The organism is Actinoallomurus liliacearum (genome assembly GCF_039542035.1).
GTDB classification, from domain to species: domain Bacteria; phylum Actinomycetota; class Actinomycetes; order Streptosporangiales; family Streptosporangiaceae; genus Actinoallomurus; species Actinoallomurus liliacearum.
Genome location: NZ_BAABHJ010000020.1, coordinates 1 through 54,033, shown reverse-complemented (window position 1 = coordinate 54,033; position 54,033 = coordinate 1). Strand labels below are relative to the sequence as shown.

Here is a 54,033-nt window from a genome sequence, read left to right as displayed (position 1 = left end):
GCGCAGCCCTACGAGTCGCCCCTCCGACGAAGGAGGGCCCATGACCGAGCGGAGCGAGGGAATCAACGGCGCAGCCCCGCGGGTCGCCCCTCCGACGAAGGAGGGCCCATGACCGCCGACGTCGGCGAGCAGGCGAGCGACGCCGAACTCGCCGCCCGATTCCGCCGGGACCCGGAACTCTTCACGGCCGTCCACGACCGGTACTTCCGCGACATCTACCTGTACGCGGCGGGCCGGCTGGACGCGCAGACCGCCGAGGACATCACCGCGGAGACGTTCTGCGTGGCGTTCCGCGACCGCGCGCGGTTCGATCCCGGCCGTGGCGCCCTGCGGCCGTGGCTGTTCGGCATCGCCACGAACCTGGTAGCCCGGCACCGGCGCAAAGAGGCACGGCACTACAAGGCCGTGGCCCGCGCCGGGATCGAGCCGACCGCCGACAGCCACGAGAACCGCGTCGTCGCCTCGGTGGCCGCCGCCCACATGAAGCCGCAGCTGGTCAGGGCCCTGGCGCGACTGTCCCCGGGCGAGCGCGACGTCGTCCTGCTCGTCGCCCTCGGCCAGCTCAGCTACGACGAGGTGGCCGACGCGCTCGGCATCTCCGCCGGCACGGTCGGCTCCCGGCTCAGCCGCGCCCGCAAGAAGCTCAAGGAGGCATTCCATGGACGATGAACTGACCATGCTCGCCACCGCGCTGGCGGCCATCGAGCCGACCGACGAGACGGCCGACCGGAGCCGCCACCGGCTCCAGAACACGATGCGCGGCGGCCCCGCCCGCAAGCACCGGATCGGCTGGCTGGCCGGCGGTCTCGGCCTCACCGCCGCCACGACCGCGACTGCGGTCCTCATCACCTCGACCGGCACCACGCGCACCGCCACGCCCAACAGCCCACCGCCCACCGCCGCGCTGTCCGCGCGGCAGGTCCTCCTCACCGCCGCCACCACCGCCGAGAAGGCGCCGTCGACGACCGGCACCTACTGGTACGTCCGGCTGGAGGAGAAGGACAGCGCGAACGCCAAGCCGGACGTCTCGGAGGAGTGGACCCGCCGCGACGGCCAGATGTGGCGGAGGGACGGCAAGACCGAGGGCAAGATGTACCACGAGGGCGTCATGCCGGACCGGCCGAAGGATCGGCCGTTCGACCTGGGCACCGACTACGTGAGCTTCGAGCAGATCCAGCGGCTGCCGACCGACAAGGACCGGTTGAAGGCCTGGCTGGCCGACTCCGTGGCGCACAGCGGCATGAGGACCGGCGCGGGCCCCCTCACCGGCCCGCAGCAGAAACTGCAGGTGTTCGAATCGCTGCTCATGTTGATCAGCACGTTCCCGGCCCCGCCGAAGGTCCGCGCCGCCGCCTTCCGCGCCCTCGCGACGTACCCGCACGTCAAGGTCGCCGGCCGGCGGAACGGCGGCCTGGTGGTGCAGTTCACGCCGCCCGAACTGCCGGAGCCGCCCCAGCCGTCCCCCTCGACCGCCGCGGAACGGAAGGAAGAGGCCGAGTGGGCGAAGGACCGGGAGCTAGGGACCAAGGCCCGGGCGGCGAAGGGCGAGACCCACAACGACCCGCCCACGATGGTCGTCGATCCGGTGACCGCGCAGGTCCGTGAGGCTAACTTCCTGGCCATCGACGGCGGAGAGATGACGTACCCGGATGGCGGCGGCGCGCGGATCGCCACCCGCTGGACCGACGTCCTGCCCAGGTAAGGTCACCCCGCAATCGGCCCGCCGTTGAGTGTGGGAAGTCCACCAAAGTCGCCCGCGATGGGCGAGACTCCCGCGCTCGACGGGCGAAGGGAACGGTTTCCCGGCGTGCGGCGACGAACAGATTGACAGCCGACCGTCACCGTTTCACCCCTTGCGCACGCCGATCCCGTAGCGCGACCGGCACCGCGCTTTGCGCGGCGGATCCTCATCTTCGCCGTCGCGGGTTCCGTCCTGCCCTGAACAGGCGTGCCGACCGCACCCGGCCGAAAGGAAGCCGCCGCATGATCGACGATCGGGACGACACCAGGTGCCCATCGGTCCTTCTACGTTCGAATCGCGGCGCACACGGCCTCCGTCGCGATTTCTCTCGTCTGGGAGCGCACGGCACTACAAGGAGACCGAACTCCGTGACCACCCCTATTCCCTCGCTCTCCCCGCCTTCCGGACCGGTCCGTCCGGACCGGCGGCGGGACAGGCCGCGTTGGCCGGCGCTCGTCCTGATCGGCGCCGGACTGGCACTGGTCCCGTGGCTGTTCGTGCTCGCGTTGGGGCTCCCGGCCACGGCGGTCGCCGCGCACTGGTCGACGGCATGGGCGGGGTTCGACGGTCTGGAGGCGCTCGGCCTGATCATCACAGGCGTGCTGCTCGGGCGACGTGACCCTCGCGGCTGCCTGGCGGCGGCCGCGACCGCTCCGCTGCCGGTCGTGGACGCCTGGTTCGACGTGGTCACGGCCACACCGGGCCGTGATCAGGCCACGGCCGTGGCGATGGCGGTCTTTCCGGAGGTGCCTCTGGCGATCGCCTGCGCCCCCGCCCCGGGGAACGGATCCTCGAGATCGGCCCCGGCACCGGGCTGCAGTCCCTGCACGTGGCGCCGCAGCTCGGCCCGGCTGGGCGGCTCGACGTGGTCGACATCCAGCCGGAGATGCTCGACCACGTCACCCACCGCGCCGAGGAGCGCGGCATCGCGAACATCACCGCGACCGAGGCGGACGCCCGGACCCTGCCGTTCGGCGAGGGGACCTTCGACGCGGTCTACCTCGTGACCGCCCTGGGCGAGATCCCCGAACCCGACCGGGTCCTCTGCGAGGCCGCGCGAGTGCTGGCGCCCACGGGTCGGCTGGTGGTGGGGGAGTTCTTCGACCGGCACTGGATCCCGTTCGGCCGGCTGCACCGCCTCGCCGACGCCTCCGGCCTCCACCTGGAGACCCGCCACGGCCCGACCTTGGCCTACCTGTCCCGCTTCCGCCCCTGCCCCCGCCCGGGAACGGCCGTGTCCGCCGCGTGAGCGCGTCGCCCTTGAAGATCACAGGCGATCGCTGCGCCTAGACAGCAGCGACCGCCAGTGATCAGCTCATCCTGAGCCTCGGACGACCGCGATCCCGACGCGGTTCGTCTCCTTGGGACCTCAGTGTGGGGCGGGCGGAACGCTCGGCAAAGCCGACTCTAAGCGGGCCCGCCATCGGGACGAATCGCTCGGCGGAGCGGGCTTTCGCCGAGCGGCCCCGCGGCGCACGGTGGCGTCAGCAGATCATCGGAGCCGGCCCTGTCCGAGCCGCGGAGTCGTCCGGCCGGGTCGATCAGCCACCTTGACGTCGGTGGTGACGTGGCAGGCCCGGCAAATCGGTCATCGACTCGGCAACAACGGCGGCGACGGGACCGCAGCGGCGGCAATGAGAGCACAGCGGCGACGGGACCGCAGCGGTGGCGAGGTCGCCGCAGAGCCGGGTCCGTCTGTGCCGTCTACGCCGCCTGTGCCGTCTGCGCCGCCTGTGCCGTCTGCGCCGGCCCTCCGGCCCGCTCCGGCTCGTGTCGTGCCCTCAGGGTGGTGTCACGCGCCGTTCAGGAATTCCGTGGGGATTGCCACGTCGCCGCGGGAGAGTTGGAAGGCCGACGGGGGGAGTTCCGTCAGGGCGCGTTCGTGGCGGTCTCGGGCCTCGGAGATGTCCTCGCGGCCGACGATCTCGCCGCCGACGACCAGTGGCCGCAGCAGCGGGCGGTCGTACGGGCCGGGGGTCGGCTCGTTCAGCGAGACGACCTCGGCGATCGCGCGGCCGTTCTCGTCGCGGTGGCGGACCGCCCACTTGCGCCCGCCCCGGCTCGGCTTGCCGACCGAGTTCTTGGCGACCGGCCGCAGCGGCCCGTCGTCGGACTGGGCGCGGGCCACCAGCTTGTAGACCAGCGACGCGGTCGGCGCGCCGGAGCCGGTGACCAGCGACGTTCCCACGCCGTACCCGTTCACGGGCGAGGCGGCGAGGGCGGCGATCGAGTACTCGTCGAGATCGCCGGTGACGATGATCTGGGTCTTCGGCGCGCCCAGCGCGTCGAGCTGTTCGCGCACCTCCCGCGCCATCTCGCCCAGGTCGCCGCTGTCGATCCGGACGGCGCCGAGGTCCGGGCCGGCCAGTTCGACCGCGACCGCGACGGCGCGGGCGACGTCGTAGGTGTCGACGAGCAGCGTCGTCGACGCGCCGAGCGCGTCGAGCTGGGACTGGAAGGCGTGGCGCTCGCTGTCGTGCAGCAGGGTGAAGGCGTGCGCGCTCGTACCGGCGGTCGGCACGCCGTACGTGCGCCCTGCCTCCAAGTTCGACGTTGTACGGAAGCCGGCGAGGTAGGCTGCGCGGGCGGCGGCCACGCCGGCCATCTCGTGCGTGCGCCGGGATCCCATCTCGATGAGTGGACGGTCGCCGGCCGCGCGCACCATCCGGGAGGCGGCGGAGGCGATCGCACAGTCATGGTTGAGGATCGACAGCGCGAGGGTTTCGAGGATCACGGCCTCGGCGAAGCTGCCCTCCACGACGAGGATCGGCGAGCCGGGGAAGTAGCAGTCGCCCTCCGCGTAGCCCCAGACGTTGCCGGCGAACCGGTACGACTCCAGCCACGCGGCGGTCGGTTCGTCGACGATGCCCTGGGAGATGAGGTACTCCAGCTCGGGGCCGCCGAACTGGAACGACTCGAGCGCGTCGAGGAACCGGCCCGTCCCGGCGACGACGCCGTACCGGCGGCCGTTCGGCAGGTGCCGGGCGAACACCTCGAAGATCGCCCGGCGCTGCGCGGTGCCCGCCGTCAGGGCACCCTGGAACATGGTGAGTTCGTAGCGGTCGGTCAGCAGCGCCGTCGAATGATGCACGAGTGGCAGATTACGGTGTGGTGTGTACACCATGTGCGCGCAGCACCCTGGAAGGAGGCACTGAGGTGAGCACGGCTCCCGTCGAACTGGATCGGCCGGACGCCGCCGAAGACGTACGTTCGGACCGTCCGTGGGTGTCGATCGTCTGGAACGACCCCATCAATCTCATGTCGTACGTCACATACGTCTTTCAGAGCGTGTTCGGCTATTCCAAGATGAAGGCCGAGAAACTGATGCTCGACGTGCACCACAAGGGCCGCGCCGTCGTGTCCAGCGGCACGCGGGAGGAGATGGAGCGCGACTGCGAGATCCTGCATTCGTACGGTTTGTGGGCCACGGTCCGGCAGGATGTCTGAGTCATGAACACCTGGTTCACCCGCGTCCACGGCGGCGGTGTGCGGCTGCGAATGACGCGGGAGGAGGCCTCCGTCGTCCACGCGCTGGTCACCCAGCTTCTCGACCTGCTCGGCGGGCCCGCACCCGGCCCGCGCGACGACGGCCTGCCGAACCTCAGCTTCTCGGAGAACACCACCGTCTCGGATGATCCGGTGCTGGCCCGATTGTTCCCGGACGCCTACCGGGACAACGGGGCCGCGGCGGCGGAGTTCCGGCGCTACACCGAGGCCGGCCTGCGGGACGGCAAGCGGGCGGCTGCCCAGCTCGTGCTGGACACGCTCGGCGACGGCGGCGAGATCCTCCTGGACGACGAGCAGGCCCAGGTGTGGCTGCGGTCGCTCAACGATCTGCGACTGGCCCTGGGCACCCGCCTGGGGATCAGCGAGGAGACGCTCGAACGGACGCGCAGGCTCGACTGGAACGATCCTCGGACCGCGCCGTTCGCGGCCTATGACTGGCTGACCTATCTCCAAGAGGACCTGGTTCGAGCGCTTTGGTAAGCATTTGTCGCGAAGTGATCGGCTGATCGGTCGTTCGTCCCGCTCAGTCGATCAGCGGCTTGGTAGGTTGGCGGCGCCGCCGGACTCCGCGCTGGGAGGAACGGGCGTGACCGCGACCGACTCCGTCGATGTGCTCGTTCACCGAGCCCTGCTGTACGGACACGAGGACGAGTTCCTCGACGCGACGATCCCCTTCTTACGGGAGGGCCTGGCCCGGGGCGGCCGTCCGGTCGTGATCAGCGAGCGCACCGGGCTCGTACGCCGGTGCCTCGGCCGCGGGGCCGGGACGGTCGAGTTCGTCGACGCGTCCGGCTGGTTCGGCGCGCCGGCCCGGACCCTCACCGCCTACCTCGCGCACGCCCGCGAGCGGTGGTGGCCCCAGGGCCCGCTGTATCTCGTCGCGGAGCCGGTGTGGCGGGCGCGCACCCGGCCGGAGATCCGGGAGTGGGGTCGGCTGGAGTCGTTGCTCAACGTGGCGTTCGCCGAGACCCGGACCAACCTGCTGTGCGCGTACGACGTGCGGTCGCTGCCCGCCGAGGCCGCCGAGGACGTGGGCCGTACCCATCCGGAGCTGGTCGGCGTCACCGGAAGCCGCCAGAGCGCGCTGTTCACCGACCCGGCGGTCTTCTACGCCGAACGCAACCGGGTCCCGCTCGCGCCGCCGACCGAGCCGGTGCTGAGCCGCGATCTCGCGGGCGGCGACCCGGCCGGGCTGCGCGCCTTCGTCGCGGCGGCGGCCGAGCACCACGGGCTGTCCCGGGAGCGCAGCCTCGCCCTGGTGCAGTCGGTGGGCGAGGTCGTCGCGCACATCACGCGGTGCGGCGGGGGCCACGGATCGGTGTGGGTGTGGTCCGCGCACGGCAGGCTGATCTGCGACGTCGTCGACGCCGGGACCGCGCTCGACGACCGGTACCTCGGCTACTTCCCGCCCACGCCGCACCGGCCCGCGGGGGCGGGCATGTGGGCGGTCCGGCAGTTGTGCGACCTCGTGGAGATCCGGTCCGGCGCCGGCGGCTCGGTCGTACGGCTGCACATGGGCCACGAGTCCCGCTGAGGGCCGCCGTGGATACGCTTTGCGCATGCTCACCATCGAACGGGCCATCGTCGACCAGATCGTCGCGCACGCGCGCGCCGACCACCCGGACGAGGCGTGCGGCGTCGTCGCCGGAGCCGCGGGCTCGGACCGTCCGACCCGGTTCATCGCGATGGCGAACGCCGAGCGTTCACCGACCTTCTACCGATTCGACTCGATGGAGCAGTTCAAGGTGTGGCGCGAGATGGACGACCGCGACGAGGAGCCGGTCGTCATCTACCACTCCCACACCGCGACCGAGGCCTACCCCTCCCGTACCGACATCTCCTACGCCTCGGAGCCGAACGCGCACTACGTGCTGGTCTCCACCCGCGCCGACGACGAGGCGGAGTTCCGTTCGTACCGGATCGTCGACGGCGAGGTGGACGAGGAGGAGGTCCGCGTCGTGGAGTCGTACGAACCCGACTCGGTAGACTGATCCCGTGACGACGATGACGGAGCGCCCGACCCCGTTCGTCACGCCCGTGCAGAATTTCCTCTTCGGCCACTGCCGCGCCGAAGTCGTCTACGACTGTCGCCAGGGCTGACCTCCCCCAGAGCCCGGAATCCCCGCGCATCCGGCCGTGTTGAGCCATGCCGGGACCGTAAGACGAAGGAGCACACTCGCGATGGCGATCGAGGTTCGTATTCCGACGATCCTGCGTAACTACACCGATGGGGCGAAGGCGGTGGAGGGTGGCGGCGCCACGCTCGACGACCTGTTCGCCGACCTGGAGACCCGCCACCCGGGCCTGCGCGACCGGCTGGTCGACGAGAAGGGCCTGCGGCGGTTCGTCAACGTCTACCTGAACGACGAGGACGTCCGCTTCCTGGGCGGCCTCGGCACGAAGGTCTCCGACGGCGACACGGTGACCGTGTTGCCCGCCGTCGCCGGCGGCTGACGTGCGTTTCGACTCCCTGCTCGACTCCCTCGGCCGTACGCCGCTGGTCGGCCTGCCACGGCTGTCGCCGTCGTCCGAGGTGCGGCTGTGGGCCAAGCTGGAGGACCGCAACCCGACCGGCTCGGTCAAGGACCGCCCCGCCTTCTGGATGATCGCGAAGGCGGAGAAGGAGGGTCTGCTCGCGCCCGGCCGTACGATCCTGGAGCCCACCTCCGGGAACACCGGCATCTCGCTGGCGATGGTCGCGAAGCTCCGCGGCTACGACATCGTCTGCGTGATGCCGGAGAACACCTCGGCCGAGCGCCGGCAGCTGCTGGAGATGTGGGGCGCGCGCATCATCTTCTCCCCGGCGGCCGGCGGTTCGAACGAGGCGGTGCGCGTCGCCAAGCGGCTGGCGGAGGAGAACCCCGACTGGGTGATGCTCTACCAGTACGGCAACGAGGCGAACGCCCGGGCGCACTACGAGACGACCGGTCCGGAGCTCCTCGAGGACCTGCCGTCGATCACCCACTTCGTCGCCGGCCTCGGCACCACCGGCACGCTGATGGGCGTCGGCCGGTACCTCCGCGAGCAGGTGCCCGGCGTCGCGATCGTGGCCGCCGAGCCGCGTTACGGCGAACTGGTGTACGGCCTGCGCAACATCGACGAGGGCTTCGTGCCCGAGTTGTACGACGAGTCGGTGCTGACGACGCGGTACTCCGTGACGTCGGCGGACGCGCTCCGGCGCACCCGTGAGCTGCTCGCGCGGGAGGGCATCTTCGCCGGCATCTCCACCGGCTGCGCCCTGCACGCCGCGCTCGGCATGGCGAACAAGGCGGTCAAGGCCGGCGAGCGCGCCGACATCGCGTTCATCGTCGCCGACGGCGGCTGGAAGTACCTCTCCACCGGCGCGTACGGCGGCACGCTCGAGGAGGCCGAGGAGCGCCTCGAAGGCCAGCTCTGGGCCTGACCGGCCTCGCGGGCGTTCGCCGTCTCTTTCGGTGAGCGCCCGCGTACGGTCGGTGTGCTCGGCATAATGGCCGTATGCCCGAGACGTTGCCGAGCTGGACGGCGCACCTGCCGCGCTGGATTCCCCGCTCCCTGTCCGACCTACACGGTCCTCGCGAGGGCGTCATCGACCTCCCTCTGGATCTCTGCTGGTCAGGTCACACCCGTTATGACATCGAGCGCTTCGCGCAGCGAGTCGCGCTTTACGAGTTGGTGATCGTGCAGGGACTGCAGAAGCACTATGCGGAGTTCCTCAACGGCGACTACCTCCTCGAGGCGTGGCCCCTTCTGCACCGGAGGCTGGGCGACGGTTACGTGGAGGCATGGGAGGGCCGTTTTCCCGAGTTGGCCAGGATCGGTGCGTCTCCCGGTGCCTTCGCAGCCGCCTTCGCCCGCTGGAAAGAGTCGCCGTGGGCATAGATTTCCCTCCCTTTCACCGGCGACTCATCGAGGCGGGGCTCGACCTTTGCGAGGAGCACGGATTATTCCTCGCAGGCGGTTATGCGATGAAGGCCCACGGCTTGGTAAATCGGCCCAGTAAGGACATCGACTTCGCGACCGCGAACCCCCTACCGGTCGAGGAACTGACATTGCGCGTGGTGGCGGGTTATCGGGCGAAGGGGTTCGATGTCGCCGCCGCTCCGGGTAACTACCGGTTCGCCCGGCTGGTGGTCACAGATCCGCTGACGAGTGAGTCCTGCGAAGTCGATCTCATGAAGGCGACCCTTCGCGTCAGCCCCGTGATCGTGGACTCCTGTCCTGTGCTGGGTTTCGACGATGCAGTCGGCCTGAAGATGCGAGCGCTGCACGATCGTGGCATAGCGCGTGACCTCATCGACGCGGCAGCGCTCGCGGGGGAGTACAGCTTCGAGCGCCTCGAATGGCTCTGCCGTTCGCATGAATCCGACTTCTCACTGCGTCGCCTGGCCTCGCGACTTGAAGCGGCAGAGCTGCGCAACGACTCGGAGTTCGAGGCTTACGGCCTGACGCTGGACGAGGTGCGGCGGGTGAAGCGGTTCGCGGCCGAATGGGCGCAGGACATCAACCTCCGGCTCATGGAGGAGGAAGAGGTCGATCCCGAGCTCTGAGCCCTGCCGCAGCGCTCTCACCCGCCGCCTTCCCGGAGCGCGACGGCGCTCTACCGCTGAGCCGTGGCGGTGATACGGCCGTACCCGACGATGTGGCCGCTCATGGTGAAGGCCGCGACGGCGGGCGGTGTGTCGGCCGGCAGATCCAGGCCGGCGACGTTCAGCGCGTACACGGTCACCTGGTAGCGATGCCCGATGTCGCCGGCGGGCGGGCAGGGGCCGAGGTAGCCGGTGCCACCGGCGTCATTGGTGCCGGAGACGGCGCTCACCGGCGGCTTGGCGCCCAGCGTGGTGTCGCCGGTGGGGATGTCCCAGACCAGCCAGTGCCAGAACCCGCTGCCGGACGGCGCGTCCGGATCGTACATGGTGACCGCGTAGCTGCGGGTCGCCGCCGGGGCTCCGCTCCAGGACAGGCGCAGTGGCCGGTTGCCCGCCGAGCAGCCGAACGCGTTCGCCCAGGACCCGGCCGGGAAGGCGCCGCCGTCCCGGACATCCGGGCTGGTCAGCGTCATCCGCGTGGCGGAGTCCGGCACGCCCTTGCGGATCACGGTGAAGCCGTAGCCCCCGTCGCCGACCGGGCCATGGTGCCCATCGTGCGCGGCGGCGGCCGTCGCGGCCGATCCCACCAGGACGGCGGTACCGGCCACCGTCGCGAAGGTCCGAACGGATCTCTTCATTCCCTGCCTCCTTCGATCGTGCGTCCACGATCGCGGCGCGGACCGGACCGGAGGAAGGCCGCCGGGATGCTGGTACTCACAGTGTCACGCGCCTCGATGGACAGGGCGCACCGGACTCTTGGATCATGCGGGTCATGGGTGAGTCGGATGAGTCGGCATAACGCCGAACTGGCGGAGTTCCTGCGCGTCACGCGGGCACGCGTACGGCCGGAGGACGTCGGTCTGCCCGCCGCCGGTCATCGCCGCACGCCGGGCCTGCGGCGCCAGGAGGTCGCCCAGTCGGCCGCCATCAGTGTCGAGTGGTACACCCGTCTGGAGCAGGGCCGGGTGGGCTCGCCCGGCACCGCCGTCCTCGACGCCCTGGCGCGAGCCCTGCGGATGTCGGAGTCCGAACGACACCATCTGCACCTGATCGCGCGGGGGGAGGCCCCGCCGTCCCGTCACCGGCCCGCCCCGGTCGGGGCCGACCTTCAGGGCCTTTTGGACGGGATGCCGCTGCTGCCCGCCTACATCGTGGACTTCCGCTTCGACGTCCTGGCCCGGAATGAACCCGCGGCGGCGTTGTTCGGCGCGGACTTCGGCAGCGGCGAGACCGCCAACGTCGCCCGCATGCTGTTCCTGGTGCCGCGTATCCGCGAGATGCAGCTGGACTGGACCAGGATCGCCAGAGAGACCGTCGGGAACCTGCGCGCCAACCTCGCGCGCCACCGCGCCGATGCCCCGCTGCGCGCGCTGATCGGTGACCTGCGCCACCGCAGCGAGGAGTTCTCGGCCTGGTGGAACGACCACACCGTGCAGGAACGCACTCACGGTACGAAGCGCATCCGCCACGAGGTCGGAGGTGACCTGACGATCCGCTACACCACCCTGGCCACGCTCGACAACTCCGACCAGTACCTGATCGCCGTCACTCCGGCCGACGCGGCGGCGGAACAGGCGCTGCGCAAGATCGTCTCCTCGCGCGCGGGCGCGCTCACCCGGGCGGCTAGGGCACTGGGCTAAGTCGCGGTCTGCGGCGCACCATGTGGCGATCGTCCCATCTGGGCTCGTTGCCGGATTCGTACGCCACCGGGCCGGTAGGGTATTACCGAACGTGATTCGATTCTCGGCGGTGGGGTGGGGGAATGGGCGGCTTCGCGGCGGCCACGACGGTGCGACGGGTGGCGGAGGGACGCTACGCCGTCGACCTCGACGGGGACTTCGGCATCGGAGAAGCGATCAACGGCGGCTACGCGATGGCGGTGATGACCCGCGCGGTGCTCGAGGAGTCCTCGCACCCGCACCCCGTCGCCACCAGCGCGAGCTACCTGCGCGTGTCGAAGGCCGGGCCGGCGGAGGTCCGGGTCGAACCGCTGAAGGCCGGGCGTACGGCGGCGGTGGCGCGCGTCACGCTCGTCCAGAACGACCAGGCCCTGATCGAGGCGCTCATCACCACCGGCACCCTCGACGGTGACGCCGCTCCCGTCTACTCGGTGGAGCAGGAGAAGCTCCCGCCGATCGAGGAGTGCCCGGAGTTCCCGTCGAACAACGGCTTCGCCCGCCAGATCGACCTGCGGTACGACCCGGCCACCATGGGCTGGCTCGACGGGCGGCCCAGCGGGGTGCCCGAGATGCGCGGCCACCTCCGGATGCGCGAGCCGTACGAACCCGACGGGATCCTCCTCGCCCTCGCGGTCGACGCCCTGCCGCCGGTGGTGCTCAACGCGGGGGCGAGCGGCTGGGCGCCGACCGTCGAACTGACCTGGCACATGCGGGCCGTTCCCGCCCCGGGCTGGCTGGCCCTCCACGGCCGCGCCCGGCTGGTCAGCGACGGGTGGTTCGACGAGGAGGTGGAGGTCTGGGACTCCGCCGGACGGCTCGTCGCGCAGAGCCGCCAGATCGCCCGCGTCGGCCGCGGCCGCTGACACCCCGGCGTCGGCCGTAGTCTCCAGTACGGTCCGCGTCGGCCGCGGTCGCCGGTTTTCTTTGGACCGGAAGCGGGCGTCGTAAAGGGCCGGAAATCACAGTGTGATGTGCGGCGCATCCACCCGACGATCAGCTCATGGTCTCTTAGCCTGTTGGGATCATGTCTGACGCGCCAATCGGGATCTTCGACAGTGGGGTCGGCGGGCTGACCGTCGCCCGTGCCATCCTCGACCAGTTGCCGAACGAATCCGTGCTGTACGTCGCCGACACCGCGCGGTTTCCGTACGGCACGAAGTCGATCGCCGAACTGCGCGCCTACGCCCTCGAAGTGCTCGACCACCTCGTGGCGGAGGGCGTGAAGATGCTTGTGATCGCCTGCAACAGCGCCAGCTCCGCGGTGCTGCGCGACGCCCGGGAACGCTACGACGTCCCGGTCATCGAGGTGATCCTGCCGGCCGTGCGCGCCGCGGTCAGCGCCAGCCGTACGGGTCGCGTGGGGCTGGTGGCGACCAGTGCGACCGTGACGAGCCGGTCATATGAGGATGCGTTCGCCGCTGCGCCTCATGTGACACTGACAAGTGTCGCGTGTCCGCGTTTCGTAGAGTTCGTGGAACGGGGCATCACCATGAGCGACGAACTCCTCGATGTCGCGCGAGGCTATCTCGAGCCGATCATCGAGGCCGGTTGTGACACGCTCATCCTCGGCTGTACGCATTACCCGTTGCTGACCGGTGCCATCTCATATGTCGCCGGTGACGGGGTAACGCTCGTATCGAGCGCCGAGGAGACCGCCAAGGACGTCTACCGGGTGTTGCACGACCGCCGCCTGGCCCGCGCGGAGGGATCCCCGGAGCCCCGCCACCGGTTCCTGGCGACCGGAGACCCGGCGCCGTTCGGCGTCCTCGGCCGCCGCTTCCTCGGCCCGGAGCTCGGGCTCGTCGAATCCGCCCCGGTCAGCGGTGTGTACACGGTCTAAGGAGGCCAACGTGCGGCTTACGGTGATTGGGTGTTCTGGTAGTTTTCCCCGATCCGACAGCCCGGCATCCTGTTACCTGGTCGAGGCCGACGGCTTCGCGATGCTCCTCGACCTGGGCAGCGGCTCGGTCGGGATGTTGCAACGTCACCACCCCTTTCTCGACATCGACGCCATCTGCGTCTCCCATCTCCATCCCGATCACTGCCTCGACCTGTGCGTCTACTGGATCGCCCGGACGTTCGCGCCTCATGGGAAGCAGCCGGTGATCCCGGTTTACGGACCCGCGGGCACCGCCGAACACCTGGCCGGCGCCTATGGGCTCGATCCGGAGCCGGGCATGCGCGAGACCTTCGACTTCCACACGCTGCGACCCGCGACCTTCACCATCGGGCCTTTCGCCGTGACGACGGCCCAGATGAACCATCCCGTGGATACCTTCGGATTCCGCATCGAGCACGAAGGCCGCACGGTCGCCTACTCCGGAGACACCGCGGAATCGAGCGCCCTGATCGAACTCGCCCGCGACGCCGACCTCTTCCTGTGCGAGGCCGCCTGGATCGAGCGCCCCGACCTGCCCCTCGCCGCGCAGCACCTCACCGCGCGCCAGGCCGCGGAGCACGCCGCGAAGGCCGACGCCGGCACCCTCGTCCTCACCCATCTTCTGCCGTGGAACGACCCGGCGCTGTCTTTGTCGGAGGCGAAGGACAGCAGCTTCCGCGGCAGGATCGAACTCGCCCAGCCGGGCGCCGTGTACGAAATCTAGGAACGAACGGACGCGGTACCCGGCTGCGGCGTTCCCGTTCAGCCGAGGGCTATCGTCGCGTTCGAGTATGGGGTCTCTCCGGTGACCTCCCGCTCGTAGCGGAGGAAGTCCGGGAGGGGCACCTCCTCGGCGAGCCGATCGAGCTCGACCTCCAGGAGGAGGCATCTCCTGGTCACGGGTTGCTGGATGTCGTCGAGCTCGAAGGATCGCCCCTGCCAGGTGAAGCAGTGGCGATCCTTGACGATGATCTGCCGTGCGGGGTCGCGTTGGAGGCGCAGTCGCTCGTATTCGCGGGCGTCGATCTCTTTCTCGATCACCTCGCGGGTGCCCTTGCTCAACGGGCGGAGATGGGCGTAATGGTAGCTGTCGACTCCATCGCGCCGGCTCCGCCGGATTCTCTCTTCTTCGGCGCCGTCCGCCTTGAGGTAGATCTGTTCGAAACCTATTACCGTGGCGGAGCGCAGAAGGGGATGGTTCCAATCGGGCGCGGCTGCGAGGAGGAACTTACGCTCGATCTCGATGGGCATCGGCACTCCTGTGTCTGATCGCGTGGGCGGAGGGTCCAGGCTAAGCTCGATGACGACGTGGTGGACGACGGCCTGACGAGAGGGCGATACTTGCGGATCACCGTGGTCGGTTGTTCGGGCAGTTTTCCCGGGCCGACGAGTCCCGCGTCGTGCTACCTGGTCGAAGCGGACGGCTTCGCGCTGCTGCTGGACCTCGGGAACGGCGCTCTGGGAGCCTTGCAACGCCAGATCGACCTTTATGCGATCGATGCGATCCTGCTCTCACATCTGCACGCCGACCATTGTCTCGACCTGTGCGGCTACTATGTCGCCCGCAAATACGTCGCCGGGGGTCCTCAACCGCGCATCGACGTTTACGGGCCCGCGGGCACCGCCGAACGGATGGCCCGCGCGTACGACCTTCCGCTCGATCCCGGGATGCGCGAGGTGTTCGACTTCCGCCCCCTGCGTCCCGGGACGCTGCAGGTCGGACCCTTCACCGTGACGGCCGCGCGCGTGAACCACCCCGTCGAGGCGTACGGCTTCCGGCTGGAGCACCAGGGGAGGGCGATGGCCTACTCCGGCGACACGGGGGAGTCCGACGCGCTCGTGACGCTCGCGGAGGGCGCCGACCTCCTGCTCGCCGAGGCCTCCTTCCTCGAAGGACGGCAGGACCCGACGCAAGGGCACCTGACCGGCAGGCAGGCGGCGGAACACGCGGCACGCGCCGGCGTCGGACGACTGGTCCTCACCCACCTGGTGCCCTGGAACGATCCGGCCACCGTCCTGGCCGAGGCCGGCGCGGGCGGATTCCGCGGCGAGATCGAGCTGGCCCGCCAAGGCGCCGTCTACGACCTGTGACCCGCGGCGCGTACGAACTGCGACTTGCGCGGCGCGTACGAGTTGTGACGTGCGCGGCCGGTACTTCGGTCCGCGGGCAACGTCCCTCGTACCCGCCGTCGAGGCGTCGGTGCCCTCCAGGGTCTGGATAGGGTTGGGCCCATGGCTCGCCCCGACGGTCGGTCAGCCGACCAGCTACGTCCCGTCCGCATCCAGCGTGGCTGGCTCTCTCACGCCGAGGGCTCCGTGCTGGTGGAGTTCGGCCGCACGCGGGTGCTGTGCGCCGCGTCCGTCCAGACCGGTGTGCCGCGCTGGCGCCGTGACTCGGGGCTCGGCTGGGTGACGGCGGAGTACGCCATGCTGCCGCGCGCGACCAACACCCGAAACGACCGCGAGTCGGTCAAGGGCAAGATCGGTGGCCGCACGCACGAGATCTCGCGTCTCGTCGGCCGCTCGCTGCGGGCCTGCGTCGACTACAAGGCGCTCGGGGAGAACACCATCATCCTCGACTGCGACGTGCTCGAGGCCGACGGCGGCACTCGTACCGCCGCGATCACCGGCGCGTACGTCGCCCTCGCCGACGCGGTCGCCTGGATGCGCGAGCGCAAGCTGGTCAGGTCCAGCCCGCTCGTCGGCTCCGTCGCGGCGGTCAGCGTGGGCGTCATCGACGGCGAGCCCCGCCTCGACCTGTGTTACGAGGAGGACGTCGCCGCCGAGACCGACATGAACGTCGTCTGCACCGGCGACGGCCGCTTCGTCGAGGTGCAGGGCACCGCCGAGGGCCAGCCGTTCGACCGTGCCGAGCTCGACGCCCTCGTCGACCTCGCGGCCGGCGGTTGCGCCGAGCTCACCCGCATCCAGCAGGAGGCACTCGGGTCATGAAGGTCGTGCTCGCCACCCGCAACCAGGGGAAGGTCGCCGAGCTGCGCCGGATCCTCGAGGACATCGACGTCGTCGGCCTCGAGGAGTTCCCGGACGCGCCGGAGGTCCCCGAGACCGAGCTGACGTTCGTGGGCAACGCCCTGCTCAAGGCCCGCGCGATCGCGGCGCACACCGGGCTGCCCGCCGTCGCGGACGACTCCGGGCTGTGCGTCGACGCCATGAACGGCATGCCCGGGATCTTCTCCGCCCGCTGGGCGGGCCGGCACGGTGACGACCAGGCCAACCTCGACCTGCTTCTCGGACAGCTGTCCGACGTCGCACCCGAGCACCGGGGCGCCCGGTTCGTGTGCGCGGCGGCCATCGCCTGGCCGTCCGGCGAGGAGGACACCGTCGAGGGCCACATGGACGGCGTCGTCATCGACGCGCCGCGCGGCACGAACGGCTTCGGCTACGACCCGATCTTCGTCCCCGAGGGTGACACCCGTACGACGTCCGAGCTGGGCCCCGAGGAGAAGGACGCCATCAGCCACCGCGGCAAGGCGTTCACCGCCCTCGCGGACCGCATCCGCGCACGGGTCGCCCACGCGGGCTGAGGGCTCACCGGCTCGCGGCCCCCTCATCGGGCGGCAGCACGTGCTCCACGACGCTCGTGACCAGCGCCTCGCCCTCCGCCTCGGGGGTCGTCTCGTTCTCCGAGTCTTTGGCTCGGTGAGGCGTTGATGGCAGCTTGCCGAAACGTCGGCATTCGGGGCGGATCGTCGTGGGGTCGTCTCGTTGTTCGAGCCTTTCGGGTGCTGCCGGTAGCGGGGCGCAGGTGAGGCGGGGCGCCGTAGGGGGAACAAAGCTGCATAAGGCTCGCGAACGGGGCGCCGGCGGTTGCGTGCCGGCGGCGAAGAGGGCCTGTGCCACATGGACGAATCCCGCTTCCAGTCGGGCGCCCGCCACCGCCGACCGGACCACGGCCCGCTGCGGGAAGAGGATCTGGGCGGGGCAGCCGGGGAGAGTGCCCACTCGATCTCTCGCGTGGATCGCCTGCCGCGCCGGCGATGGGGCCGGAGACGGGCGGCCCGAGACGTCGATCAACCGGATAGGCGACCACGATGTGGATGTTCCGGCCCCTCGGGGTATACCGGCCGCAAAGCGACACGTTCCTGCTGGCCAGAGAGCTGTGCTGCGGCGGGCTGCAGGGCTCCCGGGTGCTCGACCTGTGCACCGGGACCGGTGCGCTGGCGATCGTCGCCGCCTACGCCGGCGCCGAAGCGGTGACGGCGGTGGACGTCGAGGGCCGCGCGGTCCTGACGGCGTGGATGAACGCCCGGCTGCGGCGGGTGCCGGTGCGGGTGCTCCGGGGTGATCTGTTCGAGCCGATCGCGGATGAGGTGTTCGACGTCATCGTGGCCAACCCGCCGTACGTGCCGAGTGCGGGCGCGCCGCGCGGCGTTCGCGGCCGGGCCTGCGACGCGGGCCGGCGGGGCCGGTCGGTGATCGATCGGATCTGCGCCCGCGCGCCGGGAACGCTGGCCGTCGGGGGAACGCTGTTGATGGTCCAGTCGGTGCTGTGCGGGGTGGAGACGACGCTGAACTCGCTGCGCGGCGGCGGGCTGAAGGCGTCGGTCGTCGCGCGGTGGAGGCAGCCGTTCGGGCCGGTGATGCGGTCGCGGGCGGCGTTCCTGGAGGAACAGGGGCTGATCCGCCCGGGTCAGCGACACGAGGAACTGGTGGTGGTCCGTGCCGATCAGAGCTGAACGTCCGGACGGGTGGCCCGGCCGGGAGCCGCGTCGTGTGGTCGTCGTGCCCGGCGGCCCGGTCCTCGTCGAGGGGCCGGTGGAGCTGGTCACCGACGAGGGCACGACGTTGTACTGCGATCGTTTCGTGGTCGCCGTGTGCGCGTGCCGGCGCAGCCACCGGTACCCGCTGTGCGACACCAGCCATCGCCGGAGGCAGCGGGGATCAGGGGAGCGGACGCCGCAGGGAGGTACGGCCTGATCGCCAGCACTCCAGCAGGTGAGCGCCGAGCCGGTCCTCGAGATACGCGGTGGCCTGGATCCCGAGCACGACGTCGGCCGCCAGCTCCGGCTCCCGGGCCAGCAGGTCGCCGATCACGTCCCGGCGCATGATCTGCTCGTGTACGGCGTCGGCCTCGATGTGCTCGGTGAAGAACCGCGTGCACTCCGGCCCCGCGCCCAGGCGGGTCAGGGCCCGCGCCATCCGGTCCGCGTTCGGCGGGGTGGTGATCTCCGCGGCGGCGAAGTGCCCGACGAGGGCCCCGCGCAACGCCCGGTGCAGGCCGAACAGCGACATGAGGTTCACGGTGGCCAGCGTCTGGGCGGGCGCGTGCTCCAGATAGCGGCCGTACCGGGAGTCCAGCCCGGCGGCGTCCAGGAGGTCCGCGAACAGCTTGGCGTGCATCCGCTCGCCCCGCCCGCCGCCGAACTCGTCGAACTCGACGGCGACCAGCGCCGCCTTGCTCTCGCCCCGCAGCCGCGGGATCACCCACGCGTGCGGGTCGGCCTCCTTCAGGTGGTAGATCGAGCGATGCGCCAGGTACTCGCGCATCTCCCACCACCGTCCCGCGTCGAGTAGGTGGTGCGAGACGCCGTAGGCGTCGGGGTCCTCGACGAGCAGCCCGCCCAGCGCGGTCCCCGTGTCCGTCCCGCCGGGGCACACCGCGCGCAGGGCCGGCAGGAAGCGGTCCTCCAGCCGCCGCCGCAGCCGCAGCAGCTCCGGATCCCACTCCCAGCGCGGGTCCACCCGGTCGAACCCGCGATAGTGCAGCTCGTAGCAGACGTACAGCGCCAGGTGCAGATCCTCGCCGAAGGGCTCGGCGGCACGGACCACCTCCGGCGACGCCGCCGGCGGCGGGCCGCCGGCCAGCGCGACCGTCACGGTCTCCGACAGGGGCCCGCGCGGCTCGGGCAGCGTGGCGTCCAGGGTCATGGGACCTCCTTCGCCGGCCCCATGACCAAGGTGGCTGTGCTTCCCGATTCCCTCGCTTCGCTCGGTCATAGGAACTCCGTCACGTCCTCGTCCTCTCGGCAGGGGCCGGCCGTCTGCTCGGCGAGCACGTCCACCACCGCGCCCAGGCCGTACGCGGCGGCGGCGCGCTGGCGCAGGGCACCGGAGCCGTGCCGCGCCAGCCAGGCGAGGACGGCGCGTACGCGGGCCAGGTCGCCCGACGCCTCGAGCGCCGGGCGGACCCGGTCGAGCATCTCCCGGAGCAGCCGCGTCGCCGGTACCGCGCGCTCCTCGACCGGATGCACCCCGGGACCGTCGAGGCCGTACCGGGCCGCCGACCACGTCGCGGCCGCGCAGAGCTGGTCGTCGACGGCGGGCGCCTCCCGGCCCCGCCGCAGGTCGGACAGGGCCGTACGGATCAGGGCGCGTACGAGGGCCGCCTGCAGCACCGCCTCGTCGACGGTGGCGGCGGCGTCTCCGGCCCGGACCTCGACGGTCGGCAGCCGTGGCGACGGCCGGGCGAGCCAGAAGGACATGCGCTCGTCGATGAGCGCGCCGGCCTCGACCAGCCGGGCCACCTGACGGTCGTAGGCGGGGGCCGAGGGGAACCACGGCGGCACCCCGGAGCCGGGGAAGCGTGCCTGATCGAGCATCCGCCAGCTCTGGTACCCCGAGTCCCGGCCGTGGTCGAACGGTGAGTTCCCCGCCAGCGCCACCAGCGTCGGCAGCCAGGGCCGCAGGTGGTTGACCACCGCGACCGCCGTCTCCCGGTCGGCCACGCCGGTGTGCACGTGGCAGCCGCACGCCTGGTAGTCCGCCACCACGCCGGCGTACCGGTCGGCGATCTTCGCGAACCGCTCACCGGGGGCCACGGGGATGGCGTCCCCGGGCAGCACCGCGGTCCCCGAGGAGATCAACCGCGCGCCCTCGGCGTCCGCCGCGGCGGCGAGCCGGCGCCGGCCGTCGCACAGCTGGCCACGCAGGGCGTCCAGCGTGGTGCAGGTTCCGGTCGCGGCCTCGACCTGGGCGGTGAGCAGCTCGCCGTACAGCCCGCCGCCGGGCGTGAGGTCGACGCCGGGCTCCGGGGTGCGGGCCAGTACGGCCGCCGCCCGCGGCACGGTCCGCGGCGTCTCCGCGTCCACGAGGAGGAACTCCTCCTCCACGCCCACGGTCACCCCGTCGTCGAGGCCGTACACCGGCCCGTCCCCCATGCCGAAGCCATTCCCGGTGCGGCAGCCCGTTAACGGATCGCCAGGGAATGACCTGCGCGGCCGATACCGGGGCGGGAGGTCCTCAGCCGGTGGCGGCGGCGAGGGCGGCGCGCAGGTCCGCCGCCGCCGCGCGGTCGCCGCACACGCGGACGGCGTCGTCGCCACGGCGGCCCCACAGCCACAGGTAGACGGCGGCCGGATCGCCGATCACCACGGCGTCCGCGTCATCGGGCAGCTCGGCGGTCACCTCGGCGGACGCGGCGTCGAAGGTCACCCGCCACACCCGGGAACCGGCGGCGACACCGACGGTACGGGCGGCCGCCGGCCGCCCCCGGCCGCCGCGACCGAACCGCTGGACGAGGTAGAGCGACAGGACCTCGTCGGCGCCGTCGGCGGCGAACTCCGCGTCGACCGGGCCGATCGGGCCGTACGCCGCCTCGACGTCGACCCGGTGCACGGTGGTCTCGTGCGCCATCCGCCGCCACCAGAAGCCGACGGTGCGGTCCTCCGGGGACCACGTGTCGCAGGGTTCGTCCGGAGGCCGCCGGCCGAGCTCGTCGTGCAGTTCGGCGGCACCGGCGCGGAACCAGCGGATCACGTCGCCGTCGTCCGGTCTGCGGTCCCAGTCCTCGGGCCGGCGCTGCGCGCGCACCCAGTCGATCACCGCGCGGTGCACGCTGCCGAGGTGCCGGACGACCTCGCCGACGTTCATACCGGGGCAGGTGGGGACGGGCGCGCCGAGGTCGCGGTCGGCGGCGAACGCGGCGAGGTGCGCGCTCTCGGCCCACAGCCGGGTGAGGAAGTCGGAGGGCTCCATCGGGACAAGCCTGACCGGTCGCGCGGACTCCGTCAAAGACCGTGACAACCGATCGGCCCGGAAGCGGGGTTGATGGGGGTGTACGGAAACGAAGGGATCTTGCCATGACCGATCGCAGACGCCGCCGGACCACCTTGACCCTCGCGGGGACCGGCGCGGCCGTCGCCGTGCTGGCGGGCGTGTGGGCGGGCGGCACCGCCCTGGCCGGGGGCTCGGGCCACGGGGCGAAGAACGTCGCCGACTCCTCCCGGATCGCCCCCACCCCGACATCCCGGCAGCCGGCGCCGGCGACGCCCTCTCCCCGGCCGACCCGGAGCACCGAACCCCGGCCCGTGCCGACGGACGTACCGCGCCCCGTGCCGACGTGTGCGAACACCGCGCGGCCGGAGCCCCGGCCGACGAGCACCGCGAAGCCCCACCCGACGGCCTCCGTGAAACCCCGGCCGGCGAGCACCGCGCGGCCGGAGCCCCGGCCGACGAGCACCGCGCCGGTCCCGTCGAAGCCCCATCCGACGCCCACTTCGACGGCCCGGCCGTCGCACCGGCCCGTGACGGCGACGCCGGTGCCCTCCTACTGCCCGCGCCCGAAGGCAGTGGGGTAGGCGGGACACTGTCCATCCTGAGCCGAGAGGAGGCCCGCGGAGTGAGTGGAGACGAGCTCACGTTCGACGAGTTCGTCATCGCCTCCGCGGGGCGCCTGCTGCGCACCGCGGTGTTCCTCGTCTACGACCGCCACCTCGCCGAGGACCTCCTCCAGACCACGTACGAGCGGGTCGCGCGGCGGTGGACGCGGATCATGCGCGGCGGGCACCAGCCGGAGGCGTACGCGCGCAAGGTGCTCGTCAACCTGGCCATCGACCATCACAAACGCCGCAAGAGGCGGCCCGATCTGCCGGTCGGCGGAACGATCGACGTCGATCGCCTGACCGGGGCGCGCGAGGCGTACGACGCGGCGGGGACCCCGCTCGACGACGTCCTCGCGGCCCTGCCCGTCAAGCAGCGGGCCGTGGTGGTGCTGCGCTACTGGTGTGATCTCAGCGAGCAGGAGATCGCGGAGGCGCTCGGCATCTCCCGGGGAACGGTGAAGAGCCACACGTCACGGGCGATGACGGCGCTACGGCGGCAACTGGCGGAGGAAGGAGCGGCTCATGAGCGATGACCTCGACGCCCTGCTCCGCGACCACTACCGGCGCGCGGCCGAGGGCGTCCGGCCGGACCCCGAGCTGATCGACCGGTTCCGGAACACCGCGCGCCCCGCGCGGGCCGTTCCCGGGTGGCCGCGGCTGCTGCTCGCGGCGGCGGCGGTCGCGGCGATCGCCCTGGTCGCATGGGGCCTGCTCCGGCCGGATCACCGGGCCGAACCGAGCGATCACAGCGTGCCGATCGCTCCGCCGTCCGCGACGACCGTGGTGACACCGTCGCCGGAGCCGTCGGTGCGCACGGCCCGCCCGAGGCAGCGGACCACGAAGCCGGAGCGACGCACCCCGTCCGCCCGGCCGACCCCGACCCCACGGCCCACCCGTACCGCGGCCGGGACGCCGAGCCCGTCGTCCACGACCACGCCGTCCTCGACCCCCCGGCCGACGGGACGGTGATCTGCAATCATCCGTTGATGACCACTGTCATCATGGTGATCGTCGTGGCCGTCGTCATCCTGGCCGGGGTGGGCATCGGCCTGCTCGCGAGATCGCGGACGGGCCCGCAGGCGCCGGTACCTCTGGTGCCGACGGCGGTGCCCGCCGAGCTGCAGGACCGAGTCCAGGCACTGCTGGCCGAGGACCGGCCGGTCCAGGCGGTCAAGGAGGTCCGCCAGGCCACGGGACTCAGGCTCGTGGACGCCAAGCGGCTCGTCGACACGCTCCGGGACGGCCGCCTGCCCGAGCCGGGCCCGCACCTTCCCTCCCAGGGGTCGGAGAGCCTCGCCGACCGGGCCCGGCGGATGCGCGACGGCGGCGACCTCTCCGGAGCCGTCGCGCTCGTCCAGGCGGAGACGGGGATGACCCGGCAGGACGCGGACCGGTTCGTCACGTCGCTCGGCTGACTGCAGTGACGCGGGCCAACGGCAGTGGCGCGGGCCAACGGCAGTGGCGCGGGCCAACGGCAGCGGACGCGCGCCGACGGCAGTGACGCGCGCCGACGGCAGTGACGCGGGCCAACGGCAGTGACGCGGGCCAACGGCAGTGGCGCGGGCCAACGGCAGCGGACGCGCGCCGACGGCAGTGACGGCTGACGGCAGGGGCGCGGGCTAACGGCAGGGGGCGTGCAGCCGGACGATGGTCCCCGCCGGGCCGGTGCGCAACTGGACCAGCGCGCACAGCATGCGAACGCCCCACAGCCCGAATCCCGACAGGGACGCGGGATCGGGCGGTACGAAGCCGGGGACCGGGTCCGGCTGCCAGTGGCCCGCGTCGGTCACCTCGACGATCAGGTCGTCGTCCTCCCGCCACAGCTGACAGCCGATCGGATGGCGGCCGTGCCGGATCGCGTTGGTGGCCACCTCCGTCGTCGCCACCAACAGGTCGTTCACCCGGGGGCGGGACATGCCGTGATGGCGGGCGTGGCCGGCGAGGAACGAGCGCAGCGTGCTCAGGTCGTCGTCGTCGATCGGTAGCCGGACCGCGCCGGGCGGCGGGGGCGGCAGGGGATCGCGGTCGACGTGCGCGCCGACGGAGGCCGGGTCGAGGTAGGCGTCGTTGCAGCGGGGACAGGTCCCCTCGACGATTTGGGGGTGGGTGCGCAGCGCCCCGTCGAGCAGTCCCCGATGCGTGGTGCGCCGGTCGTACAGGCACAGCACCGAGGCGCTGATGTCGGCGAACGCCTCGTTGATGATCGACTCGTACCTCGTCCACTCGGCGATCTGGGCCGGCGTCCCGGTCTCCCAGCCCGGCTCCGCGACCACCCTGACCCGGGCGGTGGCGTTCTCGGCGATGAACGAGCTGTAGTTGGCGATGGTGCGCGTCGGCTGGACGTACCAGGAGGCGGAGTCGGCGAACTCGACGGCGTCGGAGTCGGCGCCCAGGGCCTGACGCAGGCAGGAGAGGTTGGGGGCCGTGCCGACGGTCAGCACGGCCTCACCCGCGCTGAGCCCCTCCTGGAGGAACGGCACGACCGTGTCCAGGATGTCCTTCTCGTTGTCGTACATCAGGACCTGGTGGATGAGTCGTGTCATCGGGCCTCACCGTCGCCGATCTCCAGCCAGGGCAGCAGTCGGCTGCTCACCAGCTCGACGACGTCCGTCAGGTGGATCGAGGGATTGTCGAGGACCACCCGCGCCCCGAGGTGCATCGCCGCGCCGGCCATCATGCTGAGCGCGCCGAGGTCGATGAACCGCAGGTCGGCGAGGTCCAGGTGCACCTCGCCGCCCCGATCGACGACCTTTCGCAGCGACTCGCCGAACACGGCGTGCCGCGCGCCGTCCAGCTCGCCGCTGAGCCGGAGGCCACGGGGATGGAACGTCGGGGTGATGCTCAGCACTCCGTCGTTGAAGTAGGGATCGGCGCCCACGAGCACCTCGTGCCTCTCCTTCAGCGCGGTGAGTTCCTCGGGCGTGCAGGAGCGCGCGTCGACCTGGCAGATCGCCATCGCCATGGTGCTGGGCGAGATCGCCGCGTCCACCCGCGCCTCGCACTCCAGGATGCCGTCGCGTCCGCTCTCCTGCCGGAACGCCCACGTCATGTCGACGGTGACCCGGACACCGCGGAACCGTTCGGTCTCCGCCCGGTCGAGGACCTCCCGCAGCGTCGTCGTCATCCGCGCCGGGTCGAACACCCCGCGGGTCAGGCAGGTCTCCGCCTGCGGCAGGATCGCCAACTGCCCGCTGCGCAGATAGGTCTCAGGCTCCAGCCGATAACGCGCCCGCAGGTCGGGAAGGTCCTGCGGGCCGGCGTCGGTGATGTAGATGACCTTGTCGGAACCGGCCAGTCCGTCACGGAGGAAGGCTCCGATGACGTGGTCGTGCTCCTCCTGGTCGGCGTAGGAGAACCAGGCGTGGTCTCCGGGAAGCAGCTCTCCGACGGATCTTCGGGCGAACCAGGGCTCCATGTGCCTCCTCCCGCGCTACGTCGGCAGGTGGCCTCCACCATACGGCGAACGACACAGCGTGACGATGATTTCACGAATCCCACTGTCATTGAAACTTCCAGTGAAACTGTCAGTCACCCGCCGTGCGCGGCGAACCGGCCGTACCGGCCGCGATGGTAGAGCAGGGGAGCGCCCGGCGGGCCGACGCCCGTGTCGACGACCAGGCCCACCACCAGCCAGTGATCTCCCATCGCGACCGTGTCGTACGGCTCGCACAGCAGATGGGCCGCGGTGCCGTTCAGGATCGGCACCTCGCCCGGCCCCGGGCGCCAGGAGGTCGGTGGCGCGAAGCGGCCGCCGCCGGGCCCGGCGAACCGGGACGCGATCTCCGTCTGGTCGGTGGCGAGCACGTTCACCGCGAACGTCGCGGCGTCGCGCAGGTGCGGCCAGGCCGTCGAGGCGCGTCCGACGCAGAACGACACGAGCGGCGGGTCGAGACTGACCGAGGTGAACGAGGTGGCCGTGAGGCCCACCGGGCCGGGACCGGTCACGACCACCACCCCGGCGGCGTGCCGGCCCACGGCCCGCCGGAAGCTCGCCCCGTCGACCACCGGTCGCTGGCCCACACGCGTGCCCATCGACTTCGCCTCCGAACCGACCCGGGTCACCGTACGGCTTGGGGGAGCCGTACGGCGGCGGCCCACCCGGCCAGGACCTCGTCCAGGCGGTCGATGTCGGCCTCGACCACGGCGAGCCCCGGCGTGGGGACGGTCGCGCCGAGCTCGACGAGGAGAGGCCGCAGGTGCACCTCCACCGCGAGCGCGTGCCGGGGCGACCCCATCACCAGCAGCGGCAGCGCCGTCACACCGGCCAGGGACGGCACCCGGTCGAGGAACGACTTGAGCAGGCCCGTGTAGGTCCCCTTGTACGTAGGACTGGCCACGAGGAGCAGGTCCGCCGAGGTCACCCGCGACACCGCCTCGTCCAGGAGCGGGCCCGGGTCCCGGCTCAACAGGCGATCGGCGAGCTCGGTCAGGTCCACGGTCTCCGGCCGGACGCCCGGCGCGATGGCCCGCGCGGCCCGGTCGGCGACGGCGTGCGTGCGCGACGCCGGGCGGGGGTTGCCGACCAGCACGACGACCTTCGGCCCGCGACGCCCGGGGACCTCGTCCGGGCCCACGGCCGGCCGGCCGGCCAGGGCCTCACCCCGGTCGACGCCGATTCCCTCGGTTCGCTCGGTCATGCGGCCACCTCCCGGAGTCCGCGGCGGGTCAGCTCGGGCAGGACGCCCTCGCCGAACCAGTACGCCTCTTCCAGGTGCGGGTAGCCGGAGAGGACGAACTCGTCGATGCCGAGTTCGGCGAACTCCTCGATCCGCTCGGCCACCTGGGCATGGCTGCCGACCAGCGCGGTGCCGGCCCCGCCGCGGACCAGGCCGACGCCCGCCCACAGGTTCGGGTAGATCTCCAGGTCGTGGCTGGACCCGCCCTTACGGAAGGTCTCGTGCAGAGCGCGCATCCGCTGCTGGCCGACCGACTCGCTGCGGGCCAGGCCCTGCTGCGCGGCGGCGATCTCGGCCGGGTCGAGGTCGTCCAGCAGCCGGTTCGCGGCCGTCCAGGCCTCCTTGGCCGAGTCACGGGTCACGACGTGCAGCCGGATGCCGAACCGGAGCGTACGGCCCTCCCGCGCGGCCAGCTCCCGCACCCACTCGATCTTTCCGCGCACCTGCTCGGGCGGCTCGCCCCACGTGAGGTAGACGTCCGCGTGCCGCGCCGCCACGGGCCCGGCCGCGCCCGACGACCCGCCGAAGTACAGGCGGGGCGCCGGGTCGGGCGCCTCCCGTACGGTGGCGCCCTCGACCTCGTAGTAGTTGCCGGCGAAGTCGAACGAGGCGCCGCTCCAGGCGCCCCGCAGGACGGTCAGGAACTCGTCGGTGCGCGCGTAGCGTTCGTCGTGGCCGAGGTGGTCGCCGAAGCGCGCCTGCTCGGCGGTCTCCCCACCGGTGACGATGTTCAGCAGCAGCCGTCCGCGGGACAGCCGCTGGTACGTCGCGGCCATCTGCGCGGCGAGCGTCGGCGACAGCAGGCCCGGGCGGAAGGCGACCAGGAACTTCAGCCGCTCGGTCTCCCGCGTCAGCGCGGCGGTGGTCAGCCAGGCGTCCTCGCAGAGCGTTCCCGTGGGCGTCAGCACGCCCTCGAAGCCGAGCTGTTCGGCGGTACGGGCGATCTGCGCCAGGTACTCGATGTCGGGTTCGCGCTGCACGCCGCGTACGGCGGCGCCATGGCCGCCGCCGACGAGCGTGCGGCCGTCGCCGCTGGTGGGCAGGAACCAGTGGAATGCGGTCACGCTGCCATGGTCGATGACTATTCTAACAAAGTCAACCAATAAAGTAGGGATATCTTCTTTGGGGTGGCGGTGTCAGGTCCGCCGCGTCGCGCGCGCGGTTCGCTCGCGGAGCCGCGTGACCGCGTCGTCGAGGAAGCCGAGGAACGCCGTCAGCGCGGGCGGGGCCGTCACCCCGGCGGGTGTCGCGGTGTACACCCGGCGCACCGGCGCGTCATCGGGATGCAGTGGCACCAGGACGATGTCCGGCCGGGCCGCACCGGCCGCCAGCGACGGGATGAGCGTCACCCCCAGGCCCGCCGCCACCATCCCCTGCTTGGCGATCCACTCGCCGACGACGTAGGTGATCTGGGGGCGGAACGCCCGATGCGGCGTCGCGCTGATCAACGTGTCCTCCGGGCGGGACCGGCCCGCGATCCAGTCCTCGTCCGCCAGTTCGGCGAGCCGTACCTCCTCGAGCCCGGCCAGGCGGTGGCCCGGGTGCACGGCCACGAGCATCGGATCGTCGAGCAGGTGGCGCAGCCGCAGGCCCTCGAAGTCCTCCTCGGTGTCCGCCGTCACGATGGCCAGGTCGAGCTCGCCGGCCGCCAGCCGCTCCGCGTGGTGGCGGGTCAGGCCATCGGACAGCGAGACCGACACCCGCGGATGCGCGGCGCGGAACGCGGCCATCGCCTGCGGCACGAGCGCGGCGTCGGCGGTGGCGAACGCGCCCACCCGGAGCCGGCCGGCCGCCAGGTCCCGCAGCGCCCGGAGATCGCCCCGGGCGGTCCGGAGACGTTCAGTGATCGCCGAGGCGTGCGGCAGCAGGCACCGGCCCTCCTCCGTGAGCCGCACGCCACGGGGCAGGCGGTCGAACAGCGCCGCGCCCAGCCGGCCCTCCAGGACGGAGATCTGCCGGGAGACCGCCGACTGGGTGTAGCCGAGCGCCTCCGCCGCGCCCGTGAAGGACCCCCGCCGGGCGACCTCCTGGAAGACGACGAGAAGATCGGTGTCCATCCTGCCATGCTAGGGCCGCATGCTGATCATGCGAAACATTCGCTGGTGGAATGCCTCGCCGACTCATAACGTCTTCGTCGTGATCGCCTTTCTCGGACTCGGGCGCATGGGAGCGCCTCTCGCCCGGCGGCTGCTCGCGGCCGGGCACGACGTGACCGTCTGGAACCGCACCGCCGAACGGGCCGCGCCGCTGGGCGCGGCCGGAGCCGCCATCGCGGCGACGCCCACCGAGGCCGTCCGTGCCGCCGACGTCGTCATCACGATGCTGGCGGACGCGCCCGCCCTCGAGGCGGTGGCCGCGCGGATCGCTCCGGCGATGCGGCCCGACGCCTGCCTCGTCGAGATGTCCACCGTCGGGCCGGCGGCGGTGCGCGCGCTCGCCGCGCGGGTGCCCGCCGTGGTCGACGCGCCGGTGATGGGCAGCGTCGACCGCGCCGCCGACGGCACCCTCACCGTGCTGGCCGGCGGCGACGTCGACCGGGTCGCGCAGGTCCTCGCCGTCTTCGGCGCCGTCGTACGGTGCGGGGAACTCGGAGCGGGGGCCGCGCGGAAGATCCTGCTGATCAACGCCGCCATCGGGGCCGTGGCGCTGACCGCGGACCTGACCGAGCTCGCCACCCGGCTCGGCGTCCCCGACCCGCTCGCCCTCCTCGCCGAAGGACCTCTCGCCGGGGCCGTCGCCCGACTCCGCGCCGAGGAGGCCGACTTCCCGCTGCGGCTGGCCGCCAAGGACGTCGGGCTGGCGCTGGACGTCGCGGCGTTCCCCGTGCTCGAGGCCGTACGGGAAAGGCTGCTGTGCGCCTCCGACCAGGAGGCCGACCTGCGAAAGGTACTGAAGTGACGACCTTCGACAACCCCGCCACCGTCCCGGCTCCGCCCGCGGGCCGGTACTCCCACGTGGCCCGGATCGAACTCGGCGGCACGACGATGCTCGTCCTGTCCGGCCAGGTGGCGATCGACGCCGAGGGCAGGCTCGTCGGCGCGAACGACATGCGGGCCCAGGCCGACTACGTGCTGGACACGATCGAGAAGATTCTCGCGGCGCATGGCGCGACGCTCGGCGACGTGGTCAACATTCGGACGTTCCTCACCGACCTGGACCGGATCGGTGAGTACGCCCAGGCACGGCTGCCGCGGTTCACCGGCACGCCCCCGACCAGCACGACCGTGGAGGTGTCCCGGCTGTTCGTCCCCGGGGCGCTGCTCGAGGTCGAGGTGACGGCGATCGTCTGAACCACCGGGCGCCGAGGCGCTGCCCGCGCGCCTCGGCGTTCTCCGACGCCCTTTGCCAGGCCTTTACTATCTTAGCCTTGACTCAGACAGTCAGGGGCTGCTGCCTGGGGTTCCTCGAAAATCGAGCTTTACTGTCTTTGGCACTTGTTGCTGAAATTGATAGAAATTTGGGGTCTTTTGGTGTTGTCGGGCGTCATGTGAAGATTCCTGCGTCGTACCCCCCGCCGGCTCTTAGGAGAGCACATGCGACGACGCGTCACCGGGACCCTCATGGGTGGGCTGATCCTCGCCCTGGTCCCATTCCTGTCCGGCCCCGCCTCCGCCAGCCCGACCGGCGCCACGAGCGCGGCCGCGCCCGCGGCGCCGGTGGTCCAGCACCCGTTCCACCACGCCTGCTCGACTCCGCGAGCGGGCCGCGCGAGCTGCAACGCCCTCGTCCGCAGTGACGTCGCCACCAGCGCCGCCACCGTACGCGCCGCGGCCGCCGCCCCCTCCGGCCTCTCGCCGGCCAACCTGCAGAGCGCCTACAAGCTGTCGACCAGCGGTGGCTCCGGCCAGACCGTCGCCATCGTCGACGCCTACAACGCCCCCACCGCAGAGGCCGACCTGGGCGTCTACCGGAGCCAGTACGGCCTGCCGGCGTGCACGACCGCCAACGGCTGCTTCAAGAAGGTCGACCAGAACGGCGGCACGTCCTACCCGTCCACGGACGGCGGCTGGGCACAGGAGATCTCCCTCGACCTGGACATGGTCTCCGCCGTCTGCCCCAACTGCAAGATCGTCCTGGTCGAGGCGAAGTCCGCGTCGTTCGCCAACCTCGGCGCCGCCGAGAACACCGCCGCCAAGCTCGCCAACGTCATCAGCAACAGCTACGGCGGCTCCGACGCCTCGGACTCCAGCTACGGCTCGTACTACAACCACCCCGGCAAGGCGATCACCGTCAGCTCCGGTGACAGCGGCTACGGCGTCGAGTACCCGGCGTCCTCGCACTACGTCACGGCCGTCGGCGGCACCTCGCTGAAGACCGCGAGCAACAGCCGCGGCTGGACCGAGACCGCCTGGAGCGGCGCGGGCAGCGGCTGCTCGTCCTACAACACCGCCCTGTCCGGCCAGTCCAGCGTCGGAACGGGCTGCTCCCGCCGCGCCGTCGCCGACGTCTCCGCGGTCGCCGACCCGAACACCGGCGTCGCCGTCTACGACAGCACCGCCTACCAGGGCCAGAGCGGCTGGATGGTCTTCGGCGGCACCAGCGTCGCCGCGCCGGTCATCGCCGGCGTGTACGGCCTGGCCGGCAACGCCGCCAGCATCGACAACAACTACCCCTACACCCACTCCGGCTCGCTGTTCGACGTGACCTCGGGCAGCAACGGAAGCTGCTCCCCGTCGCAGCTCTGCAACGCCCGCACCGGCTGGGACGGCCCCACCGGCCTGGGCACTCCTAACGGCACCGGCGCCTTCTAACGGTCCGGTGAACGGCGGGCCCGGCACGGACGACGCCGGGCCCGCCGTCGCCTTTCCGGGCAGGACGGAGCGGCGGTCTCAGAGATGTCCCTGCGTCCGTAATGCCGGCAAATCCGAGATAGCTTCAGATACCACCGAGTACGATGATCATCGCGAGCCGACCAGAGTCGATCGGCGACCGATGAGGGGGTGGGCGGCCGTGACCGACGCGGACAGCACGGCGACCGACCGGACGGACCAGGGCCACGAGCAGGCTCCACCGGGCATCGACGTACGGACGCCCAGCCCGGCGCGGATCTACGACGTCTTCCTCGGCGGCAAGGACAACTACGCCGCCGACCGGGCCGCGGCCCAGGTCGCCATCGAGGCCGGACCCGACATCCCCCGCGCCGCCCGGGAGAACCGCGCGTACCTCGGCCGGGCCGTGCGCTTCGCCGTCGAGAGCGGTATCCGGCAGTTCATCGACCTCGGCACCGGCCTGCCCACCCAGGGCAACGTCCACGAGGCCGCCCAGTCACTCGCCCCGGACGCCCGCGTCGTCTACGTCGACAACGACCCCATCGTCCTCGCCCACGCGCGGGCGCTGCTGCCGCCGTCCAAGACCACGACCGTCATCCAGGCCGACTTCCGCGAACCCGCCGCCATCCTGGACCACCCGAAGACACGGTCCCTGATCGACTTCGAACAGCCGGTCGCCGTGCTCATGCTCGCGGTCCTGCACTTCGCCGCCGACGACGAGGTCCGCGCCAGCATCGCGACCTTCCGCGAGGTGATGGCCCCCGGCAGCCTCCTGATCCTGTCGCACAGCACCACCGAGGGCCACCCGGAGACCGGCGACCAGGCCGCCGGCGCGTGGAAGAACGCCACCGCCCGCCTGCAGAGCCGCACCCAGAAGGAGATCGAGGCCCTGTTCGACGGCTTCGACCTGCTCGACCCCGGCGTCGTCTGGGTCCCCCAGTGGCGCCCCGACCCCGGCGCGGAGGACGGCACCCGCTGGATGTACGCCGGCGTCGCCCGCCGCCCGTAGCCGCCGTCGCGGCCACGCCACCGGCTCAGCCGCGCAGTCGGCCACCGACCGAACGAAACGCTCGGCGATAGGGGTCGCAAAAGGAGCGAACGCTCCCATGGCGACCTCCGATGACGCCGCTCAGCGAGCATCACGACCGCACCCACGGGGACGGTGACCGTGCGTTCGTCGCTCAGGCGGGTTGGCAGGAACGGCACCAGACGGTCGTACGCCCTGAGACCCGGCGCCGCGACAACGTGGTGCCACAGCGCGGACACGGGCCGTCCCGCTCGTCGCGGGCCCCGGTGAGCCAGGTGTCGCGCGGCGGAACCCTCTCGACCTTCACCGACTCTCGCAGGATTCGCCGCATCGTCCGGTAGAGCGCCGCGAGGTCTTTCTCGCCCAGGTCCGGCACGGGGCGGAGCGGGCTGATCCGCGCCAGCAGATCTCGTCGGCCAGCAGATTTCCGAGGCCGGCGAGCAGCGACTGGTCGGTCAGCGCCGATTTCAGCCGACCGCGGCGGCCGGACAGCAGTTCGTCGAATTCCGCGCGCGACACGTCCAGGGCGTCCGGTCCCAGGTCGCCGAGAATCCGCTCGGCCTGCCGCTCGTCGTCCGCGAGGCGTACGCCCTGGAGCTTGCGCATGTCCCGGAAGCGGAGCTCGCCGTCGCCGAGACTCCAGATGACCCGGTCGTGCGGATGCGGCGGCTCGTCCGGCGAGTGCCAGGACAGCGAACCGGTCATCCCGAAGTGCAGGATCAGCACCGGACCGCCGACCGGCGCGATCAGCCACTTACCCCGCCGCCGGGGCTCCTCGAACCGGCGTCCGCGCAGCGCGTCGTCCAGCGCCCGCGCGGTCGTCCCGCGCAGCACCCCGGCGTCCCGTACGCGCACCCCCGCGATCGGCTCACCGGTGTGCTCGGCCAGCACCCGGCGGAACCCCTCGACGTCAGGAAGCTCCGGCACGAAGAAGTGCTACCCGCGCTGCCCGAGAATATGGGAAATCCTCCGAACCCTTGGATCCGGAGGATTTCCCATTGTGGGGCCGGTGGGATTCGAACCCACACTGATACGGACCTAAACCGCAGGCCTCCTGCCGATTGGGCTACGGCCCCTTGCTCTTCTCGTTCTTCATTCTACCGGCATACGTCGGTGTCTGTGCGTGACAGTTCGGGCAGAGGAAGCGGAGATTCTCCCTGCGATTGTCGAAGTAGTCCCCGTTGATGTGATCGACGTGCAGGATCAGCGGCTTGCCCTGCCATGTCGCCTCCAGCCCGCACTCGCCGCAGCGGTAGGCCGTACCGCTCTCGATTAATGTGCGGCGCAGGACTTCTCCTCGCTGCCGTCCTGCTTCCCTCGGGCGAATGACGAAGACCTGCTCGGGTGTCAGGCGGCGGGCCGACGGCTTGCCTTTGTTCCATCCCTGACGGCCGAAATGGGAAGTGTCGATTTCCAGCTGCCTCAGCCAGGGTCGGACAGTCCCCGGGAGGTCGCGTCAGACGCCGAGTTCCTTCAACAGGCGCTCGACGTGGCCGGTGGCCTTCACGTTGTAGAAGGCCTTCTCGACCTTGCCGTCGGCGTCGATGATGAAGGTGGAGCGGATGACGCCGATCATGGTCTTGCCGTACAGCTTCTTCTCGCCGTACGCGCCGTACGCCTGGAGGACCTTGGTGTCGGGGTCGGACAGCAGCGGGAAGGTCAGCTCGTCGCGGTCGCGGAACTTAGCGAGCTTGGCGGGCTCGTCCGGCGATACGCCGAGCACGTCGACGCCCGCCTCCTCCAGCGCCGGGAGCGCGTCGCGGAAGCCGACGGCCTCCTTGGTGCAGCCGGGGGTCATCGCCGCCGGGTAGAAGTAGACGATCACGCGGCGGCCGCGGTACGACGACAGCGACACCGGCTTGCCGTCGGCGTCGGGAAGCGTGAACTCCGGGGCCACGTCTCCGGGCTGCAGTCGTTGCTCCGTCACTTGATCACCTTTCCGGTCGAGCTGAGTCCCACCGTACCTGGGTCGCAGCATACGACGCGGGATCGGGGTACAAGTCGGCCAGAGAGCGATGTCGGGCGGCGGCACCTGACAGACTTGTGCTGGGATCATGCCGCCGATTCCGACCACCACCGCAGGAAGGAAACCTCATGGCCGACAGAGCCCGCGATCCAGCGGCGATTGAGCGGGACATCGAGCAGACGCGCGAGGAGTTGGCGCGCAGCATCGACGAGCTCGCCGACCGGCTGAGCCCGAAGCACGCCGCGCAGCGTGGCATGGCGAAGGTCAAGGAGGAGGCCGGTCTCGTCGCCGAGGACCTCGGCGCTCTGGCCCGGCGGGAGAAGCAGGACCGGCCGCGCAGCTCGCTGACCGGACCGGTGCTGATCGGGGCCGGGGTCGTGGCGACGACCCTCGCGCTCCGGATGCTGCTGCGCCGGCGCGGCCGCTGACCGCGCGAACGAAGCGCCCAGACTCCTGACCGGGAGTCTGGGCGCTTCGTCTGTTTCTCAGCGGAGGGGTACGGCGGTGGCGGCGGTGCCGCCCGCCTGGGCGTCGAAGGCGACGGCGAGCGTGCCGGCGGCGCCGGGCACGGTGACGGTGCGGGTCCCCGCCGCGGTGAAGGCGACCTTCGCCTGGCCGAGGATCTTTCCGTTCCAGACGTAGGCGTACGCGGTGCCGGGGCCGGTGGCGTGGAGCCGGACGGTGACCGCGCCGCCGTTGACGGTGGGCCGCCCGACGACGCGGGCGGTGTCGGAGCGGGGCGCGGCGGTTCCGGCGGCGAGGGGGACACTGGTCCTGGCGGCCTGCAGGATCGACTGCGGGGAGTTGACGGACAGCGCCGCGGTCTTGGAGATCACCGGGGGCGGCGCGGTCGTGGGCCTACCGGACTGCGGGGTGTAGCCGGGGAGGGTGGCCAGGCCCCAACGGTAGGGGTCGCCCTGTACTCCGCCCCACGTCGACCAGCCGATGCGGGTCTGACCGGTCTTGTCGGTGGTGTCGGAGTCGTAGACGAAGATGTCGAGGCCGAGGCGGCTCGGGTCGACGGCGGCGGGCAGGTCGGCGAGCGGGATCTTCGTCTCGACGGTGTAGCCGGTGTACGGCTTGTCGACGACCGAGGCGACCCGCATGCCGGGCGCGGTGTCCGCGCCGGGTCCCTGGTGGTTGTCGGCGTCGCGTTCGAAGCAGGGCGCGCCGTTCGTGGTGGTGGGCATGATCCCGGTCTTGAAGGTGGTCGAGGTGTTCTCGGCGTCGCCGCGCGGGTCGAGGGCGATCTCGACCGAGTCGGTGCGCCAGTGCCGTTTGCAGTCGGCGGGGTCGAGGACGCTGCCCTGCTTGTCGTCGGTGACGTGGACGAGGACGTAGAGGGCGTCGTCGTACCAGGTGACCTTGCCGGTGGCGGCGCAGTCGGCGGCCGACTCGCAGGCGGTGCCCTCCCAGAGGCGGGACAGGTTCAGGGTCGGGCCGGGGTACTCGGCGACGGACTCCTTGCCGTCGACCGTGGGCTCCTTGGCGGCGTGCGGGATCGTGGTGGCCGGGACGAGTTCGAGCGCGGCGTTCGCGACGTCGGAGGTGCCGGTGGACGTGGTGGTGATGGTGTAGTCGTAGTCGCCGCCGGTGCCGCCCTGGTTGGCGGTCGGCAGTGAGGTGTCGGTGTCGCGCACGGTGAAGGCGACCGAGCCCTTCGCGCCGGCGGCGAGGGTGTACGGCTTGGACGCGGCGTCGGCGGTGAAGCCCTTGGGCAGGTTCAGGGCGACGGAGCCCTGCTGGGCCTGCTTCGTGGTGTTGGTGAGGTCGACGCGGACCTGGCGGGAGCCGCCGGAGACGAGGGTGAGGACCCGCTTGACGCGGTCGGAGAGCTGGGGCGCGCCGGTGGTGGCGGCCCAGGCGTCGAAGTCGGAGACGCGGGGGAGCGGCTGCTGGCGGCCGGTGACCGCGGGTTCGACCTCGACGGCGCGGCCGGTGGCGCCGGCGCCGTGCGCGGTGGTCAGCGTGGCGCCGAGCCGTACGCGGCCGGGCTTGCCGACGGCCGTGACGGTGAAGGTCGCGGTGCCGTGGCGCAGCGTGCCGGAGCCGGTGACGGTCCAGCCGGCGGGCGCGGAGAGGGTGACGCGTCCGGGGACCGAGGCGTGCGCGGTGACGGTGAACGGCTCACCGGGGGCGACGCCGAAGCGGCCGGTGGTCAGGTAGAACTCGGTGCCGAGGGGCAGGCCGCCCTTGGCGGGGTAGGTGGCGCCTTCGAGCGCGGCGAGGGGGTCGTGGTTCCCCCGGGTGAAGGGCACCCGGCTGTCGACCAGGGTGAAGTAGTCACAGCCGATCTTGTTCGGGTCGCTCGGGGGGTCGGGGTTGTGCGCCCAGCCCTGGCTGGCGTAGAGACGCCCGGCCTCGGCCTCGATCTGCGCCCAGGTCCTGCCGTTCTTCGAGGCGCGGCCGTCCCAGACGCCGTAGACGTCGGCGCTGGGGTCGGTGGGCGTGAAGGTCGTCTCGCAGGACGGGCCGGTGCCGCTCGTGACGAGGTGCTCCTGGTGGAGCAGGCGGGCGGCGCGCCAGGGCTTGAGGTGCTCCTTGGTGAGCTGGTCGGGGTACGCCGTGGGGTCGGCGGCGAGGTAGTACGCCTCGACGGCGAGGCGCCCGGCCTCCTGGTGGTTGCCGTGCTGGCCGGGGATGGGGGACGGCGTCATGGTCGTGATGACCTTGGGGCGGGTCTCCCGGACGAGGCGGACGACCTTGGCGAGCGTCGAGTCGTGGTCCCAGACCGAGCGGGTGAGTTCGTCGCTGACGGTGTAGTAGAAGTCGACCTTGTCGAGGTAGTGCACGTCGGTGATGCCGGCCTTGGCGACGGCGGCGCGTTCCTCGCCCTCGCGGAGCAGGCCGAGGGCCGGGCCCTCCTCGGGGCCGACGGCGTTGCCGCCGCCCTCGCCGCGGGTGATGGTGAGCACGCCGGTCTTCACGTGGGCCCGCTCGTTCCACTGGCCGTACGTGGAGAGGTTGAAGGATTCGTCGTCGGGGTGCGCGCCGACGAACAGGACGTCCAGCCGTCCCGGCCGGGGCGGGTCCCCCGCGGCGGCCTGGACGGGCGGGGCGAGGCCGAGCAGGCCCGCGGCGAGCGTCACGGAGAGGGCGAGGCTCTTGCGCATGGGGGGTCAACTCCTTGTCCGGACGACGCTATTCCTTGACGGCTCCTGAGAGCATCCCGGCGATGAAGTGGCGCTGGAGGAAGACGTAGACGAGGACGACGGGTGCGGCGATGATCAGTGCGGCGGCCATGAGCATCTGGTACTCGGTCTGGTGCTGACCCTGGAAGATCGACAGGCCGAGCGGCGCGGTGCGCAGGTCCTCGTTCGAGTTCATGATCACAAGGGCGAGCAGGAATTCGTTCCAGGTCCACATCGCGATGAGGACGACCATGGTGAGGATGGCCGGGCGGCCGACCGGCAGCAGCACCCGCCACAGCGTCGTCCAACTGGAGGCGCCGTCCATCCGGGACGCCTCGATGAGCGAGCGCGGTGCGGACCGGAAGTACGCGCGCATCCAGAACACGCCGAAGGACACCGACTGGGCGATCTGCGGCAGCATGAGGCCCGGCAGGGTGTTGTCGAGGCCGACGGACCGCAGATCGAAGTACAGCGGCACGACGATGGCCTCGGTGGGCACCATCAGGCCGGCGAGGAACACGTAGAACAGCGCGTTCGCGCCGCGGAACTCCATCGTGCCCAGGGCGTACCCGGCCAGGATCGACAGCGCCGACGCCGCGACCACGACCACGGTGACGACGATCAGGCTGTTGGTGAGGTAGCGGGCGAAGTGCCCCTTCCGCCAGGCGCCGGTGAACGCGCCGGCGGACGGGTGGGGCAGGCCGAACGCCTGGGAGGCGACCGCCAGCAGCGGGAACACGGCGATCACCGCGAAGACGATCAGCACGGCGTACGTCGTGGCGCGCTCGGCCCGCGAGGTCGTCGGTGTCACGCGCGGCCCTCCACGAGACGGCCGACGCCTGCGGTCACGGCGAACACCACGACCGCGATGATGACGCCGATCGCGCAGGCCAGGCCGACCTCCCCGGTGTTGAACGTCCGGTTGTAGACCTCGTACGCCGGGACCCGGGTCGCGTCGCCGGGGCCGCCGCCGGTGGTCAGGTAGATCAGGTCGAAGTTGCGCAGCGCGGCGATGATGGTCAGCGTCAGTGCGACGGACAGCTCCCGTCGCAGGCCGGGCAGCGTGACCGCGAAGAACTCGCGGACGGCCCCGGCGCCGTCGACGCGCGCCGCCTCGTACAGCTCGCGGGGGATCTTCTGCACGCCGGCCAGGAACAGCACCATGGCCAGCCCGATCTCCGCCCAGGTGCCGATGAGCCCGACGGACGGCAGCGCCCAGGTGAAGTCGCCGAGCCAGCCGCGGGCGAGCCCGCCGAGCCCGACGAGGCGGAGCGTGCCGTTGATCGGGCCGTGCTCGGAGTAGATCCACTGCCACGCCACCGCGACCGCCACCATGGCCACGACCTGCGGCAGGAACAGCACGGTGCGGAAGAACGTCAGCCCGCGCGGCCGGGACCGGGAGATGACGGCTACCAGCAGGAACGCGATGCAGCAGGGCAGGACGGCGTAGAAGAACACGAGGACGGCGGCGTGCCAGAACGTCCCGCGCAGGTGCGGGTCGCTGATCGCCTGGGTGTAGTTGCCGAGCCCGGCCCAGGTGCCGACGGAGAGCCCGTCCCAGTGGAACAGCGAGAGGTACGCGCCGTGCAGCAGCGGCCAGAGCAGGAACGCCGCGTAGACCACGAGGGCCGGGAGCACGTAGAGGTAGGCGACCTTGCGGGGCTCGCCGGGCGGCCGGGCGCCCGGCGGACGGCCCTCCGTCCGGTCGGCGAGGGGCCGAGTCCGGGTGGCCGGCGCCTTCACCGCTTGGCCAGGAAGGCGGCGTAGTCGCGCTGGGCGTCCTGCATGCCCTGCTGCGCGGTCTTCTTCCCCGCGATGATCTCCTGCAGGACGCCGCCGAGCGTGTCGAGGAAGGTCGTCGTGGAGTAGTCCAGGTAGGGGACGAGGATGTCCTTGTCGCTGGCGGTCTTCCACGCGGCGGACAGGTCGCGGCCGACGGCGGAGGTCGGCTGCGCGCTCGCCGGGGGGAGCGCGGCGAGGCCGCCGGTCTGGGTGACGACGTCCATGGCCTGCGGGCTGGTCATGAAGTTCAGGTACGCGGCGGCGACGTCGGGGTGCTTGGACTTGGCGGTGATGGCGAGGGGCAGGCCGGGGCCGCCGAGCGTGGCGGCGGGCGCCCCGCCGGCCTGGGCGGGCGGCGGGAGGAGGTAGCGGACCTTGTCCCCCATCTTCTTCTGCAGGTCCGCGGCGAACCACGGCCCGCCGATCAGGAAGACGCCCTCGCCCTTGGCGAACGGCGCGGGCGAGTCGTTGTACTTGGCGGCGTTGACCTCGGACGGGAAGTAGCCCTTCTTCGCCCAGTCGGCGAGCTGCTGCGCGGCCTGCACGACGGATGGATCGGTCCACGCGCCGCCCCGGCCGAACACGAGGTCGCGCAGCTTGTCCTTGCCCGTCGTCTGGCCGAGCAGCACGCCGAACTCGTGGATGCCGGGGAACTTCTCCAGGTTGGCGAGGTAGATCGGCGTCTCGCCCTTGCTCTTGGCCGTGGCGAGGTCCTGCTCGAACTCGGCCCAGGTCGCGGGCGGCTTGAGACCCAGCTTGGCGAGCTTGTCGGTGTTGTAGTAGATCCCGACGGCCTCGCCGGTCATCGCGACGCCGTAGAGGCTGCCGGAGCCGATCGCCTTGCCGCCGGCGCTGACGCTGTTGAGCTGGGTCAGCCCGGCGGGGAAGCGCTTGCGGAAGCCGTACGCCTGCTCGTACGGGTCGAGGGGCATCAGCGCGCCGGCCTTCACGAGGGCGGCCATGATGCCGTACCCCTGGTTCGCCTCGACGACGTCGGGCGGGTTGCCGCCGGACAGCGCCAGCCGCAGCGTCTTCTCCAGGTCGCTGAAGGAGCGCGACACCCGCTTGATGGTCACGTTGGGGTATTTGGCGTGGAAGGCCGCGTTGAGCTTGTTCATCTGCTCGTTCTGGCCGCCGAGGACCTCCTGGTCCCAGACGGTGAGCGTGACCGGGCCGGCCTTGGCGACGTCGGTGCTGACGGCGCTCGGGGCGGTGGTCTTCGGCTTGCTGCCGCCCGACCCGGGGGCGCAGGCGGACGCGGCGACCAGCACCGCTGTCAGGACCACCAATGGTTTCCGCATGGCGGGGGCTCCTTCGGTCAACCGAAAAGGGCGGCGCGGTCTTCTCTAATGATCTTCTCGCCGGTACCCCCGTTCGTTACGATCACGCCTGCCGTACGGTCGGCTCCGCCCGCGTGACCGAGTCGACCGAGGAGTCCGGGATGTACGGGACGACGAAGGCGTAGTCCCGCAGGATCTCGTCGGGGACCTCGCCGGACTCGCCGAACGCCGCGATCTCTCCCCAGCAGGGCGAGCCGAGCGAACCGCTGTAGTGCCGGACGGACAGCCCGGCGCAGAGGTTGGCGAACCGCAGCCGCTCGTTCAGGCCCCAGCCGGCGAGGGTGCCGTAGACGAAGCCGGCGGCGAACACGTCGCCGGCGCCGGTCGGATCGAGGGCCCTGACCGGCAGGGCGGTCACCTCGGCCCGCTCGCCGGTGGTCGTGTCGATGGCGATCGCGCCGTCGCCGCCGCGCTTGACCACCACGACGGGGACGCGCTCGGCGAGGGCGTCGAGCGCCTGTTCGGGGGAGCTCGTCCGGGTGTAGGCCATGGCCTCAACGGCGTTGGGCAGGAAGACGTCGACCAGGTCGAGACGGTTCAGCACGTCGACGGACCAGGTCTCGGTGGGGTCCCAGCCGACGTCGGCGACGACCGCCGCGCCCTTCTCCCGCATGGTCGCGGCCCACCCCGGCACGGGGTGGGCGAGGTCGAGGAAGCAGGTCTTGGCCTTGGGCGGGGTGCCGACGAGCGCCTCGGGCAGCACCGGCATGGGCCGGTGGTAGGTCACCATGCTCCGGTCGGCGTCGTAGGCGAGCGACACGGTGACCGGGGTGGGCCAGCCGGGCAGCCGCCGGGAGTGGACGAGCCCGACGCCCTCCTGCTCCGACAGGGTCCGCCACAGGTACGTGCCGAACATGTCGTCGCCGAACGCGGCGGCCAGACCCACGTTGAGCCCCAGCCGGCTCATCGCGACGGCGATGTTGGCGATGCCGCCGGGCGCCGATCCCAGGCCGTCGGTGATCAGCTCGGTGCCGGGCGGCGGCAGGGCCGGCAGCCCCGTGAAGATCATGTCCATGAAGACGGTGCCGGCCAGGAACACGTCGAGGCCTCCGGCGTCGCCGTGCAGGAAGTCGGCGGCCGTCTCGCGCTCGACGCAGGGATCCTCCAGCCGCGGCTCGGGCGGACGGCCCGGCGGCGCGATCATCGGTTTCACTTGGTCCACGGCGCCTCCCCTTCGGAGGGGGATTCAAACACTGTCGTACGACAGTACGCGCTACTGGACCGTTCCCAGGGCGGTTCGGGGAATTCCCTACCTCACTTCGGGTATTTACAGGAACGTCCGTCCCTCGCCGCGATACGTCGGAACCGTCGCCGTGACCCGGTCGCCGTCGACGAGATGAAGGGCGTCGAACCGCTCGCACAGTTCACCCGCCTTCGCGTGCCGGAACCACACCCGGTCGCCGATCCGCAGCCCGTCGGCGGCGGCGCCGAGCAGTGGGGTCTGCACCTCGCCCGCGCCCTCCCGGGCGTCGAAGCGCAGCCCTGAGGGCAGGTACGGCTGCGGCAGCCGGCTGCGGTCCGCGACCCCGGACGCGAGGTATCCGCCGCCGAGCACGGTCACCACCCCGGGTGCGGGGCGCCGTACGACGGGCAGGGCGAACAGCGCGGCCGGGCTGCCGGAGAAGTTCGTGTAGTGATCGAACAACACGGACTGGTACAGGCCCGAGCCCGCGGCGACCTCGGTCACGGCCTTCTCGGCCGCCGTCTTCTCGACGCTGCCGGTCCCACCGCCGTTGACGAACTCCAGGTCGGCGACCTCCCGGACCGCCTTGACGATCAACGCGCGGCGGCGCGCCAGCTCGACGCGCGACTGCGCCTGGATGAGGCGTACCGCCCGGGAGAACACCGGCTTGCCGGGCGGGTCGTCCCCGACGCCGGCGATCTGCGACTCGTAGGCCATCAGCCCGACCAGCCGCAGCCCCGGACGCCGGGCGATCTCCCGGGCCAGCGCCCCGGCGTGCTCCGGCGTGCGGACCGGCGAGCGCAGCGCGCCGACGCGGATTCGGCCGCCGGCCGCGCGCCAGGCGGCGTCGATGTCGAGACAGACGCGGACGGGCCGGCCGCCGGTGGCCTTCTCGATCAGGTCCAGGTGCTCGACGCAGTCGACCATCACGGTGACGACGGCCGCCGCGTGCTCGTCGTCGGCCAGCCGTGCGAGGGCGCTCTGGTCGGCGGTCGGGTAGGCGACGAGGATGTCGTCGCTCACCCGCTCTTCGGCCAGCCACAGCGCCTCCGGCAGCGTGAACGCCATGACGCCGGCGAACCCGTCCATGGCCAGCACCTGTTCGAGCAGGGTCCGGCAGCGTACCGACTTGCTGGCCACCCGGATCGGCTTGCCGTGCGCACGCCGGGTGAGATTCGCCGCGTTGGAGCGGAACGCCGCCAGGTCGACGATGGCGAACGGTGGTTCCAGGTGGGATGTGGCGATGTCGTACCGTCTGCGCAGCGTCATGCCCGCAGCGTGCCACAGACCACTCGAATATGAGAAGAGTTCATGTCCGGGAATGCTCGGCGAAGAACTCCCAGAGCCGCCGGCTCGCGTCGGACGGCCACTGGTGCCCGCCGCCCGCGACGGTGCACAGGACCACCTCGACGCCGCCGTCGCCGTGCCCGGTGGAGTGGCAGCCCGCGGCGCCGTCGGCCCGGAGCGGCGACAGGTGGTCGGTCCGGCGCCAGAAGTCCACCGCCTTGCCGACCGGCGGGAACGGCCGGGAGTCGTTGAAATCACGGTGCCCACCGCCGTCGTACGGGACGTTGTGGTCCGCGGTGCCGTGCCAGACCATCACCGACACCGGCCGGGCCGGATGGCACGTCATGGCGAGCGCCCCGGACACCGCCCCGATCGCGGCGACCTTCCCCGCGGACTCGCAGGCGAACCGGTAGGCCATGCCGGCCCCGTTGGAGAACCCCGTGACGTAGACCCGTTTCGGATCGGCCAGCCCCACGCCGGTCAGGTGGTCGATGAGCTTGTTCAGGAAGCCGACGTCGTCGATGTGGGCCAGCCGGGCGGGCGCGCAGCAGTCCCCGGCGTTCCAGGTGAAGGCGAACCCGTCCGGGTAGACGGCGAGGAACCCGTGTCGGTCGGCGAGCGCGTCGAACCCGGTCTTCTTCTCGAAGCCGGTCATGTTGTCGGCTCCGCCGTGCAGGGCGAGGACGACGGGCAGCGGACGGGCGGGCCGCCCCGACCGGAAATTCTGCCGCGCCAGGCCCGGCGGCACGTGGACGAGGTACTCCCGGTGCCCGGGCGTGCCCACGTCGATCTTCATCCGATGCGTCCCCGTCGCCGTGGGAACGTCACCCACCGACGCCGGCACGCCATGCCGCGCCCGGGACGGCCGGGGTGAACCGTGCCCCCCGGAGTCCGCCGGCTTGCACCCGCAGAGAACGAGAAGGCCGATGACCGCTAACGCCGCAACCCGTCGCATCCCCCCGATCTAACCCACCCGCCCCCGCCGAAACTACTCACTGGTAGCGCAAAGTTCGGCGCCGAGGCCCCGACTCTTTCGAGTCGGCGCCTTACCGTATGAGTCATCGCCGCGGTATGGAGCGGTGAACGCGTCAGGCGTCGGCCGGCTGCGGATTGCGGCGAGGGGACGACGGGGCCGGGGGTTCGGAGGCCTCGGGGGTCTGCAGGGCGGTGACGGTGGCGGCGAGGGCCAGGGGGACGGCGACGGCGAGGGCCAGGGCGGGGACCGCGATCCCCGAGTCGTTGACCGCCCCGCCGACCACGGCGGTCACGAACGCGCCCGACAGGCCGGCCCGGAGCATGGGGGCGCGGTCGTACGCGAGCCGCAGCCCGCCCGTCCCGGCGCGGCCCGGCCGGTGCAGCACGAGAAGCAGGAAGAGGAAGGCCGCGACCACGATCGGCAGGAGCGTCGGGTTGCCGAACGTGCGGACCATGGCGGTGAACTTGCGCTCCAGCCAGGGCAGGGCGTCGCCGTCGACGAGCTGGCCGAAGAAGCGGCCCATGTGCGTCTGCCGGGCCGGCGGACGCAGGTGGTCGAGGTAGGCCATGCCGAGCACCAGCGCCATGCCGGCCGCGCGCAGCAACTGCAGCCGCAGGAAGCCCACGCGACGGCCGCTCACCAGCAGCGCCGTGGTGGCCAGGCCGGGGACGAACGCGATCAGGCCGCCGAAGTCGCTGCCCCACGTCGTCCAGCTGTCCAGCAGCGCGGCGGTCAGCGTCATGGCGAGCACGGCGGTGACGGCCGCGCGGCGGCCATGGCGGGGTTCGAGCCACTGCGCGACCCCGGCGGCGGCCAGCAGGGTCGAGGTGGCCAGCACCGCGAACCCGATGTTGCCCATCCCGTAGTAGCGGCCGCCGACCAGCGGGGAGTAGCCCATGAGGCTGTTGAGCTGCAGCCGGCTGCCGGTCAGCAGGTCGGCGCCCAGGACGGCGGCGGTGCCTCCCGCGATCACCGTGCCGGGGCCGAGCACCCGGCGGCGCCACGGCCCGGACGCGGCGACCGCGACGATCAGCGCGTCCGCGACCGCGATGCCCGCGACCAGGGCGGGCAGCGGATGGCCGCCGCGCCACCACGGCATCAGGTTCACCAGGTAGGTCGAGACCGGGACGGCCGCCGCGACCAGGGCGGTCAGGCGCGTGAGGGCGAGGATCCGGGCGCGTCGCCGCCCGGCCCACCGCCGCCGGAGCGCGAGCGCGGCGGAGCCGTAGAGCAGCAGTTGGCCGACCACGAAGGCGGCGAAGAAACGGGGGATCAGCCCGCGGTCGGTCTGCGCCGCGACGTCCTGCGCGCGCAGGTCCCGTACCGCCGAGGCGAGCGGGGCCGGGCGGGTCGCGTCCGGCAGCATCGGAGTGCCGATCAGCCGCGCCGGGTGCGGGACGCCGAGCCGGGCCAGCATCGTCGCGGTCAGGTCCGGGAGGATCACCATGTCGGCCCGCCGGGTGGAGTCCGAGCCGAGGTAGCGGCCGGCGCTCGCGGGTCCGGTCGCCAGCACGACGCGCAGGTGCGGCGTGCGGTCGTCGTCGGCGATTCCCGCGACCAGGACCTCGGCGTCGGCCGGCAGGCGCGCCAGCACCGTCCCGACCGCGGCGTCCGCACGGTGGGCCGCGGCGGCCCGGTCCGGACCCGCGACCGCCCCGGCGTCCACGATCGTGGCGGCGGATCGCGCCCACCACTCCGGGGCGGGCAGCGTGGCGACGCCGGGCGCGTACGCGTCGACGCGGCCGTGGGAGTCCGCGGCGGCCAGCGCCGCCCCGGTGCCGACGGCGGCGGTGCGGCCGCCCGCCCGGTGCACGGCGTCCCCGAGCAGGCCGACGACGCCGAACCCGGCGTTCCGGCGGCGGATCGGGCCGATGTCCTCCACCACGGCGCCCGTTCCCGAGGGGGAGACGCCGACGGGCCGGTGGCAGTACGGACCCGCCGCGGACCGGGCACCGGCCGAGACGGTCGCCCAGCCGTCGCCCGGGCAGGTCAGGGTGCCGACCGTGCGGATCGAGAGCAGCCCGATCGCGGACCGCCGCGCGAGGCCCCACAGGTGCGGAGTGGTGGCGGGGCCCACGTCGCTCCACCGCAGCCCCGGAACCCCGACCAGCACGACGTGCCGGACGGGCGCCGCGGTCTCGGCGTGGGCCGGTGAGTCGGCGGACGCGAAGAGCGTCAGGGCGACCGCGATCCCGGCGACTGCGCCTCTCAGCACCTGACCATCTCCTTGGGGTGTCCGAGAAACCGGCGCGGAGAGTACGGCCGTCGGCCGGAACACGCTCTGCGGACCACGCGTGCCCGTCGACTGGGTGAAGTCTGGGCCGCGGCCGCGCGGCGGGTACAGCGTCGCCGCCGTTCAGGCTCCCGACTCTTTACCGAACCGCGCCCAGGAGGCGGCGGATCTCCGTCGACGTGCGCCCGAACTCCGTCTTGACGGTGCGGGCCAGATGAGCCTGGTCGGCGAAGCCCAGGTCGGCGGCGACCTCGGCGAGGTTGTGCGCGCCCTGCTCGATGCGGTCGAGGGCGCGGCCGGCGCGGACGCGATTGCGGTAGCGCGTCAGGGTCAGGCCCGTCTCGCGGTGGAACACCCGGCTCAGGTGGCTGGGCGAGACGCCGAGCAGCCGGGCCAGCGTGACCAGCCCGGTGGCGTCGGGATGGTCGGCCAGGATCGCCTCGCGCGCCTGGTCGGCGAGTCCGGGACCCCTCGCGGGCCGGTGCGGGCGGACCGTCCCGGCGTCCGCCGCGCGCCGCAGGACCTCGGTGAGCAGGCCGACCAGTTCCTCGGCCATGGCGAAGGCGACGTCGGAGGTCGAACGCAACAGCCGGCGGTGCGCCAGGTCGAGGCGGCCGTCGACGGGGACCGCCGGCCGTGTCGCGGGCCGAGCGTCGTCCGTCACCGCGCGCCAGAAGCCCGTGGACAGGGAGATCGCCGTGCAGACGTCACCGCCGGCCGGGTGCGCGAAGGACGCCTCGTCCCCAGGGGCCTGGACGTAACCGCGCGTCGGATCAACGACGGCCTCCCGGCCCGCCCGGCGCAGCCGGAACCGCCCGGACCGGACGAGCACGATCTCGTACCTCGCGGCGGCCTCGGTCGCGGACCAGGCGGAGCGGTGCCCGCCGCAGCGCACGGCCGCCACCGAGAACTCGGGCGAATCGGCGAGCAGGACGCTGGACAGCACCTCCGCAGAGTAGCCCGGCGGGCGGACATTCCCCGCGGTCCGGACCGTCGAGGGGCGGGCGTCACGCCGAGGTCGTGCGGGGGCCGGCCGTGCGGATTCGTGCGGGGGCCGGCCGCGCGGATTCGTTCGGGAGCCGACAGCGCAAATTTCGTCAAGCCGCCGCGGGTCCGTACGGAACAGACTCGCCCCGACGACAACGGGAGGTTCAATGCGTCGGGGTCTGCTCCCCGCCCTGCTGACAGGGCAGCTCATGGTCTCGATGGACGGTTCGATCGTGACCGTCGCGATGCCGCGGATACAGGCGGACCTGGGAACGTCCGGTGCCGTTCTGCAACTGGTCACGGGCGGGTACACCCTGGCCGTCGCGGTCCTGGTGGTGACCGGCGCGCGGCTGGGCGACCTGTACGGTCATCGCCGGCTGTTCCTGATCGGCCTGGGCGCGTTCGCGATCGCCTCGCTCGCCTGCGGCCTCTCCCCTGACGGGCTCGTGCTGGTCCTGGCCCGCGTCGCGCAGGGGATCGCGGCGGCACTGCTCCTGCCCCAGGTGCTGTCCCTGATCCAGTTGCACGCCGGCGGGCGCGCCCGGGCGCGGGCACTGGGCGCGTACTCCATGGTGCTGGCGCTCGGCGTGGCGGTCGGACAGATCCTGGGCGGGCTCATCACGGGCGCCGCCGGCTGGCGTCCCATCTTCCTGATCAACGTGCCGGTCGCCGCGGTGGTCCTGCTGGTGGGGCGCCGTGCGCTGCCGGCGGACGTGTCGTCGGACGGCCGCCGGATGGACCTGGGGGGCGTCGCCGTCCTGTCCGCCGCGATGAGCGGCCTGGTCCTGCCCCTGGTCTTCGGCCGGGAGGAGGGGTGGCCGGTGTGGTCGTGGTGCTGCCTGGCCCTGGGCTGCGCCGGGCTGGTGGTCTTCGGCGCGTACGAGCGCCGGGCCGCCCACCCGCTCCTCGATCTGGGGGTCCTGCGCCTCAGGGGCGTCCGGCCCGGACTGCTCGCGTGCTGCTGCGTCATGGGCGGCTACACCGCGTTGTTCTTCTGCCTGGCGTTGCACCTGCAGGCCGGCCTCGGGCTCTCGCCACCGCGGGCCGGGCTGGCGTTCCTGCCCTACCCCGTCGGCTTCGCCGCCGCGAGTCTGAGCTGGCCGCGTCTCCCGGCACGCCGGGTGCTGCCGGTCGCCGGTCCGCTGTGCCTCGCGGCGGCGGCGCCGGTGATCGCGCTCGTCGCCCGCCACGGCTGGCCGCTCGGCGTGGTGACCCCGCTGCTCGTCCTGGCGGGCGCGGGCCACGCCGCCGGGTTCGGGCCGCTCGTCGAGCGGCTCGCCGCGACGGCGGGTCCCGCGCGGGCCTCCGCGATCTCCGCGTTGACCAACACCGGCACGCTGCTGACCAGCGTCGTGGCGATCGCCACTCTCGGCGGTGTCTATCTCGCGGCGCCGCAGTCGGCCGACGGACTGGTGCGCGTGACGGCGCTGCTGGGCATCCTGCTGCCGATCGGGGCGGCGTGCGCCTGGCGTACGGCCCGCGTCGCCACCGGATCACCGGAGCCGGCGCAGCCCGTACCGGCCGAGGCGGTGGCGGCGGGCGACGGTCCCGCTCGCGGCTGAACCCTCCGCGTGCCGGCGATCCCCGCCGGTATCCGGTGTGGGCCGCCGGCGTGGCCCCTGACAGGCCGTAGGCTCGGAGGACATCGCGGGCGGGCCGGTCCACGCCCCCGCCCGCCGACCGTACGATCCGACGTCTCGAAGGTGGACGATGTCCGAATACGTGCTGACGCTGTCCTGCCCCGACCGGCCGGGCATCGTGGCCGCCGTGTCAGGGGCGCTGGCCCAGCGCGCGTGCAACATCCTGGAGAGCCAGCAGTTCGGCGACCGGAGCACCGGGCGCTTCTTCCTGCGCATCCAGTTCGAGGCGCCGGAGGGGCTGGAGGACGCGCTGCGGGAGGCGTTCGGCGCGCTGGCCGGGGAGTTCGGCCTGGACTGGAACCTGCACGACCGCGCGGTCCGGTCGCGCGTGCTGATCCTCGTCTCTAAGTACGGGCACTGCCTGAACGACCTGCTCTACCGCCAGCGCTCCGGACTGCTCGACGTCGACGTCGTCGCGGTGGCCTCCAACCACCCCGACATGCGGCCGCTGACCCAGTCGTACGGCATCGACTACCACCACCTGCCCGTCACGCCCGAGACCCGTGCGGCGCAGGAGGCGGAGATCATGGCCCTGGTCGAGCACTATCAGGCGGACCTCATCGTGCTGGCCCGGTACATGCAGGTGCTGTCCGATGACTTCTGCGCGAAGCTGCCGGGGCGTGTGATCAACATCCATCACTCGTTCCTGCCGAGCTTCAAGGGCGCCCGGCCGTACCACCAGGCGCACCAGCGCGGCGTGAAGCTCATCGGCGCGACCGCGCACTACGTGACACCGCGGCTCGACGAGGGGCCGATCATCGAGCAGGAGGTCGCGCGCGTCGACCACACCCAGGGACCGGAGGAGCTGATGGCGGTGGGGCGGGACATGGAGTGCCTGGCCCTCGCCCGGGCGGTGCGCTGGCACGCCGAGCACCGGATCCTGCTGAACGCCGAGCGGACCGTCGTCTTCCGCTGAGCCGTACGGGGCGGCGTAATCTGGGGTGTCATGCCCTTTGCGCACGTCACTCCCGACCTTCAGGACGATCTCGTACGTCTCCGCCGCGACCTGCACCGCGAGCCCGAGCTGGGCTTGGAGCTGCCGCGCACGCAGGAGAAGGTGCTGGCCGCCCTCGACGGACTTCCCCTGAAGATCGAACTCGGGCGATCCCTGTCCTCGGTGACCGCCGTGCTCCGCGGCTCGTCGCCCGGCCCCGCCGTCCTCCTGCGCGCCGACATGGACGCGCTTCCCCTGACGGAGCGCTCCGGTCTCGAGTACGCCAGCCGGTTCGCGGACCGGATGCACGCCTGCGGCCACGATCTGCACACCGCGATGCTGGTCGGGGCGGCGCGGATCCTCGCGGACGCGGAGTTCGCCGGCAGTGTGATCTTCATGTTCCAGCCCGGTGAGGAGGGGGCCGGTGGAGCGCGCCACATGATCGAGGAGGGAGTGCTCGACGCGGCGGGCACCCGGCCCGTCGCCGCGTACGGGCTGCACGTCGCCTCGTCGTTCCTGCCGAGCGGCCTCTTCATGACCCGGAGCGGCCCGCTGATGGCCGCCGCCGACGAGCTCCACGTCACCGTGCGCGGCGCGGGCGGCCACGGGTCCCAGCCGCACCGGGCCAAGGACCCCATCCCGGCGACCTGCGAGATGGTCACGGCGCTGCAGACGCTCGCCACCCGGTCCTTCGACGCCTTCGACCCGGTGGTCATCACGGTCGGCAGCATCCACGCGGGCACCGCCGCCAACATCATCCCGGCCGAGGCGCGGCTCGAGCTGACGATCCGTTCGTTCTCCCGGGAGGCCCACGCCCGGGTCCTCGAGGGCGTCGACCGGGTCCTGCGCGGCATCGCGGCCGCCCACGGCCTGGACGTCGAGATCGATCACGTCATGGGATACCCCGTCACGGTCAACACCGCCGCCGAGGCGGAGTTCGCCGCCGCCACGGCCGGTGACCTGTACGGCCCGGAGCGGTTCGTGTGGGGGCCGAATCCGCTGACCCCCGCGGAGGACTTCTCCTACGTCCTGGAGGAGGTGCCCGGGGCGTTCGTCTTCCTCGGCGCCTGCCCGCCCGACCGTGACCCCGCGACCGCGCCGTTCAACCACGCGCCGGACGCGGTCTTCGACGACGGGGTGCTGGCGGACGGGGCCGGGCTGCTCGCCGAGCTCGCCCTGCGGAGGCTGGCCTCGGCCTGAGGCGCGGGCCTCACGACGGGTGGTTCGCCGCGCGGTGTTCCGAACCGGGGCGTTCGGTCTCCGGCACCGCGCGGCGGCCCCTATCATGATCCAGCGGTGTGCTGACAGTTCGTCCAATGGGGAGCGATGCCGTGCGGAGGCCAGCCCTGACCGCTGCTGTGGCGGCGGTGCTGCTCGCCGGTTGCGGCAGCGCCGCGCAGACCGCGAACAACCCCGAGACCGCCACCCCGACGCCGACCCCGACGCGGGTGCAGCAGGTCAAGGTCGGGCAGACCGTCACACTCACCGGTGCGGACGACTCCGGCGGCGCGGACCGGCTCCGCCTCGCGGTCAGGGTGAAGCAGGTCGTCGCCACCACGACCGGTCATGGCGCGTTCCAACAGCCGCGCAAGGGCGAGCGGTTCGCCGCCGTACGGTTCGTGCTGAAGAACGTCGGCGATACCGCGTACGACGACAGCCCCACCTACGGCGCGAAGATCGTGGACGCCGCCGGGCAGACGTACGACCCGACGGTGGCCTCGGTGACCGCCGGTCCCGGCTTCCCCAAGGTCGTCAGGCTTCGGCAGGGGCAGGCGAAGTCGGGTGTCATCGTGTTCGCCGTGCCGAAGAAGGCGAAGGTCGTCGGCGTGACCTACGCCCTCAACGCCGGCTTCGCCACCGACCGCGCCGAGTGGCGGGTGACCTGACTCACGGGGCGAGGGGCGATCGGATCGTCGCGGTGACGATCGGGAGGTCGAACTCCCCGGACGCGGTCTCCGGCGTCTTGTGCAGGTAGTCGAGGATCCTCGCCATCAGTGCCGTCCGCTCGGCCTCGGACAGGATCAGTACGTGCGAGTGCGTCCCGATGGTCGCCGCCATCGACGCGGCGGTCCGCCGTTGCGCGTGAGCGAACTCGGCCTGCTCGGTCGCCGGGAAGTCCGGGGTCGGGGCGAACGCCGACTCGGCCTTCCAGTCCTTCAGGGACCGGCCGACGCGGGACACCTCTTTCAGTCCCCTGACCCAGGGGACCCGGTGGTCGTCGATGTTCCACAGGCAGGCCAGCACGCCACCGGGGGAGAGCACCCGGGCCATCTCCGGCAGCGCGCGGCCGAGGTCGAACCAGTGCAGCGCCTGCCCGACCAGGATCGCGTCGACCGATCCGTCGGGGAGGGGGATCCGCTCGGCCGTTCCCGCGACCGCCGCCACGTCCGGCAGCCGCGCGTGAAGCTCCGACAGCATGCCGAGGTCGGGTTCCACCGCGACCAGGGTGGTGGCGTACGGCACCAGGGCCTCGGTGAGCTTGCCGGTTCCGGCCGCCAGGTCGAGGACGCGCAGGGGACCGCGGGCCGCGACGGGCTCCAGCGCCCAGCGCACCGCCGCGTCGGGATAGCCGGGGCGCTCCGCGGCGTACGCGGCGGCCTGCCCGCCGAACGACGATGCCCGGCGGGCGTGGGTCTCGGGATCGGGGCCGGGGGTGGGCGACACGGTGCTCATCTCCCCGACCATAGCCCTGGCCGCTCGGCGCGGCGGCGTGTTCAGCACTCGATGACGTTGACGGCGAGGCCGCCGCGTGAGGTCTCCTTGTACTTGTCGAGCATGTCGCGGCCGGTGTCGCGCATCGTCTTGATCGCCCGGTCGAGGGGGACGAAGTGGCGTCCGTCGCCGCGCATCGCGATCCGGGCGGCGCTGATCGCCTTGATCGAGGCGACGGCGTTCCGCTCGATGCACGGCACCTGCACGAGGCCGCCGACCGGGTCGCAGGTCAGGCCGAGGTTGTGCTCGATGCCGATCTCGGCGGCGTTCTCCACCTGTTCGGGCGTGCCGCCGAGGACCTCGGTGAGGCCGGCCGCCGCCATCGCGCAGGCCGAGCCGACCTCGCCCTGGCAGCCGACCTCGGCTCCAGAGATCGAGGCGTTCTCCTTGATGATCACGCCCATCGCCCCGGCGGTCAGCAGGAACCGGACGATCCCGTCGTCCGACGCTCCGGGCACGAACCGGTCGTAGTAGTGCAGGACGGCCGGGACGATGCCGGCGGCCCCGTTGGTCGGCGCGGTGACGATCCGGCCGCCCGCGGCGTTCTCCTCGTTCACGGCCAGGGCGAACAACGTGACCCAGTCCATCGCGTGCAACGGGTCCGTGGCGGTCTCGGTCACCAGCTTGCGGTGCAGGTGCGGAGCGCGGCGGCGTACCTTGAGCCCGCCGGGCAGCAGTCCCTCGCGGGAGCAGCCGCGGGTCACGCTCTCCCGCATGACCTCCCAGAGCCGCAGCAGGAGCGCGCGGATCTCGTCGGGGCCCCGGCCGAAGGCCTGTTCGTTCTCCAGCATCAGCGCGGAGATCGACAGGCCGGTCTCCCGGGTGTGGTCGAGCAGTTCGGCGCCGGTCGCGAAGGGATGGGGCACGACCGTGTCGTCGGGCTTGATCCGGTCGGCGCCGGTGGCGTCCTCGTCGACGACGAAACCGCCGCCCACCGAGTAGTAGACCTTCTCTCGCAGCTCCGCCCCATCGGCGTCGCGGGCGGTGAACCGCATGCCGTTGGGGTGGTGCGGGAGCGACTCCTTGCGCTCGAAGACGAGGTGCTCGCCGACGACGAACGGCACCTCCTGCTCGCCGAACAGGCGGATGACGCCGCGCTCGCGCACCGCGGCGACCCGGTCGTCGGCCGTCTCCACGTCCACGAGCTCCGGCTTGTCGCCCTCGAGCCCGAGGATGACCGCCTTGTCGCTGCCGTGTCCCTTGCCGGTCAGGCCCAGCGAGCCGTAGAGGATCACATGGACGGAGGCGGTCTTCTCCAGCAGGCCGTCGCGCCGCAGGCCGCGGGCGAAACGGTGGGCCGCCGCCATCGGCCCGCCCGTGTGCGAGCTGGACGGGCCGATGCCGATCTTGAACAGGTCGAAGACGCTGATCGCCATGGTGGTCTAGTCGGCCTGGCGGGCGGTGATGGCCTGCTGGTAGAGGCGTCCGGCGCGGTAGCTGGAGCGGACCAGGGGC

The 54,033-nt window shown here is 72.0% G+C and carries 61 protein-coding genes and 1 tRNA gene; 33 read left to right on the top strand and 29 right to left on the bottom strand.

All coding sequences use genetic code 11. The annotated features are described in order from the left end of the window. The first annotated feature begins 108 nt into the window (after positions 1-108). A complete protein-coding gene (locus tag ABD978_RS26025) occupies positions 109-669 on the top strand; it encodes an RNA polymerase sigma factor (RefSeq protein ID WP_345359805.1) in 561 nt (186 codons plus the stop codon). Continuing rightward, a complete protein-coding gene (locus tag ABD978_RS26020) occupies positions 659-1,702 on the top strand; it encodes a CU044_5270 family protein (protein ID WP_345359802.1) in 1,044 nt (347 codons plus the stop codon). Before ABD978_RS26025 ends, ABD978_RS26020 begins: the two co-directional genes overlap by 11 nt. Positions 1,703-2,450: 748 nt before the next feature. Here the strand turns inward: ABD978_RS26020 and ABD978_RS26015 are convergent. Then, the gene (locus ABD978_RS26015; RefSeq protein ID WP_345359800.1) at positions 2,451-2,639 is read right to left on the bottom strand and encodes a hypothetical protein; all 189 of its coding nucleotides are present in this window, start codon (positions 2,637-2,639) and stop codon (positions 2,451-2,453) included. Here ABD978_RS26015 and ABD978_RS26010 point away from each other — a divergent pair. After that, a complete protein-coding gene (locus ABD978_RS26010; RefSeq protein WP_345360532.1) occupies positions 2,556-2,990 on the top strand; it encodes a class I SAM-dependent methyltransferase in 435 nt (144 codons plus the stop codon). The two genes, ABD978_RS26015 and ABD978_RS26010, sit on opposite strands and share 84 nt — an antisense overlap. Positions 2,991-3,533: 543 nt before the next feature. Here ABD978_RS26010 and ABD978_RS26005 read toward each other — a convergent pair. Then, entirely contained in the window at positions 3,534-4,865 is a 1,332-nt protein-coding gene (locus ABD978_RS26005) for a nicotinate phosphoribosyltransferase (RefSeq protein ID WP_345359798.1), read from the bottom strand. A gap of 32 nt (positions 4,866-4,897) precedes the next feature. Here ABD978_RS26005 and clpS point away from each other — a divergent pair, with 32 nt between their 5' ends. From clpS to ABD978_RS25965, 8 genes are all read left to right on the top strand, one after another. After that, complete coding sequence (clpS, locus tag ABD978_RS26000) at positions 4,898-5,188, top strand: ATP-dependent Clp protease adapter ClpS (RefSeq protein ID WP_252778952.1); 291 nt, start codon at positions 4,898-4,900, stop codon at positions 5,186-5,188. Between the two features lie 3 nt (positions 5,189-5,191). Continuing rightward, positions 5,192-5,728, top strand: a complete 537-nt coding sequence (locus ABD978_RS25995; RefSeq protein ID WP_345359793.1) for a DUF2017 domain-containing protein — start codon at positions 5,192-5,194, stop codon at positions 5,726-5,728. A gap of 106 nt (positions 5,729-5,834) precedes the next feature. Next, entirely contained in the window at positions 5,835-6,782 is a 948-nt protein-coding gene (locus ABD978_RS25990; protein ID WP_345359790.1) for an anti-sigma factor RsbA family regulatory protein, read from the top strand. Between the two features lie 25 nt (positions 6,783-6,807). Next, positions 6,808-7,239, top strand: a complete 432-nt coding sequence (locus ABD978_RS25985; protein WP_345359787.1) for a M67 family metallopeptidase — start codon at positions 6,808-6,810, stop codon at positions 7,237-7,239. 190 nt (positions 7,240-7,429) lie between these two features. Continuing rightward, positions 7,430-7,702 carry a MoaD/ThiS family protein gene (locus tag ABD978_RS25980; protein ID WP_345359784.1) on the top strand — a complete coding sequence of 91 codons (273 nt, stop codon included), beginning with the start codon at positions 7,430-7,432 and terminating at the stop codon, positions 7,700-7,702. A 1-nt stretch (position 7,703) separates the two neighbouring features. Further along, positions 7,704-8,651 (top strand): PLP-dependent cysteine synthase family protein, encoded by a 948-nt coding sequence (locus ABD978_RS25975; protein ID WP_345359781.1) that lies wholly within the window; start codon positions 7,704-7,706, stop codon positions 8,649-8,651. Between the two features lie 74 nt (positions 8,652-8,725). Further along, the gene (locus ABD978_RS25970) at positions 8,726-9,109 is read left to right on the top strand and encodes a hypothetical protein (protein WP_345359778.1); all 384 of its coding nucleotides are present in this window, start codon (positions 8,726-8,728) and stop codon (positions 9,107-9,109) included. Continuing rightward, the gene (locus ABD978_RS25965; protein ID WP_345359775.1) at positions 9,100-9,777 is read left to right on the top strand and encodes a nucleotidyl transferase AbiEii/AbiGii toxin family protein; all 678 of its coding nucleotides are present in this window, start codon (positions 9,100-9,102) and stop codon (positions 9,775-9,777) included. The genes ABD978_RS25970 and ABD978_RS25965 overlap by 10 nt, the downstream gene beginning before the upstream one ends. Before the next feature lie 50 nt (positions 9,778-9,827). Here ABD978_RS25965 and ABD978_RS25960 read toward each other — a convergent pair whose 3' ends face one another. After that, positions 9,828-10,454 carry a YbhB/YbcL family Raf kinase inhibitor-like protein gene (locus ABD978_RS25960; RefSeq protein WP_345359772.1) on the bottom strand — a complete coding sequence of 209 codons (627 nt, stop codon included), beginning with the start codon at positions 10,452-10,454 and terminating at the stop codon, positions 9,828-9,830. 147 nt (positions 10,455-10,601) lie between these two features. Between ABD978_RS25960 and ABD978_RS25955 the strand changes: the two genes are divergently transcribed. The 4 genes from ABD978_RS25955 (at position 10,602) to ABD978_RS25940 (ending at position 14,098) form a co-directional block, all read left to right on the top strand. Then, the gene (locus ABD978_RS25955; RefSeq protein WP_345359769.1) at positions 10,602-11,456 is read left to right on the top strand and encodes a helix-turn-helix transcriptional regulator; all 855 of its coding nucleotides are present in this window, start codon (positions 10,602-10,604) and stop codon (positions 11,454-11,456) included. Positions 11,457-11,578: 122 nt separating this feature from the next. Then, a complete protein-coding gene (locus ABD978_RS25950) occupies positions 11,579-12,358 on the top strand; it encodes a thioesterase family protein (protein ID WP_345359766.1) in 780 nt (259 codons plus the stop codon). Positions 12,359-12,519: 161 nt separating this feature from the next. Continuing rightward, entirely contained in the window at positions 12,520-13,335 is an 816-nt protein-coding gene (murI, locus tag ABD978_RS25945; RefSeq protein ID WP_345359763.1) for a glutamate racemase, read from the top strand. Between the two features lie 10 nt (positions 13,336-13,345). After that, the gene (locus tag ABD978_RS25940) at positions 13,346-14,098 is read left to right on the top strand and encodes an MBL fold metallo-hydrolase (protein ID WP_345359760.1); all 753 of its coding nucleotides are present in this window, start codon (positions 13,346-13,348) and stop codon (positions 14,096-14,098) included. A gap of 38 nt (positions 14,099-14,136) precedes the next feature. Here ABD978_RS25940 and ABD978_RS25935 read toward each other — a convergent pair whose 3' ends face one another. Further along, on the bottom strand, positions 14,137-14,625 hold the full coding sequence (locus tag ABD978_RS25935) for a hypothetical protein (protein ID WP_345359757.1): 489 nt from the start codon (positions 14,623-14,625) through the stop codon (positions 14,137-14,139). Between the two features lie 90 nt (positions 14,626-14,715). Between ABD978_RS25935 and ABD978_RS25930 the strand changes: the two genes are divergently transcribed. The 5 genes from ABD978_RS25930 (at position 14,716) to ABD978_RS25910 (ending at position 18,312) form a co-directional block, all read left to right on the top strand. Next, positions 14,716-15,465 (top strand): MBL fold metallo-hydrolase, encoded by a 750-nt coding sequence (locus ABD978_RS25930; protein ID WP_345359754.1) that lies wholly within the window; start codon positions 14,716-14,718, stop codon positions 15,463-15,465. Positions 15,466-15,606: 141 nt separating this feature from the next. Further along, entirely contained in the window at positions 15,607-16,326 is a 720-nt protein-coding gene (rph, locus tag ABD978_RS25925) for a ribonuclease PH (protein WP_345359751.1), read from the top strand. Continuing rightward, positions 16,323-16,919 (top strand): RdgB/HAM1 family non-canonical purine NTP pyrophosphatase, encoded by a 597-nt coding sequence (rdgB, locus tag ABD978_RS25920; protein WP_345359749.1) that lies wholly within the window; start codon positions 16,323-16,325, stop codon positions 16,917-16,919. Before rph ends, rdgB begins: the two co-directional genes overlap by 4 nt. A 513-nt stretch (positions 16,920-17,432) precedes the next feature. After that, the gene (locus ABD978_RS25915) at positions 17,433-18,071 is read left to right on the top strand and encodes a HemK2/MTQ2 family protein methyltransferase (RefSeq protein ID WP_345359746.1); all 639 of its coding nucleotides are present in this window, start codon (positions 17,433-17,435) and stop codon (positions 18,069-18,071) included. Next, positions 18,055-18,312 (top strand): CDGSH iron-sulfur domain-containing protein, encoded by a 258-nt coding sequence (locus tag ABD978_RS25910; RefSeq protein WP_425550763.1) that lies wholly within the window; start codon positions 18,055-18,057, stop codon positions 18,310-18,312. Before ABD978_RS25915 ends, ABD978_RS25910 begins: the two co-directional genes overlap by 17 nt. Here ABD978_RS25910 and ABD978_RS25905 read toward each other — a convergent pair. The 3 genes from ABD978_RS25905 to ABD978_RS25895 form a co-directional block, all read right to left on the bottom strand. Beyond that, positions 18,277-19,263, bottom strand: a complete 987-nt coding sequence (locus ABD978_RS25905) for an iron-containing redox enzyme family protein (RefSeq protein WP_345359744.1) — start codon at positions 19,261-19,263, stop codon at positions 18,277-18,279. The genes ABD978_RS25910 and ABD978_RS25905 overlap by 36 nt on opposite strands. Before the next feature lie 65 nt (positions 19,264-19,328). Further along, positions 19,329-20,492: a carboxylate-amine ligase gene (locus ABD978_RS25900; protein ID WP_345359741.1), complete on the bottom strand. Its 1,164-nt coding sequence runs from the start codon at positions 20,490-20,492 to the stop codon at positions 19,329-19,331. Positions 20,493-20,574: 82 nt separating this feature from the next. Next, positions 20,575-21,309, bottom strand: a complete 735-nt coding sequence (locus ABD978_RS25895) for a maleylpyruvate isomerase family mycothiol-dependent enzyme (protein ID WP_345359738.1) — start codon at positions 21,307-21,309, stop codon at positions 20,575-20,577. A 104-nt stretch (positions 21,310-21,413) separates the two neighbouring features. On the opposite strand from ABD978_RS25895, the gene ABD978_RS25890 reads away from it, so the two are divergent. From ABD978_RS25890 to ABD978_RS25875, 4 genes are read left to right on the top strand one after another with little or no spacing between them, the layout of a single operon-like run. Then, positions 21,414-21,911, top strand: coding sequence for a hypothetical protein (locus ABD978_RS25890; RefSeq protein ID WP_345359735.1), 498 nt, complete (start codon positions 21,414-21,416; stop codon positions 21,909-21,911). A gap of 41 nt (positions 21,912-21,952) precedes the next feature. After that, positions 21,953-22,468: a SigE family RNA polymerase sigma factor gene (locus ABD978_RS25885; RefSeq protein WP_345359732.1), complete on the top strand. Its 516-nt coding sequence runs from the start codon at positions 21,953-21,955 to the stop codon at positions 22,466-22,468. After that, positions 22,458-22,904 carry a hypothetical protein gene (locus ABD978_RS25880; protein WP_345359729.1) on the top strand — a complete coding sequence of 149 codons (447 nt, stop codon included), beginning with the start codon at positions 22,458-22,460 and terminating at the stop codon, positions 22,902-22,904. The genes ABD978_RS25885 and ABD978_RS25880 overlap by 11 nt, the downstream gene beginning before the upstream one ends. 17 nt (positions 22,905-22,921) lie before the next feature. Beyond that, positions 22,922-23,350 carry a hypothetical protein gene (locus ABD978_RS25875; RefSeq protein ID WP_345359726.1) on the top strand — a complete coding sequence of 143 codons (429 nt, stop codon included), beginning with the start codon at positions 22,922-22,924 and terminating at the stop codon, positions 23,348-23,350. A gap of 204 nt (positions 23,351-23,554) precedes the next feature. Here ABD978_RS25875 and ABD978_RS25870 read toward each other — a convergent pair whose 3' ends face one another. The 6 genes from ABD978_RS25870 to ABD978_RS25845 all read right to left on the bottom strand — a co-directional run bounded on the left by ABD978_RS25870 (position 23,555) and on the right by ABD978_RS25845 (position 28,668). Further along, on the bottom strand, positions 23,555-24,478 hold the full coding sequence (locus ABD978_RS25870) for an anti-sigma factor RsbA family regulatory protein (protein WP_345359723.1): 924 nt from the start codon (positions 24,476-24,478) through the stop codon (positions 23,555-23,557). After that, the gene (locus tag ABD978_RS25865; RefSeq protein WP_345359720.1) at positions 24,475-25,350 is read right to left on the bottom strand and encodes an MEDS domain-containing protein; all 876 of its coding nucleotides are present in this window, start codon (positions 25,348-25,350) and stop codon (positions 24,475-24,477) included. Before ABD978_RS25865 ends, ABD978_RS25870 begins: the two co-directional genes overlap by 4 nt. 113 nt (positions 25,351-25,463) lie before the next feature. Then, positions 25,464-25,967: a flavin reductase family protein gene (locus ABD978_RS25860; protein ID WP_345359717.1), complete on the bottom strand. Its 504-nt coding sequence runs from the start codon at positions 25,965-25,967 to the stop codon at positions 25,464-25,466. A 26-nt stretch (positions 25,968-25,993) separates the two neighbouring features. Then, positions 25,994-26,572 (bottom strand): NADPH-dependent FMN reductase, encoded by a 579-nt coding sequence (locus ABD978_RS25855; RefSeq protein WP_345359713.1) that lies wholly within the window; start codon positions 26,570-26,572, stop codon positions 25,994-25,996. Next, positions 26,569-27,675, bottom strand: a complete 1,107-nt coding sequence (locus tag ABD978_RS25850) for an LLM class flavin-dependent oxidoreductase (protein ID WP_345359710.1) — start codon at positions 27,673-27,675, stop codon at positions 26,569-26,571. Before ABD978_RS25850 ends, ABD978_RS25855 begins: the two co-directional genes overlap by 4 nt. Before the next feature lie 72 nt (positions 27,676-27,747). Further along, positions 27,748-28,668, bottom strand: a complete 921-nt coding sequence (locus ABD978_RS25845; RefSeq protein WP_345359707.1) for a LysR family transcriptional regulator — start codon at positions 28,666-28,668, stop codon at positions 27,748-27,750. Between the two features lie 79 nt (positions 28,669-28,747). On the opposite strand from ABD978_RS25845, the gene ABD978_RS25840 reads away from it, so the two are divergent. From ABD978_RS25840 to ABD978_RS25825, 4 genes are all read left to right on the top strand, one after another. Further along, on the top strand, positions 28,748-29,509 hold the full coding sequence (locus tag ABD978_RS25840) for an NAD(P)-dependent oxidoreductase (protein WP_345359704.1): 762 nt from the start codon (positions 28,748-28,750) through the stop codon (positions 29,507-29,509). Further along, positions 29,506-29,901: a RidA family protein gene (locus ABD978_RS25835; RefSeq protein WP_345359701.1), complete on the top strand. Its 396-nt coding sequence runs from the start codon at positions 29,506-29,508 to the stop codon at positions 29,899-29,901. Before ABD978_RS25840 ends, ABD978_RS25835 begins: the two co-directional genes overlap by 4 nt. A 243-nt stretch (positions 29,902-30,144) precedes the next feature. Next, entirely contained in the window at positions 30,145-31,362 is a 1,218-nt protein-coding gene (locus ABD978_RS25830; protein WP_345359698.1) for a S53 family peptidase, read from the top strand. Between the two features lie 199 nt (positions 31,363-31,561). Beyond that, on the top strand, positions 31,562-32,389 hold the full coding sequence (locus ABD978_RS25825) for an SAM-dependent methyltransferase (RefSeq protein WP_345359695.1): 828 nt from the start codon (positions 31,562-31,564) through the stop codon (positions 32,387-32,389). A gap of 172 nt (positions 32,390-32,561) precedes the next feature. Here the strand turns inward: ABD978_RS25825 and ABD978_RS43985 are convergent, their stop codons facing one another. From ABD978_RS43985 to bcp, 5 genes are all read right to left on the bottom strand, one after another. Next, entirely contained in the window at positions 32,562-32,738 is a 177-nt protein-coding gene (locus tag ABD978_RS43985) for a zinc finger domain-containing protein (RefSeq protein WP_425550762.1), read from the bottom strand. Next, on the bottom strand, positions 32,711-33,334 hold the full coding sequence (locus tag ABD978_RS25820; protein ID WP_345359692.1) for a DNA-formamidopyrimidine glycosylase family protein: 624 nt from the start codon (positions 33,332-33,334) through the stop codon (positions 32,711-32,713). The genes ABD978_RS43985 and ABD978_RS25820 overlap by 28 nt, the downstream gene beginning before the upstream one ends. Before the next feature lie 74 nt (positions 33,335-33,408). Next, a tRNA-Leu gene (locus tag ABD978_RS25815) sits at positions 33,409-33,483 on the bottom strand. Further along, entirely contained in the window at positions 33,474-33,680 is a 207-nt protein-coding gene (locus ABD978_RS43980) for an HNH endonuclease (RefSeq protein WP_425550768.1), read from the bottom strand. The genes ABD978_RS25815 and ABD978_RS43980 overlap by 10 nt, the downstream gene beginning before the upstream one ends. 183 nt (positions 33,681-33,863) lie before the next feature. Further along, complete coding sequence (gene bcp, locus ABD978_RS25810) at positions 33,864-34,334, bottom strand: thioredoxin-dependent thiol peroxidase (protein WP_345359689.1); 471 nt, start codon at positions 34,332-34,334, stop codon at positions 33,864-33,866. 167 nt (positions 34,335-34,501) lie between these two features. Here bcp and ABD978_RS25805 point away from each other — a divergent pair, with 167 nt between their 5' ends. Further along, positions 34,502-34,801 (top strand): DUF3618 domain-containing protein, encoded by a 300-nt coding sequence (locus ABD978_RS25805; RefSeq protein ID WP_345359686.1) that lies wholly within the window; start codon positions 34,502-34,504, stop codon positions 34,799-34,801. 57 nt (positions 34,802-34,858) lie between these two features. Here the strand turns inward: ABD978_RS25805 and ABD978_RS25800 are convergent, their stop codons facing one another. From ABD978_RS25800 to ABD978_RS25760, 9 genes are all read right to left on the bottom strand, one after another. Beyond that, positions 34,859-37,486 (bottom strand): sugar-binding protein, encoded by a 2,628-nt coding sequence (locus ABD978_RS25800; protein ID WP_345359684.1) that lies wholly within the window; start codon positions 37,484-37,486, stop codon positions 34,859-34,861. 28 nt (positions 37,487-37,514) lie between these two features. Beyond that, entirely contained in the window at positions 37,515-38,315 is an 801-nt protein-coding gene (locus ABD978_RS25795) for a carbohydrate ABC transporter permease (protein ID WP_345359682.1), read from the bottom strand. Further along, positions 38,312-39,247, bottom strand: a complete 936-nt coding sequence (locus ABD978_RS25790) for a carbohydrate ABC transporter permease (protein WP_345359679.1) — start codon at positions 39,245-39,247, stop codon at positions 38,312-38,314. The genes ABD978_RS25795 and ABD978_RS25790 overlap by 4 nt, the downstream gene beginning before the upstream one ends. Continuing rightward, a complete protein-coding gene (locus ABD978_RS25785) occupies positions 39,244-40,587 on the bottom strand; it encodes an ABC transporter substrate-binding protein (RefSeq protein ID WP_345359677.1) in 1,344 nt (447 codons plus the stop codon). Before ABD978_RS25785 ends, ABD978_RS25790 begins: the two co-directional genes overlap by 4 nt. 82 nt (positions 40,588-40,669) lie before the next feature. Beyond that, entirely contained in the window at positions 40,670-41,788 is a 1,119-nt protein-coding gene (locus ABD978_RS25780; RefSeq protein ID WP_345359675.1) for a carbohydrate kinase family protein, read from the bottom strand. A 105-nt stretch (positions 41,789-41,893) separates the two neighbouring features. Next, complete coding sequence (locus ABD978_RS25775) at positions 41,894-43,078, bottom strand: amino acid deaminase/aldolase (RefSeq protein WP_345359673.1); 1,185 nt, start codon at positions 43,076-43,078, stop codon at positions 41,894-41,896. A 40-nt stretch (positions 43,079-43,118) separates the two neighbouring features. After that, positions 43,119-43,892 carry a CE1 family esterase gene (locus ABD978_RS25770; RefSeq protein WP_345359671.1) on the bottom strand — a complete coding sequence of 258 codons (774 nt, stop codon included), beginning with the start codon at positions 43,890-43,892 and terminating at the stop codon, positions 43,119-43,121. A gap of 292 nt (positions 43,893-44,184) precedes the next feature. After that, the gene (locus tag ABD978_RS25765) at positions 44,185-46,287 is read right to left on the bottom strand and encodes a hypothetical protein (protein WP_345359668.1); all 2,103 of its coding nucleotides are present in this window, start codon (positions 46,285-46,287) and stop codon (positions 44,185-44,187) included. Between the two features lie 157 nt (positions 46,288-46,444). Next, entirely contained in the window at positions 46,445-47,251 is an 807-nt protein-coding gene (locus ABD978_RS25760) for a helix-turn-helix domain-containing protein (protein ID WP_345359665.1), read from the bottom strand. A 208-nt stretch (positions 47,252-47,459) separates the two neighbouring features. On the opposite strand from ABD978_RS25760, the gene ABD978_RS25755 reads away from it, so the two are divergent. The 4 genes from ABD978_RS25755 to ABD978_RS25740 all read left to right on the top strand — a co-directional run bounded on the left by ABD978_RS25755 (position 47,460) and on the right by ABD978_RS25740 (position 51,752). Continuing rightward, a complete protein-coding gene (locus ABD978_RS25755) occupies positions 47,460-48,854 on the top strand; it encodes an MFS transporter (RefSeq protein WP_345359662.1) in 1,395 nt (464 codons plus the stop codon). A 148-nt stretch (positions 48,855-49,002) separates the two neighbouring features. Further along, positions 49,003-49,848: a formyltetrahydrofolate deformylase gene (gene purU / locus ABD978_RS25750; protein ID WP_345359659.1), complete on the top strand. Its 846-nt coding sequence runs from the start codon at positions 49,003-49,005 to the stop codon at positions 49,846-49,848. A 30-nt stretch (positions 49,849-49,878) separates the two neighbouring features. After that, the gene (locus tag ABD978_RS25745; protein WP_345359656.1) at positions 49,879-51,066 is read left to right on the top strand and encodes a M20 metallopeptidase family protein; all 1,188 of its coding nucleotides are present in this window, start codon (positions 49,879-49,881) and stop codon (positions 51,064-51,066) included. A 131-nt stretch (positions 51,067-51,197) separates the two neighbouring features. Then, positions 51,198-51,752 carry a DUF4352 domain-containing protein gene (locus ABD978_RS25740; protein WP_345359653.1) on the top strand — a complete coding sequence of 185 codons (555 nt, stop codon included), beginning with the start codon at positions 51,198-51,200 and terminating at the stop codon, positions 51,750-51,752. 1 nt (position 51,753) lies between these two features. On the opposite strand, the gene ABD978_RS25735 is transcribed toward ABD978_RS25740, so the two are convergent. Both ABD978_RS25735 and ABD978_RS25730 read right to left on the bottom strand, forming a co-directional pair. Beyond that, positions 51,754-52,539, bottom strand: a complete 786-nt coding sequence (locus ABD978_RS25735) for a class I SAM-dependent methyltransferase (RefSeq protein ID WP_345359651.1) — start codon at positions 52,537-52,539, stop codon at positions 51,754-51,756. Between the two features lie 41 nt (positions 52,540-52,580). Next, on the bottom strand, positions 52,581-53,954 hold the full coding sequence (locus tag ABD978_RS25730; RefSeq protein ID WP_345359649.1) for an L-serine ammonia-lyase: 1,374 nt from the start codon (positions 53,952-53,954) through the stop codon (positions 52,581-52,583). Between the last annotated feature and the right edge of the window lie 79 nt (positions 53,955-54,033).

Coding starts and splice junctions, on each gene's coding strand:
- ABD978_RS26025 (WP_345359805.1), top strand. CDS start 109: ATGACCGCCGACGTCGGCGAGCAGGCGAGCGACGCCGAACTCGCCGCC.
- ABD978_RS26020 (WP_345359802.1), top strand. CDS start 659: ATGGACGATGAACTGACCATGCTCGCCACCGCGCTGGCGGCCATCGAG.
- ABD978_RS26005 (WP_345359798.1), bottom strand. CDS start 4,865: ATGGTGTACACACCACACCGTAATCTGCCACTCGTGCATCATTCGACG.
- ABD978_RS25995 (WP_345359793.1), top strand. CDS start 5,192: ATGAACACCTGGTTCACCCGCGTCCACGGCGGCGGTGTGCGGCTGCGA.
- ABD978_RS25985 (WP_345359787.1), top strand. CDS start 6,808: ATGCTCACCATCGAACGGGCCATCGTCGACCAGATCGTCGCGCACGCG.
- ABD978_RS25980 (WP_345359784.1), top strand. CDS start 7,430: ATGGCGATCGAGGTTCGTATTCCGACGATCCTGCGTAACTACACCGAT.
- ABD978_RS25970 (WP_345359778.1), top strand. CDS start 8,726: ATGCCCGAGACGTTGCCGAGCTGGACGGCGCACCTGCCGCGCTGGATT.
- ABD978_RS25960 (WP_345359772.1), bottom strand. CDS start 10,454: ATGAAGAGATCCGTTCGGACCTTCGCGACGGTGGCCGGTACCGCCGTC.
- ABD978_RS25955 (WP_345359769.1), top strand. CDS start 10,602: ATGAGTCGGCATAACGCCGAACTGGCGGAGTTCCTGCGCGTCACGCGG.
- ABD978_RS25950 (WP_345359766.1), top strand. CDS start 11,579: ATGGGCGGCTTCGCGGCGGCCACGACGGTGCGACGGGTGGCGGAGGGA.
- murI (WP_345359763.1), top strand. CDS start 12,520: ATGTCTGACGCGCCAATCGGGATCTTCGACAGTGGGGTCGGCGGGCTG.
- ABD978_RS25935 (WP_345359757.1), bottom strand. CDS start 14,625: ATGCCCATCGAGATCGAGCGTAAGTTCCTCCTCGCAGCCGCGCCCGAT.
- rph (WP_345359751.1), top strand. CDS start 15,607: ATGGCTCGCCCCGACGGTCGGTCAGCCGACCAGCTACGTCCCGTCCGC.
- rdgB (WP_345359749.1), top strand. CDS start 16,323: ATGAAGGTCGTGCTCGCCACCCGCAACCAGGGGAAGGTCGCCGAGCTG.
- ABD978_RS25915 (WP_345359746.1), top strand. CDS start 17,433: ATGTTCCGGCCCCTCGGGGTATACCGGCCGCAAAGCGACACGTTCCTG.
- ABD978_RS25905 (WP_345359744.1), bottom strand. CDS start 19,263: ATGACCCTGGACGCCACGCTGCCCGAGCCGCGCGGGCCCCTGTCGGAG.
- ABD978_RS25900 (WP_345359741.1), bottom strand. CDS start 20,492: ATGGGGGACGGGCCGGTGTACGGCCTCGACGACGGGGTGACCGTGGGC.
- ABD978_RS25895 (WP_345359738.1), bottom strand. CDS start 21,309: ATGGAGCCCTCCGACTTCCTCACCCGGCTGTGGGCCGAGAGCGCGCAC.
- ABD978_RS25890 (WP_345359735.1), top strand. CDS start 21,414: ATGACCGATCGCAGACGCCGCCGGACCACCTTGACCCTCGCGGGGACC.
- ABD978_RS25880 (WP_345359729.1), top strand. CDS start 22,458: ATGAGCGATGACCTCGACGCCCTGCTCCGCGACCACTACCGGCGCGCG.
- ABD978_RS25875 (WP_345359726.1), top strand. CDS start 22,922: ATGACCACTGTCATCATGGTGATCGTCGTGGCCGTCGTCATCCTGGCC.
- ABD978_RS25870 (WP_345359723.1), bottom strand. CDS start 24,478: ATGACACGACTCATCCACCAGGTCCTGATGTACGACAACGAGAAGGAC.
- ABD978_RS25865 (WP_345359720.1), bottom strand. CDS start 25,350: ATGGAGCCCTGGTTCGCCCGAAGATCCGTCGGAGAGCTGCTTCCCGGA.
- ABD978_RS25860 (WP_345359717.1), bottom strand. CDS start 25,967: ATGGGCACGCGTGTGGGCCAGCGACCGGTGGTCGACGGGGCGAGCTTC.
- ABD978_RS25855 (WP_345359713.1), bottom strand. CDS start 26,572: ATGACCGAGCGAACCGAGGGAATCGGCGTCGACCGGGGTGAGGCCCTG.
- ABD978_RS25845 (WP_345359707.1), bottom strand. CDS start 28,668: ATGGACACCGATCTTCTCGTCGTCTTCCAGGAGGTCGCCCGGCGGGGG.
- ABD978_RS25830 (WP_345359698.1), top strand. CDS start 30,145: ATGCGACGACGCGTCACCGGGACCCTCATGGGTGGGCTGATCCTCGCC.
- ABD978_RS43985 (WP_425550762.1), bottom strand. CDS start 32,738: ATGCGGCGAATCCTGCGAGAGTCGGTGAAGGTCGAGAGGGTTCCGCCG.
- ABD978_RS25805 (WP_345359686.1), top strand. CDS start 34,502: ATGGCCGACAGAGCCCGCGATCCAGCGGCGATTGAGCGGGACATCGAG.
- ABD978_RS25800 (WP_345359684.1), bottom strand. CDS start 37,486: ATGCGCAAGAGCCTCGCCCTCTCCGTGACGCTCGCCGCGGGCCTGCTC.
- ABD978_RS25785 (WP_345359677.1), bottom strand. CDS start 40,587: ATGCGGAAACCATTGGTGGTCCTGACAGCGGTGCTGGTCGCCGCGTCC.
- ABD978_RS25775 (WP_345359673.1), bottom strand. CDS start 43,078: ATGACGCTGCGCAGACGGTACGACATCGCCACATCCCACCTGGAACCA.
- ABD978_RS25770 (WP_345359671.1), bottom strand. CDS start 43,892: ATGAAGATCGACGTGGGCACGCCCGGGCACCGGGAGTACCTCGTCCAC.
- ABD978_RS25755 (WP_345359662.1), top strand. CDS start 47,460: ATGCGTCGGGGTCTGCTCCCCGCCCTGCTGACAGGGCAGCTCATGGTC.
- purU (WP_345359659.1), top strand. CDS start 49,003: ATGTCCGAATACGTGCTGACGCTGTCCTGCCCCGACCGGCCGGGCATC.
- ABD978_RS25745 (WP_345359656.1), top strand. CDS start 49,879: ATGCCCTTTGCGCACGTCACTCCCGACCTTCAGGACGATCTCGTACGT.
- ABD978_RS25735 (WP_345359651.1), bottom strand. CDS start 52,539: ATGAGCACCGTGTCGCCCACCCCCGGCCCCGATCCCGAGACCCACGCC.
- ABD978_RS25730 (WP_345359649.1), bottom strand. CDS start 53,954: ATGGCGATCAGCGTCTTCGACCTGTTCAAGATCGGCATCGGCCCGTCC.